The organism is Xylanibacillus composti (assembly GCF_018403685.1).
Taxonomy (GTDB): domain Bacteria; phylum Bacillota; class Bacilli; order Paenibacillales; family K13; genus Xylanibacillus; species Xylanibacillus composti.
In genome coordinates this window covers 1-57,671 of record NZ_BOVK01000061.1, presented here as the reverse complement: position 1 = coordinate 57,671, position 57,671 = coordinate 1, and the positions used below count along the sequence as shown (strand labels likewise).

The following is a 57,671-nucleotide window of genomic DNA, read 5'->3' as shown; positions in this document are numbered from 1 at the left end:
GGCTCATTTTCCCTCAACGGGAAGTTGTTGCCGTCCAGCGAGGCGGCGAGATTGTAGAGAACCGGACCGTCCCGATATTCGATATAATACGTGCTCACTACTTCCTGATATCCTTGCGTGCCTCTGAACGTAATTCTGTTGACACCCGAGTACAGCTGCAGATTGAATACAGAAATCCGGTTGCCGTCAATAAAAATATTGTTGCTGACGTTTTCCCGCGAATTTCCGATATTGCCTGGTGTAATCGGCTGAGAAGGGTCCAGAATTTGTTCAATCGTATATGTCACTTCATTGCCCTGAACATTAATGGTCCCGTTCATATCTACAAATTCGTCCGTCGTTATGCGCGCTGATGAAAGGCTTGAGCTTTCATTCGGAAAATGAAATGCCTGGCTGCCAGCCGCCTCGACCTCGCTTATGTCTGCCGGCACAGTAATAATGCTTAACGCCACGGCGATTACAGTAATAACAGCTATGAGCTTTCGTGCCACGTCCATACCTCCCATGAATTGTGTATAGTTGCCTCTGTATACGTCAATTTTCCAATATCCTCTATTTCGCCAGTGCTTGTCACGTACAGTCGCATCCACTCCCCGAAAAAATCTCGTACAGTATATATCGGTACAAGCCAAGAGCTTTTAAAGAGAAAATTGTCAAAAAAACGCTAGTTTGGCAGCGAGAATCTTGTTGCATGTTGGCGACTACGGAACCAGCCAGCGGCGGGCAATGTCGCGGCTGACTTTCTCCGCTCCGTCCGGACTGACGTGATTCGTATCCCGGAAATCCGTCTCCGGATCGAGCCCTTCGTTCGACATGACCGTGAACGCAGCGCCGTATTCGTCGGCGTAACCTTGAACAATCGCCAGATATTCTTGGCGCTTGTCTTCATACTTGGCGGATACCGCCTGTTCGAAGAACGGGGTGCGCGGAATTTGCAAAATCGTTACCTGAACGCCGCTTTCTGTCAGTTCGCGAATCAATTTGCCCAGCGCTTCCGTACGCACGCCTTCGGTTACGTAAGGGTCGAACCAGCGCGCCGCCACTTCTTCCGCGTACTCATAGGTTTTATCCGTCCTCGGCGACCACGTCAGCGGCTTGATGCCGCCCGGATAAGCGGGAATCTCATCGCGCAGCTGCTTCGGTTCGTCCGGATGCTCGCGGTCATGCCGGTATTTGTCCAGCATCATCTTCCAAACCTCGCGCATCTCATAGCCCTTCCAAGCCCAGCCAAGCAGCAGTTCACCGTAATTGTCCCGGTTTATCACCTGCAGGCGATCATTCAGATTGGCATAAAACTTAAACTTGATGTCCTTCGCTGCCTCCGCATTGTTGATCTGATGCTCGTTCACTACAATGATCGCATGCTCCATTGCGGGCAGCCGGGACTCATACGATTTGTACGTCTTATACATGTCAAAAGCGGAACCGCCGGATAGGCTGAAGTTGAACACCGTCCCGCGCGGCCACCCCGCTTCATCCTCCATGATCTCCGGCCGCAGCGCATCCAGGCTCATCGAATCGCCGAAGATCGCCACCTTGATCTGTGCAGGCTCTTCCTGCGCATAGGAAGCCTTAAGCTCGGCCAATTGCCCGATAAAACCGGGCGAATAACCGTAAAAATCCGTATTGCGGAACACCAGCGTTTCCAGCAATATCAGGATCGACAGCAATGCTGCCAGCCCCAGCCCGATGTAGCGTCGCCGAGCCCGTTGCCGGCTTCCTTCCGCACTGCGCTCGGTTCTGCTCGGAAGCGGCTGCTCGCGCACGCTTTCCCGGATATCGCCGCCGATAGACGGCTCGCTCTCCTCTTGGCTGCCCAAGACAGTCGCAGCATGTTCCAGCTCCTCAACAGGATGATCAGAATTGGAAGTATATGAAGTCATAAGTCTCCCCTCTCAACATATATAAAATCGCCAACACGAAACCCGCATACACAACACCGCGAATCGGGAAGGGCACCCAGTGCCAAACGCGAGAGAAGAGCGCTTCCTTCGTTCGCAGGCCGTATTCAAATAAATGCAACGCATACAACCCAACCATCAGCATGAACATCGGCGTCTGCCAAAGCGCGAGCCAATCGACCGCAAGCATCTTCGCGGTCATATCCATGGCCAATGTAAAATCCTGAGCCCGGAAAAACACCCACGTCCACGTGACCACATGGAAAAATACCGCCACAGCCACTACACGATAGAGCCAGAAGGAACGCAACCGCTCAACCCAGTTCCAGCGGTTAAGCTTTAAGGTGAGCTTGTGCAGAATAAGCAGCAGGCCGTGCAGGCCTCCCCACAGCACGAAAGTCCACATAGCCCCATGCCAGAGGCCTGATATGAGCATGGCTGCCAACAGATTCAGATGAGTTCTGGCCGCACCTTTGCGGTTGCCGCCCAGCCCGATGTATACATAATCGCGAATCCATCGCGACAGCGAGATATGCCAGCGGCGCCAAAACTCGCTTGGGTCGGCGCTGATGTAGGGCGAGCGAAAATTCTCAATCAGTCTGAATCCGAGCATCCAGCCGAGGCCGATTGCCATATCGCTATAGGCCGAAAAGTCGAAATATATCTGGAAGCCGAAGCCATAGGCAGCCAGCCAAGCATCCGTTGAAGACATCGCCGCGCCTTGCGCAAACCACTCGTTCACCTCAAGCGACAGTGGATCGGCAATGAGAATTTTCTTCGCCAGTCCGACAAAAAACAAATACATCCCGTATTTGATCTCCTGCCAGCGAATCGACTTTTCCTGAATCGCATCAACCTGCGGCATCAGCTCCTTGCCCCGCATAATAGGACCTGCAATCAGCTGCGGAAACAGCGAAATGAAAACCCAGAAGCGAAAAAAAGACCGGGTAGGCTCAAGCTCGCCTCGGCGCACATCTATCAGATAAGCGAGCAGCTGAAATGTATAGAAGGATATCCCTACAGGCAAAACAAGACTTGAAGCAAATTGCTCCATCGGTCCCAGAGGCAATCCCGTCAGCGAACCCCAGGTTTCCAGCAACAGCAGCGTATATTTGAAACATACAAGATTTAGGATCGGGACCACAAGGCCGACTATGTATAACCAGCGAAACCCAGGGCGCTGCATGCCGTGAACAGCGAGAAACACAAGCGCCGTCACCGCGACGAACACCGCTAACATGCCAAGCCCGGATGAGCCGTAGAACCAAATGTTGCCTGCAGCGAGAATCGCCAACCGCCATTTTTTCACAAACAGAAACAGAAGCAATAGCAATCCGAAAAAAACAAGAAAATTAGGAGAATGAAATACCATAACGTACGAGCTCCACCTTTTTTGATAGTCCTTGCACGATCCGTTGCCGCGTGCGAGTGCTTTTCTCATTATGCAGCAATTTCGTGCAAATGACTATACTTAAAGATCGGGCCTACCGTTCGCGGCACTCCCATAATCGTGAAGTTCCCCGCACAGATGCAGTAAGCCAATTCAATTGATCTGTTCGAAATTTCGAATTGCAAAAATTGTCGACACCTGCTCCGTTCGTAGGATGCCCGAGGGACAGGAAGCACATGCCATATGTACCATTAGACGAAGAATGGATGAAAAAGTTTCCCTCTCCCCGTATGCAGTGACTAAAATTTTCTTATTCTTTCACGCGCCAAAGCTCCGTTCCATTTTTCTAGATCTCCATAACGCCGCCTGGTTCACTCTCCCGTTCTCTTATAGAACAAACTTAACAGCTGCAGGATGAATGACATAAGCATGAATGCGCCTCTTATCTCCACTTGCATTTGCCGGTTCAATCCATTGTTTGTTGCGCAACTGCAGCAAAATTCGACGTGCGGTTTGTGCGCTGACGCTGAAGGCATCGGCAATATCTTTCGCACGAGCAGGATCGGGATGATTCATGAAATAGCGCAGTACCTCTTTTTCTCTCCATACTCCTTTGTCCAGCGGTGATGGTGTCCCAAGAAATCTGCCCATAACAAGTTGAAGCAAAAATCGGCACTGATCAAGTTCACCTTCCAAATCGTCGTAGGCGAACGGGCATAGATGCCAGCCCATCCCTAGCAGAAATGCCGTCCGCTTGCGTTCATCCGCGAATCGCCATCTGCTCACATCGCGACCATGCGGGCCGTATCCTTGCACGTCGAAACCCACTTTCACATGTTCCGACACATAAGCGAAATCCAGAAAACGCGGTTTGCCCTGATGATCCTTCACCTCATACTCCGGATGCAGCCGATCCAAGCTTCTGCGAACCGGAAACCATATTTCCCGCAGGAACTTCATCTCCCCATGACCAAGCTCATTCAAAAGCCTTTGCTTGCGCTCCCCCTTCCGCACCTGTATATGTCGTTCCATCCATCTGTTCCATTCGCGTTCGAATTCAGACATGTGATTTCCCGCCTTTTTAATATAATATGGTTGCTCCCACACTTCCTCGCCAGGACTGCCCTTATAAAGTACAAGTGAGCCTGGCGTCATCTCTCTTCCAGAACAAAAAAACACGCCATAGCGTCCGAATCGTTCCTCCGGATCAGCTTGGCGTGTGCTTCACAACCAAATTGATATTTGAATGGTAAAAAGCTATCATTTCGAGTTACTTTGGATCATGCCTAATGGGGATCAACCGCTACATTCGCATAATGTTTATTTGTACGTTTGTTGCTTTCCAAGAGAAAGAGAGAATTAGTGACCATTTGTGATCTTATTTTTGGCCAACCGTGCGCTATCTGGCAAATAGTGATCATTCTCGATCTTATTTCCCTTAACATCCGACCATTTCGATCTGTAGGGCCAAATTAGTAATCAGAGATGATCACTAATTTCAAAATCATGACCAATTTCAACTAATTAGTGATCAGAAATGAGCACTAAATTATTCCGTCAGCTCATGCGCTGCATATTCACTAGTTAGGTAAGGACCTATCAAGTCCCCATACCACCTCGTTCACTGTCACACGCCACAACGGCTGCACAGTTTGGACGCCGCCACTTACTTCAGCATTCGCGTCCCGAAGGTGCGCAGGAAGTGGAGCACCGGTTTTTTGCCTTTGCTGATAATGCCAATAGCCTCGGCGCCAATTTCCAGCACTACAAGCAGCACGGCTACGATCAATACGGTCAACCACAATGCTGTTGTCTGCGAAAGCAAGACAGCTACACCGCCGAAGAAAACAGCAATCGCATAAATCATCAGTACGGTCATGCGGTGGCTGAAGCCGAGCTGCAGAATGCAATGGTGCAAATGGCTTTTGTCCGCTACCGATATCGGCGTCCGATTCACCAACCGCCGCACAATGGCGAAGAACGTATCCGAAAGCGGAACGCCTAACATGGCCAATGGCACGATGTAGGAGACGAATACCGCTTGCTTAAATCCGAGCACAGATAGCACCGCCAAGCTAAAGCCGAGAAACAGCGCGCCAGAGTCCCCCATGAAGATCTTGGCCGGATGAAAATTGAAGAACAAAAATCCGATGATGCTGCCAAGCAATATCGTACTGAGCAAAATAACCGTTACATTGCCCATCATAATAGCCAGCACAAGCATAGTCGCGATGGCAATGGCGGATACGCCCGCTGCCAGTCCGTCCAAACCGTCGATCAAGTTCAGTGCGTTCGTCACGCCGACGATCCAGAAGATTGTAACGGCGATGCTGAGCCATTCCATACTTATGCTCATGGCGTCGCCGAATGGCAAGTTGACCAGATCAACACGCAGATCAAAACCGATGACGGCAATGACAGCCGCAATCAATTGTCCAAGCAGCTTAACCTTCGGGGACAGCTGAAAGCGATCATCCAGCGCACCGACCAACACGACGATCGAGCCTCCGACCACAAGCGCCCAGGCGGCATTCTGCTTATAATTGTCCAGCACAGGAGAAATCATAAAGAATGCGGCAATAAACGCAATGAATATGGCCAGACCGCCCAACCGCGGCATGATGCGTGTGTGCACTTTACGATGATTCGGAGCATCTACGGCGCCAACCCAAACGGCAAAGTGCTTCACAGCCGGTGTCAATACCAACGCAATGATCAAAGCCGCCACAAACGCCAGACTATATAAATAGATCATTCTTCCTAATCCACCTCTTTTGTGTTCCTGCATTCAACAATAAATTATACATTGTCGAATCAGGAAACACCAACCGAAATTTTTCGCACAGGGGACATGTTCACGTTCTGTTCACAAACGGCCGAACCGATGGAAAAGACCGTTACTGGATGACTATGACTACAAGGCAAGTCTCATGCACAGAGCAGATGCGTTAGGGCCGGGTACGTATGACGCGCCACATGAATTTGGGCAGCGCCAACATTCTGCGCCAACGCCACGGCTCCTTAACAAGCCGATACAGCCATTCCAGACGCAAGCGAATCCAGAGATCCGGAGCGCGCTTGACCTTGCCGGCAATGACATCAAAGCTGCCGCCGACTCCCATCATGACAGGCACCTGCAGCTCATTCTTATACTTGCCTATCCACGGTTCCTGATTCTTGGCAGATCTTGCCACGAAGAGCAAATCGGGCTGCTTTTCGCGAATATCCGCGATCACTTCAGCATCTTCCTCATCCTTGAAATAACCGTCGCGCTCGCCAACTAATTGAATGCCGGGGTACATTTCCCTAATCCGCGCGGCGGCTGTATGTACCACATCGGGCTCAGCGCCCAGGAGATACACCTTCCAGCCATGCGGCTCGCCCTTGCGCAGCAGCTCATGGAGCAGGTCGTAGCCAGCCACCCGTTCTTTCACCGGGGAGCCGAGACGGGAAGCCGCCCACACTACGCCCGTGCCGTCTGGCACAATCAGCTCCGCCTGCTGCATCATGGCTTTATAAGCCGGATCCTCCAGCGCTGCCATCATCATAATGGGATTTGCAGTAATCACCTGATGCGGAGTCCTGGCGCGAACCGCCTCAGTCAAATACTCGACCGTTTCCTGCATATTCATGGTAGATACCGTAATATCGAATAGTTTCATCTTCGGATAAGACAAGGGTAGCTGGTTCATTTTACCTCACCTTTGTATTTGACGCAGCAGCTTTGCAATATGTTGCGCCGGCTGCTGTGATTTTTTGATCAAGCTGTCGATTTCTGCGGCGTGCGCGCGCTTCCAGTCCTCTGGATTGGCCAGCAGCCCTTCTACGGATAAAATCGCGGCGTCCAGGTCGATTCTGTCCGTTGTCCCAATTGGCGTTGACGCAATCTGGGCTAGAAACCGGTCGATTTTCGGATCGTAGCTGATGCCGGCTAGCGGCACCCTTTGCGAGGCCGCATAAATCAGGGCATGCAGCCGCATGCCAATCAACACCGTGCAGCCGGCTACCTGGTTCAGCATCGTCAAGGGGTGCGGCGCAGGCGGAGCTATTTCCGCTCGAGCCGCAGCGGGAGCGCTCAGACGCTCTATCACCCAGCTCGAAGCTTCGCGATCGTGCGGTTCATGGAACGGCAGGAACAAAAGTCTGGCGTCATGCGATTCGCAGAGGCGCGACAGCAGATCCGCCGTTTGCTGCAGATCGGCACGATCCTCGCGCCAATACCGGACAGATACGCCGATCACAGGACGATCAGCAGAAGACCCCGGCACGATATTTGCCGCGGCCAAATCCGAAGCTGCCAGCGCAGCTTCGGAAGAACCTGCCGCTCGCTCCAGCGCTTGGTCTGCGGAAGCGCCGTCAGACGACGATCGCATCCCCATAACGGGATCGGGCACAACCTCCACGTTGGGGCGGACACCATAGCCCCGCAGCAGCTCAGCCGATTCCGCATCGCGTACCGAAATGAATTGCGTGCGGTTGAATACCGACGCGATCAGCTTCTGGAAGACAGGCCGCTGAACCGGGCCAATTCCCTGCGAATAGATAAAGGTCGGTTTGCCGAACCATTGCGCCAGCTTGATCACGCCGAGGTAATACGGAATGCTGCCATTGCCAGTCACGTCCTGCAGCAGGCTCCCGCCGCCGCTAATCAAGCCGGAGCAGCTGCGAATGGCCGCCAACAGCGCGCCCGGCTGCATGCGCGGTACCGCACTCACCCCGTACATCGCTTCGGTCTCGGCCGGATTGCCCGACAGCACGACGGGCTCCACCTGAATACCGGCCTCGTCCGCCGCAAGCCGGAGCGCTTGAATAATCGAGAGCAGCACCGCCTCGTCTCCGCTGTTGTCAAAGCCATAATAACCGGATATTAAAATACGCGGAACAGATGCGCCCATTTTCTCCAGCTCCTTATCAGCACTTCAAGCACACCGGCCAGCACAACGCTCACCAGCAATCCGAACGCCACCCCATAGGTCACGCGCAGCATGGAAATGTCCAGCGGCGTATGGAGATGGGTAAACGTGTTGACCATCGTCAGTTGGCCAATGACGCCGAGGACGACAAGCAGCAAGCCTTTGCGGTAACGCAGACAAAGATAAGCGCCGGCAATAAGCAAGGGGTGGCCAATCAAAAATTCCTGCGTGCGTGGTCTGACGCCCAGCGTATTTTCCAGAAATGCGCGGAAGGCACGCTCGTATGGCAAGGTGGTTCCGGCGTTGCCGGCGCGAGACAAGTAATACAAGCCAACAACCCCCACTATACCCAGGATCACAATATACACAACTTTGATATTGGCCATCAAAATCGCTTTGACGCGGCCTGCTATCCGCTCAAGCGACAGCTCGTCCCGGAAGAAGATATAATACAACACGACAATGCCGATCGGGGCTAGCTTCAGCAGACTGACACCGCGGAACAGATCAATGGCCAGCAAATACGTAATCGTATGCAGCAAGCCGACAACGTAGATAATGCCGATTAAGGAAATGGCTACCGTACGCAGCAGCAAGCCGACAGCACCCAGCCACGATGACGCCATTCCCTTGTCTGGCGCGCCAATCAGCAGCCAGCCGGCAAGGCCGACCGTATCGCCTTTCTGCTCGACCACACCCTCGCGGCTGGAGCTGAAGCCTTGTTCGCGCCCATGCTTGCGAGCAAGCGTGCGAATGGCCAGAATGACCGCAAGACTGGGCGCGCTGATGGCGGCCAGCAAGGCTGCGGCTTGAAGCAGCAGCATCGGAGAGAGCACATATAGCCCAGCCCCGCCAATTAGTCCGCCGACGAATACGAGAAGAGGAGACCACTGGAAGAACATGCCCGCCAGCAAGGCCGCCAAAGCAAACACCCCTGCAAGGACAACCAGCTTCAACAGCTTGTCAGCCGGCACGAAATCCGCGACGGTGAACGTCTCCGCTTCGCCCATCCGGAAGCCTTCCTCTTGTATGCGCTGCACTGCGCCGTCCGGGCCTTTCAGGCTTTCTCTCATATTGAATAATGAATTTTTCAAGAATGCTGTGTCAGTATCCCTCTGTATGCTCGCATTCAAATAGATCATGCGGATGTTGCGATCAGTTACCGCAAGCACCATCCGGTCGGACAGCGTAGCAGGCGATTGAAACATCTCGCCTTCCAGGATCGAGTGAAGCCGCACCGCTTCATAATCGGTCAAGTAGGCAAGCTTTGCCGCTCCCTTCTGCTGAGGCTTGGAAGGATCCGTTTCGATCAGCGCAATGCGGATGCCGTACTCATTCATGAGCTCCGCCATTGCAGTCAGCGTATGTTCTTCCGCATCGTCGGTGAATCCGGTAACGGCTTGACCCGCGAAGATGATCGTCCGCACGCCGTATGTATGGAGCATCCTGATCATTTCTTCCGTCTTCGCCATGTCCAATTGCGGACGGTCGCTTAGACGGGCAGCAAGCTGAAAGCCCATGCCATGAAGCCTGTCCAGCAGCAGCGGATTCGGTTCCATCGGCAGCTGCTGCGCGGCATTCTGGGACATTTCGATGCGCAAGCCCGCCCGGTCGTCAACATCCCAGCGATGAACAGGAACATCCAGACTGGCAAAATATCTTTCGATAATCGGCTGCAGAGCTGCCCGTTCCTGTTCGCCGCTGAACAGCAAGTACGTGTGCCGGGTGTCTGGATCTGCCCAACTGCTCCCTTCCAGCAACGCTGCTTCAAGCGGTGTATACAGCTTGATATGCCCGGTTTGCTGCATCTCAACCAAGGTGGCCTCGTAAATGGCAATGGTTGTGACCCCTGCTCCTTGCATCGCTGCCAGCTCTTGATCCATAAAGGTCTGCGGTTCTGCTTCAAATTCAGACAGCACGAGCAAGTCTGCAAAATCAAAAACTATTTCCACGCCGCCGGAAGACTGTTCGGTCTGCCATCGCTCCGCTGCCATCGGCAGGCTTGCCATTACGCCAAGCGCCACGATCAGCCACAGCACGCGCTGCATCTTTCGGTTCCATCTCAAGAATGAGGCCAACACATGATTCACTCCTTGTAAAAGTCTGCCTCTTCGGAATTTCCGAAGAGGCTGTACCAATTGCTTATTGCATGGCCAGTCTGCCTTACATGCGGTCAACGCGAGCCATTACATCGGTCACCAATGCCTGCAGCGCCTTGTGCGAGGCTTCGCCGGAATCCCGGCAAACGGCAAAGTATACTTTGATTTTCGGCTCCGTACCCGATGGACGCAAGCAAAACCACGAACCGTCCTCTAGCATGAATTTCAGCACATTTTCCTTCGGCAATCCGTCAATGCCCTGCGAGTAATCCAGAAGTTGACGGACCTTTACCCCAGCCACTTCCGCCGGCGGCTGGGCACGCCAGTCCTCCATGATCGCCGCAATGCGCTCCATTCCGGTCTTGCCTTTCATCGTCCGCGATTCCAGGGCTTCCAGGAAATAACCGAATTGCTCATAAAGCTCTTCCAAGACGTCAGCCAGACTCTTGCCGTGGCTTTTGTACCAAGCTGCCGCCTCACAGATCAGCATGCTGGCGACAACTGCGTCCTTATCCCTGGCATAGTCGCCTGCCAGATAGCCATAGCTTTCTTCATAGCCGAACAAGAAGGTATGCTCGCCTGTGCGCTCGAACTCCGTCATTTTCTCGCCAATATATTTGAAGCCGGTCAACGTGTTCAGCGTCTTCATGCCGAAGCTCTCCGCAATGCACGCGCCCATCTCGCTGGTAACAATGGTCTTGATCACAGCACCGTTCGCGGGCAGCGTGCCTTCCTCTTTCATGCGGCTGAGCAAATAGTGCGCCATAATGGCTCCGGACTGGTTGCCGCTCAGCACCGCATATTGTCCGCTGCGATCCTTCACCACAGCGCCCATCCGATCCGCATCGGGATCCGTACCGATCACCACATCCGCGCCAATCGCCTCCGCCTTCTGAATGGCCAGCCGGAATGCATCCCGCTCCTCCGGATTCGGCGATTTCACCGTGGAGAAGTTAGGGTCAGGCATTTCCTGCTCGGCCACGACATGCACATGCTTGACGCCGATCGCTTGAAGCGCTGCACGCACTGGCCTGTTGCCCGTGCCGTGCAGCGGTGTATAAACAACCTGGAAATCTTCCGGAATCGCAAACTTGCTGCTGAAACTCACCCGAGCCAAAGCCGAAATAAAAGCCTCATCGACACTTGCGTCCAGCCAGACGAGCAGCCCTTGGCGCTCTGCCTCTTGTTGCTCCATCCGCTTGATCTCGTCGAATGTCGCAATATCCCGGATTTCCGCGATAACCTGTTCCGCATCGGCCGGCACAAGCTGGCCTCCGTCGGCGCCGTACACCTTGTAGCCGTTATATTCAGGCGGATTGTGGCTCGCCGTAATAACAATGCCGGCAGTCGCCTGAAGATGCCGGACCGCGAAGGACAGCTCCGGAGTGGGCCGCAGCTCTGGAAACACATACGCACGCACCCCATTGCCAGCCAGCACACGGGCTGCTTCGAGTGCGAACTCAGGTGACTGGTGCCGGGAATCGTACGCGATGGCCACAGCGGGCTGTCCCTCCCCTGCGATGCGCCGAACGTATTGGGCCAGTCCTTGCGTTGCTTTCCCTACTATGTAGCGATTCATGCGATTCGTTCCTGCGCCGATTACCCCGCGCAAGCCTCCCGTTCCGAATGCGAGCTCGCGGAAGAAGCGGTCCTCGATCTCCTGCGCGTCGTCCGCAATGGAACGGAGCTCCTCCTTCGTCGCTTCATCGATATTCGGATCCGCCAACCATGCTTGATATCTCTCCATCGCAAGTGTTTGAGTTTCCGCCATACCTGATTTCCTCTCCTTTGTTCCTTATTTAGTATAGGAATGATTGGCTTGTTTCACTCCACTGGCAGAGAACCCTTGCTTACTGTTGATCCGACAGGGCAAACATCAACTCACCCTCGGCTACGACCTTATCTTCCACCCTCGCCACGGCTTTGCCTTTGCCCACTGCACCTTTTAGACGAGTGATTTCCACTTCGAGTTGCAGCGTATCGCCTGGTTTCACTTGATCGCGAAAACGAAATCCGTCTATGCCCGCGAAGAAGCCCAGCTTGCCTTTATTTTGCTCAACCATCAGCATCGCAACGCTGCCGACCTGGGCCAGCGCCTCTACAATCAGCACACCGGGCATGACCGGATAGCCCGGGAAGTGGCCCACGAAGAATGGCTCGTTCATCGTAACATTTTTCAATCCGACGGCCCGTTTGCCGGGTTCCACCTCGATGATGCGATCAATCAGCAGAAACGGAGGGCGATGCGGAATAATCTCTTGAATTTGGCGAATATCGAGTACAGTCATCTGATTGGAATCCCCTTTCGAGTTGACGAAATCTTTGTCCCGTATAAAACCACTATCTTGTAGTCACACTAAGAAATGTCCCCCTCGTGATCTGCAGTAGCGAGGGTTGATATAAGAGAGCATGCTTGCCTGGAAAGCCGACATCCCGGAATGGATCGGACAGACGGGCAAGCATGTTCTTTTCCTGCTTCACATTTACGATGCCCGGTGGCGCGTCATGTGGTTGAGCATCCGAAATTTCCAAATATAGACGATCGAGGTGCCGAACGACAGCAGAAGAACGAGCCACAACAGCGGTATCGCGTATGGCAGGTCAAAAAAGACGAACATCAGCACGACATAATAGAGCGCCGTTGTAAGCTTGCCCATCCAGTTTGCAGGAACGGTCTTCTTGCCCCGAAAGTGAAACACCGCCGAGCCTACAATCATAGCGGCATCTCGCAGGAATAAAATCAACGCCAGCTGCCATGGAATCATCCCCGCAGCCAGCAGCGTAATAATGACCGCCAGCATCATCGTCTTATCCGCCAGCGGATCAAGCATGCTGCCCACTTGCGTGACCAGTCCGCGAGAGCGGGCAATATAGCCGTCCAGCACATCTGTCGCACCGGCGATGACGAGCACAGCGAAGGCACCCACATGCTGCCCTGCAGCGAATACGGCTACATATACAGGCACCAACAAAAATCGGCAGATTGTAAGCATATTCGGCAGATTCAAGCGTGTCATCTCCCTATCCGGCAGTTTCCTCATTCATTATACATGGCTTGAAGCGAAAAGAAAACTTTGTCATCTCAGGCAATATGCTGCACGCCCAAAACGAAAGAAAGCCCCTGTCCCGGCCATTCCTGCTAAGGACGGCAGAATCAGAGGCAAATCATCAAGACTATTCCTTGGCAAACACCAAATCAAATACATGCTTCCACGTTTCCGGCTTCCAGATGTCCCCTGCACTCTGGTCCCCTAATGTCACATAGCCCACATACAGCCCCACGTACAAAGCAATGACACAAGCAACCGGCACAATAAGATAGCGCAAGATGCGAAGTGTGATCCTCAGCCATGGAGGCTGCTTGCTTGCCTTTGCCTTCGGTCTGCCGTCTCCGGCGGCCGCCGGCTTGGCTCCTGAGCGATTCGGTTGTTCCGCCTCCTGCCTTGGGCGTCTGCTTTCTGTTCCGTGATCATGCATGTCCGCACTAGTTCCCCTTTTGATCTTTATTTACCGCTTAACTGCGCAGGTTATTAGCCATCTCACTCAAGCGGTCGGCGCTGGTCAATGCGCGTGCGGTAAGCTGATATGCCCGCTGAACCGCAATCAATTCTGTCATCTGTTCGGTCAGATTCACATTGGACATCTCGATAAATCCTTGCCGCACTTGAATATCCCTCGTAGCAGCTGTACGCGGTCCATTCAGGTTGATCGCTTCCATGACATCGTCATTGCCCACGGCATTGTCGGCTACCCGGAACAAGTTGTTGCCGGCATTCTCCAATAGCTGCGGACGCTTGATCTGATACAGAGGCAGCGTTCCCATTACAGTTGGCAGCTCACTGTCCGATTGATCGTTATATACACTAATGTTGCCGTTCGTGTCAATGACGATGCGGTGATTCAGCGGAATCAAAATCGGCGCCAGCTCGCCCTCGAAGTTGATATTGCGAACCAGATGCCCGTCCTGTGTAGCCAAATAGCCGTTCATGCTGCCGGGTTCCGTCTGCACGATCTTGAATGATCCGCCGCGTGTAAAATATCGATCCATCAACGGCTGACCATCCGCTCCAAGAAGAGGCTGGCCGTCAGGACCACGCTGCACCTCGAACAGCTCAATCATCGCATTGCCCTCCAAGGCAATATCGAGCGGCTGCTCGGTACTCTTCAATGAGCCTTGCTCGAAGTTGATCTGCACCGGGCTAATGCGCGCGCCCCATGATTCAGTAATGCCGAGCGGCGTGCGCCGACCGGGCAGTTCGAAATCCTCAGGCTGCTGCTTCACCGCTGTCAGAACATCCTGGAATGATACTTCTCGCCGCTTATAGCCTTCCGTATTCACATTTGCAACGTTGTTGGCGAGCAAATCCAGTTTTTGCTGAAGCGCATGCAAGGAAACAGACGCATTAATAATGGAGTTGTTCATTTCTGACTCACCTCAAGTCCTTCCGGTTGATTACACGCGGCCAATCTCGTTGACAGCCTTTTCGAGGCTGCGATCATAATATTGAACCATCCGCTGGTTGGCTTCATACGCCCGCTGCGCCGCCATCAAATCGATCATAGATTGGGTGGAGTCGACGTTCGAGCGTTCGATAAAGCCCTGCTCAATTGAAATTTGAGCCAGATTCTGCACTTGTTGAGGAGGTACTTCCCCTTCATCCAGCCGATAATTGCCGTCGCCTTCTCGGATCAGCCGGTAAGGGTTGTCCACTTGCGCTAAGCGAAGCGCCATCGGATTGCCCGCCTGATCGAGAATCGCCAACCCTGTATTGGCATCATACATGCTGCCGTCCGACTCTACTTTGATCTGATCCAGCGAGAAGACAACCGGCTGCTCCTCATCAGGCAACCCTGCAATTGTCGCGCCGGCGAACGTAATCGGCTCCCCCGTGCGGCCGATCAATCGGTTGCCATTCAACGTAACCAATTCACCGCCGCCATTCAGCATAAATTTGCCGATTCGCGTATAGCGCTCCTCCCCCGCGTCATTCCGCAAGGTGAAGAAAGCCTGCGGCTGATAGACGGTTTGGCCGGCCTGGTTCAGTCCCTTGCCCGACTCGTCAAATGCAATCTCCACCAGCTCTCCGCCAACGTTCTCAGCTACACGGATATTGGAGACAATGGCAAAATCGGCGCTGTTTGCTGTCTCGATCAAATCCCCTTGCGTGAACAACGGCAGGTTCTCTTCAATAAATACACCAGTGTTGATGCGGCCTATCGGCGTTGACTGCTGTCCATGCGTCAAGGCAATCAGCATCTCCGGAAAGGAACGTGACGCCGCTGTCACCTGCTTGTAGCCAGGGGTGTTGAGATTCGCAATGTTGTTCGTGATCGTATCGTGTCTGCGCTGATTCGCAGTCAGGCCGGACGCCGCTGTATATAATCCTCTTAACATGCGCAAAGGCCTCCCGTTAAAATTTCTTCTTCGACACGCGGTCCAGGTTGTCCAGCATGATGCCCGTCCCTTTGACCACGCAATGCATAGGGTCTTCCGCTACCAATACCGGAACCTTGAGTTCCTCCGCCATCAGCTGATCCAATCCGTGCAGCATGCCGCCGCCGCCCGTCAAGATGACGCCGCGGTCGATAATGTCCGCCGACAGCTCCGGCGGAGTCCGTTCCAATACCGACTTCGCAGCGGCAATGATTGCGGATACCGAATCCCACAGCGCTTCGCGAACCTCCCAGGACTCAATCGTTACCGTGAGGGGCAGACCGGTAACCATATCCCGTCCGCGAATATCGAGCTGCTCGTCCCGTCCGCCGGCAAGCACTGTGCCGATTTGCAGTTTGATTTCCTCGGCTGTTCGCTCGCCGATCAGCAGCTTGTATTTATCCTTGATATACTTGGAGATCGCGATATCGAACTTGTCCCCTGCGACCTTAATAGAGGAGGCGGTGACCACATCCCCCATCGAAAGGACGGCTACGTCGGTCGTTCCGCCACCTATGTCGACAACCATATTGCCGCTCGGCTGGAAGATATCCATGCCTGCACCGATGGCTGCCGCCTTCGGTTCCTCTTCCAAAAATACTTCCTTGGCGCCGCTTCGTTCCGCTGCCTCGCGAATCGCTTTTTGCTCCACGGAAGTGATGTTCGTTGGGGCGCAGATCAGAATGCGCGGATGGGCGTACCACTTCTTGCCCCCCACTCTGCCGATAAAGTGCTTGAGCATGACCTCTGTAATCTCAAAATCAGCGATGACACCATCTTTCAGAGGACGAATCGCGATAATATTGCCGGGCGTCCTCCCGACCATTCGCCTCGCCTCTTCGCCCACTGCCAGGACTCGCTTGGTCTCGCTTTCGATTGCGACGACAGAAGGTTCATTCAAGACAACGCCGCGCCCCTTGACGTGAATAAGTACATTTGCTGTTCCCAGATCGATACCGATATCTTTGCCGAACATTACTTATAAATCCTCCCTGACTGCAGCCGTTTTATTCCGATCGCTTGTATATATACATAAAGCACCTACGCTAAAATTCGACATCGATCTGAGAAATCCTTTTTTCCTAGGAAAAATTCGTTCAGGAGCCTATGACTGCTACTGAAGAACCAGCGTTTCTGATTCCGATTCCGTATCCTTTTGCTTTCTGTACTTGATCTTGGTGGCCTCCCCGCCGCGAAGATGGCGGATCGATTTGTGATACTCCAGAATCGTCTTCACCTGATTGGCCAGCTCCGGGTTGATCTCGGGCAATCGTTCCGTCAAATCTTTGTGCACCGTGCTTTTGGATACCCCGAACTGCTTCGCAATCATACGGACCGTGTTGCGCGATTCGACCAAACTGCGACCGATCTTGATGGTTCTCTCCTTGATGTAATCGTGCACGCCCCTCGCCTCCCTACTCGAGATAGTTTGGTACATTATATGAGTGGTCGGCCTATATATGCTTTGTTTCCAAGCCTGACAGGCTCTTTTCGCACGAAACTTTTTGCAGAGCACACTTTTTCTCGCGTTTTCTCCGCCAGTCGCATGCCCTTGACCAGCCTGGCTTTATGGCTCATCAACCAGCTCCGGCAAGGGCAGCTGCTTGCCGCGCCAAAAAAAAATAAAAGCAGCCCGAGCATTTCATCGCTCAAGCTGCTTTTTGTTCCACTGTTTTATCCTTGCGCCTGCCTAGCCCTCATCAACCTCTGCGTCGGCAGCCTCGGCTTCATCCATTTCCATGCCATGCAGGGCAGGCAAATACGCCTGCGGGTTGACTGGCCTGTCATTTTCCTGAATTTCAAATTGCAAATGGACGCCGAGGTCCTTCTGCAGTTCATTGCGTCCGGCCGTGCCGATTACCATGCCTTGCGAAACACGGTCATTCATCTTGACTCGAATCTCGCCTAAGCTTTGGTAGACGGTCTTCAGTCCATCCTCATGCGTAATTTCGACAACATTACCCACGAGCGGCAGCTGTTCGGCGCGTGTGACTGTACCGCTCATCGCGGCCAGCACCTCAAAAGCCTCATCATTCTGATGCGCAAGCGCCAATCCGGTGCTGAACATGAACGTGTTGTTGTATTGGATCGTTGCAGCTTGCTTCGTCGCGGCATCCGCCGTTTCTTCGTAGAACGGCATAATGACATCCATAGCTTCTTGTTCTACGAACGGCCACTGCATGCTCTCTGCAGGCACGGTCACTGGCAGAGCATCTTCTTCGCCGAGAACCGATTCGGTCACGGTAGGATCTTCGCTTTCCGCGATCAATCCGCCGCCTGTCAAATCCGTATCGGTCAAAGCATCTCGCTCTGATCCCTGATAGGCCCACATTAAGCTTAGGATGATTGCTGCCGCTGCCATGTAAGCCGCTGGAAATACCCATTTTTTTCGAAGCAGCTTCTTCCATGAAGATGTTGTACCTGCAGCAGTCTCGTGCTTGATTGCCGGTTTTTCTTGTTGAGAACCGGAATCTGGTTTTTGCTGATTTTTGTTTTCTTGGCTCATCTTCCATCACCTCAGCAATCATTCTTGCCAGATGATAGAGCCTTTTATACCTTGCCTGAAAAATATTTCTAGATTCCGCCTGCTAAGAGATCCTCCTCATCCAGCTGGATAGCCCTGCCTTCGAGCTCGGTAATGCCTAGCTCCTCAATCGACTCAAGATCGATGCCGGAATAGTAGTATCGCAATATTTGCTCTGCCGTTTTCCCTTCCTCCGCCATGCCCTGCGCACCATATTGGCTCATGCCTACCCCATGTCCGTAGCCATAGCTCGTGATCACGACTCTATCTGATTCCCGGGTCAATGTGAAATGCGAGGAAGGAAGGCCGAGAAGTTCCCTGACTTCCCTCCCGGTGAACGGCTTTCCGGCGATTCGGATTTCCTTGATCCGCCCGCCGCTCGTATAGGAGAGCGTCTCAGCCGACGCATTTGCGCTTGCAGGCTGAACGCCGCTGATCCCCAGCTTTCGGAAGAGCTCCTCATAAGTCATGCTCGTTTCCTGCTTGTACCTTGGGGATACGAGCTCATCCCATGGGCTGGGGACACTGCGCAGGTAGGGCACATAAGCCTGCCAATATTCTTCGGAATTTTCGGTATACCCGTTGCTCGTGGAAAAAAAAGACGCCTCAATAGGCTCTCCTTCGAAGGTGGCGACGAGCCCTCTTGTCTCATTCACTGCACGGTTCAGTTTGTCCAGATTGGCTCCATAGCGCAGCCACCCCCATTGCTCGCGCAGGCTTTCCAAATCCGTGTAAGCTTGATGCTGTACGGTGTCGGTCACCCAGGCGCCTTTTGGCACATCGTCGAAATTGCCCGCTGCCACCCGCTTGACAAGGTAAGTGCGGGCCGCAATTGCCTGCGCCTTCAACGCCTCCAACTCGAACGTTACGGGCATTTCCGCTGCTACCACGCCGCGTACATATGCTTCAAGCGTCACCTCTTCTACTTCTCCCGTCTGACTGCGATAAACAGGAACCATCCAGGTTTGTACGCTTTCCTGCAAGGCTGTTGAAGGGGACGGCTGCCACCCGAGCCAGTTGGCCGTGCTGCTGCCCGGTTCGGGAAATACAAGCGGCTTGACCAGCAATCCCGGCAGGGCAACGGCCAACAGCGTAAGCAGCAGGATCCCGGCGGCAAGACCGAATCCGAAACGATGTTGATCGAACCAGGCCAAACGGCGGCGGGAACGCCGGATTCTGCCGCCAAAGCTATGAACCGCCCGATTCCGCCTGCTTGTACGCTTCGCGATCCGGGGGATTCGGCCCAGCAGACCTCTTCTTCTGGTGCGTATCGGGTACATGGTGCGCTTCGTAGTCTCAGACCCGCGCCTGCTGTTCATGACGCATATCCTCCTCCGAATGGTCGTCCAGGCTTGCTCCTGGTAAGACTACTATATGAGAATAGGCGAAATGATAGAACCGGAGCGCCGGGGAGCCGATCACGACCAAGTTGAACTGAGAGGGAGGCAATGACGCAGAACTTCGTCATGGATAGAGTGGACACTTAAGAGCACCTGGGGCTGTAAAATCTGATCGCAACGGAAGCGGTTCTACGAGGACATGCTGTCATCGCCGTGAACTGAATCGAACCGGGGAAGAGGGCGATTTCAGGAGTAAAGGATGCGGTAAGGGGAAATTATGGTCTTAGTGCGGAGACCTGCCTACTAGTGGGGAACATAGCGGGAGAATTCGGACTTATATCGTCATTTGAACCCGCCACAGGAGAATTGCTTCGCGAATAAGACCAAAGATATCCGCTAACTTTTCTCGATTAGGGGATTGTAGCGAGATAAGTCCTCTGATTCCCTTTATTTTTCTCTAAAAGATCAGGCTGATGGCCCATGTCCAGCCGTCGCCCAATAACCAAGCAGAGCGAGCCGCATAGGGCGGCGGGATGGTATCTCGCACGGGCATCGGAATGAACGATGCGCTCTTACACTCGCGCCAATGACGGTACGAGCCCTCTCAAGCCCGTACGATTCCCGTCCGTTGGACGAGCGCGTGCAGGCTCCCGCCCTTAGATGAATGAAACGCGCACACACTCACGCTCGCGCAAAACCAGTCTGAATGGGCAGGATCGGAAATTCGGAAGCTTCCTCCTCTTGCGCTTTCGCCACTTGCTTCGGCTTCGCCTCCGGCTGCTCATTGAGCCGATATATCGTTGCGCCGAGTCTGGCCAGCTTCTCCGCGATGCCGACATAGCCGCGGTCGATGTGATGCACACCGCTCACCTCGGTCTCTCCATCTGCGGCTAACCCCGCCAAAATCATGGCTGCACCGGCGCGAAGATCGGTCGCGCATACTTTGCCGCCTTTCAGCTTGGACCTGCCGCTAATGATGGCCGAGCGTCCTTCCACTTTGATCTGCGCATTCAAGTTGCGCAGCTCATCAACATGCATGAAGCGATTTTCAAACACCGTTTCTGTCACAATGCTCGTTCCTTCGGACACGAGCAGCAGCGCCATCATCTGCGCCTGCATATCCGTCGGGAATCCCGGGTGCGGGAGTGTTTTGACATCTACGCCGACTAGCGGCCTGTTGACAGACACATGGATTCCGTTCTCATCGGGCTCAATCGTGACACCCATCTCCTGAAGCTTGGATATGACCGGCTTCAGATGATCCTCGATCGCGCCTTCTACATAAACTTCTCCGCCAGTAATGGCAGCGGCGATCATGTATGTACCCGCTTCTACACGGTCAGGAATGACAGTGTGAACCGCGCCCTGCATGCACGCTACGCCTTGAATGCGAATTACGCCGGTACCTGCGCCCCGCACTTTGCCTCCCATGGCATTCAAGTAGTTGGCCAAATCCACAATTTCCGGCTCGCGTGCGGCATTTTCAATAATCGTCGTGCCTTCCGCAAGTGCTGCGGCCATCATAATGTTTTCCGTAGCGCCCACGCTGGGTACGTCAAGATAAATCTTGGCTCCCCGCAGACGCCCTTCCACTTTTGCCTCGATAAAGCCCTGTCCCAGACTGATTTCGGCGCCCATCGCCTCGAAACCCTTCAAATGCTGGTCAATCGGCCTCGTGCCGATTGCGCAGCCGCCAGGCAAAGGAATTCTTGCTTCCCCGCAACGGGTAAGGAGCGGTCCCATGACCAGGAACGACGCCCTCATTTTCCTTACAGCATCGTACGGTGCATCGCAGCAGGAGATGTGTTCGGCATTTATGCGGATCGTCTCGCCGCTGTAATCCAGTCGAACACCCAGCGCCCGCATGACCTCGCTGATTGTCATCACGTCATCCAAAGGAGGAGCTTCGTGAATAACGCTTTCTCCGGTTGATCCCAGAATGGATGCTGCAATTACCGGAAGCACGGCGTTTTTGGCGCCGCTTACTTTGACTTTGCCCGACAATTTGCTGCCGCCGCGGACTACGATTTTGCTCATCTTTGATTTACCTCCGCGTAATTATTGGGGCCGACACATGCCAGGCCGCCGATGATTTCGTGCTCTTCAGGCCTCACATAAGGTTCGCGATCCGTTCGTGTATTGTGTGGGTACTAGTAACCATTGTGAACAACTCGCGCCCATGTTATTCGAAAATCAGCTTTAACATAGATGACCAATTTGCATAATCGTAAAGAAAACGGGCAAGCTGATACCCCAAAACGACAGACAGGATGACTTGCAGCATAATCGCCTGCGGACTTCGGACTGATTTCAGCCAAAGATCAAACCGCACCGACTGCAGCGCCCACCACGAAGCCGTAATGCACACCAGCGTAAAAATGATCTGGATCAAGCCCGACATGCCCACGCTCTGATACAGACTGTCCGGAACATTGCCCATTCTTCACTCACTTCTTTCTATTCACCAAGTTATACAGCATCGAAACGAACTCGGCCCTGGTGGATGTGCTTCCCGGCCGGAACGTGTTGTCCTCATAGCCGCTTATCCAGCCCAGCTGCTTCAACGCCCGAACACGATCCGCTCCCCATTGGGTGCCTGGCACGTCCTTGAACGGAGCGCTGCGGCCGGCAATGCCTTTCACCTGCATCGCCTGGGAAAGCAAAACGGCCATTTCCATTCTGGTCAGCAGCTTGTTCGGAGCAAAGGTGCCGTCCGGATATCCTGCGATCCACCCCTCAGCCGATGCCTGGGCAATCGCCTCATAGGCCCAATGATTGCGGTTGACATCCTTGAATGCCGGCGTTCTGTTCGTCCTGGACGGCGAGAGCGCCTGCACCAGCATGAAGGTGGCCTCGGCCCGCGTCAGCTTGCCGTTCGGGGCAAAGCGGAAGTCCGGATAACCGGACACAATGTCCTTGCTTGCCAAATCGACAATGTACTTTTCCGCCCAATGCCCCTGGATGTCGCGGAAGCCTGATACTAGTCTGGTCAATGTCGTCCGTACTCGGTACATCTGTGTATCGAAAGCCCGATTGGCTTGCAGACGAAGATAATAAGTCCCTTTGGCCAGGTACATACCGTGGGAGATCGAGGTATCTCCTTCATCATTGACATATACAGCCATCTGCTTCAAGCTGCTGTTCAGCACTGCCAAGGACATTGTCCGGTCCTTCGGAATGTTGTCGAGCAGGAAGGAAGCATAGCTGTCCTGTGTCACATTGAAAACAAACCAATCCACATCTTCATTGGGGTACATGACCCCTTCATAGGTTCTGCCGGACACCATCGTTGTAGCCTGATACGTCTTGTCGTTAGGCTCATTCGGGTCCTCGTAGGTTTTCAAGTAGTTGACCGACAACGTGTACTCGCCCCTGACCGGGTAAGAATCGCTCTGGTAGTTGAGATTTCGCACCCGGATGTAGTAGTAGCCCGGCTCTACCTGCAGCTTCGGCGTATACTCGGTCTCGCCCTCATCTGTATAATCATAGGCCCTGCCGTTCTCGCCCATACGCTGCACCATCAATTCCAGGTCCATGCGGTACGTATCGGGCTCCGCCCTGATCTGCAACGTGCCCTTTTCCTTGACATGAATCATATACCAGTCCACATCGTTGACCTGATGGAAAGTCGCTTTCAAAGTATGGTCGCGGGCAGGCAGGGAGTAGGCCAAATATTGTTTGTCGTTGTTCTCGAATGCATCTCTGTAAATATGAAAATATGTCTCCAGCCTGTATTCAAAACCAGCTGCTCTCGCTGTCTCATTCAGTCTGGCTCTTAGCAATACTGTGCCAGGTTCAACCGAGAATTTCGCGCCTTTGGTCAAATCCGAAACTTCTTCCTTCTTCGCTCCGCCCACATAAGTTTCCAGAGCAATCGACCTCAGCTGCTCATTCGTCGCCCCGGGAAATTTAATTTCCAGTGTTCCCTTGTAGGGGATTTGCACACTGTACCAATCGACGTCTGTGCTGCTCGAGAAGGATGCCGATATTTGGGTATCAACTGGCAGCGTCTTAGCCTGAGTGGAACGGTCGTTAGGTTCATAGAAATCTATTTCGGGTTTGATCGTCAGCGCCCGATCCACACGCAGCAGCCCATACCCGGTCCGCTCATCCCATCCTGGCGAACCCAAATTCTGTGCGCTCTGCTGAAGCAAGCTGCGAACCTGATATGGCTTGTAATCCGGGTAACGCTTCCAGATGAGCGCCGCAGCCGCAGCCACCTGCGGCGCTGCCATCGATGTCCCTTCGCTCACGCCGTATCCGCCGCCCAATGACGTCGTAAATACCCGGTATGGCGCCACGAGATCGATTTCAGGGCCGGAATTGGATTTGGGCTCTGGCTGATTGTCGGAACGAACACCGCCAACAGCAACCACGCTATGGTAGGCAGCCGGATACTTCACAGACTGTCCTTCATTGCCGGTTGCCGCAACGAGCAGAACGCCTTTATCCTCGGCATAATCTACGACTTCCTTCAAATATTGGGAGTACTTGAACAGTCCGAGCGACAGCACTATAATCTTGGCGCCTTCGTCTACCGCATATTTGATGCCTTCCCCAAGCTTCATTTCGTCCCCGGAGCCTTTGGAATCCATCACTTTGACAGGCATGATGCGGGCATCCCAGAGCATGCCGGACACACCGATCTGATTGTTGCTGACGGCAGCAATGATCCCGGCCACATTTGTGCCGTGACCGTTGTCATCCTGAGGACGCAAATTTTTGTTTAACAAATTGATCCCGCCAGTAATTCTGTCTTTCAAGTCCGGATGGTTGAGATCCACACCTGTATCGACTACGGCAATCACCATATCTGCGTTGCTGTTCTCGTGCTCCCACGCAGCTTCCATGCCGATTTGCTTCAAATAGTTTTGGTTGGTGTACAGCGGATCATTCGGCGCAGCCGCCAGCTGCACAGGACGATTATCGTGCAGGTAAACAACATCGGCATGCTGCGACCACCGCTCTGCCCATTGTCCAGCATCTACACCTGGCTTCGGCATAGCTTCAACCACTTGAAGATCGGCCAATTGTTTCACAATCGTGCTCTCCTGCACAAACTGCTCATTCATTTCGGCAAGAGGCACCGCCCATTTTATAATCCACGAAGAGGCGGCCTTGGCATCGGCGGATGTATGAGATTGTTCCATGGCAGCATCATCAGTCTCTGCATGCAATGCAGGGCCGAAATCCGCCATTGCTTGCAACAAGAGCAACAATACCAGAATTACGGATATGTGTGCAACTCTATTCCCCTTCATCCTAGCAAACGCCTCTTCCCTCTAGTAAAAATTCATATTTCATCCAAACTTCGGATATGCCGTTTTCACGCAACAGTTCCCAATCATAACAGGCCTTAAAGCCTAAGTCATGTTTACAAATTCGCCATGTCCTAATTGTATTCGCCAGAATTCAACATAACCCTTTCCCGTTTTTGAAAAGTAGGCCAATAGTCCTTAATGGAACAGTCATCTTATATATTATATAGAAATCTGGCGAAGGAATAAATGGTCTCGCAGACGTGAAATTTTCCCAACCGGGCGCAAAAAAAACCGCCTTCTGCCTGTGTCTGACAGAAGACGGTTTGTACACGCAAGCCCTTTGATACGGGCCAGCTCCCAGCCGCGGCTTCTTACATGAAGAAGTCTCGGCCGAGGTGGAAGATGCTTTCGATATACCCGATAATCGGTCTCGGGAAGAAGCCCATCAGCAATGTGGCCGCCACGCAGATCCAGATCGTGAGCTGCTGCGCCCAGCCGACCTGAAGCCGTTCAGACGGCGCATGGCTGCGCATGAACATCTGGCGGATCACACCGAAGTAGTAATAGAATGAGATCACGCTGGTGATGATCATAATCGCTGCCAGCCAATACTTCGCAACGGCTACGGCTCCGAGCAAGATATAGAATTTGCCGAAGAATCCGCCCGTTACCGGCAAGCCGGCTAGCGACAGAACGAGAATGACCATCGCCGAAGCGAGCGCCGGGTTCCTGTAATACAACCCGTCGAACGCCGACATCTCTTCATGTCCGGCTTTCCCGCTTACCGCCATTAACACGGCGAAAGCGCCGATGTTCATGAACAGATAAGCCGCCAGATAGTAATACAGCTCGGTAAAGTTCGAATAGTGCATGGGACCGTATACGATCGCAAGCGGAACGAGCAGATAGCCGGCATTGGCTATGCCTGAATAAGCCAGCAACCGCTTCATGTTGTGCTGCTTCAGCGCCATCGCATTGCCGAGAATCATAGAAGCCGCAGCGATAATCGCAAGAATCAAGTTCATGTCATCGTGTATCGGCGTATCGCTGTCTCCGACGCCGAAGTAGACGTTATACAAAATGCGGAACATCATAGCCAGCGCCGCACCTTTCGACACGACTGCCAGGAAAGCGGTAACTGGCGTATGCGCGCCTTGATACACATCCGGCGCCCATGCGTGGAACGGCGCAGACGCAATCTTGAAGGCAAAACCGGCGAGCATCAAGAAGAAGCTCATATAAAGAAGCCCGCTTATCGACGGATCGAAGAATCGAAGCTGGCTGTTCATTTCGGCAATATTTGTCGTACCGGTTACCCCGTACAGGAATGACATGCCGTAAAGAATGAAAGCCGTCGAAATTGCGCCCAGCACCATATATTTGAATGCCGATTCGTTCGCTTTCTGATCGTGCTTTTTCAAACCGACCATAATATAGGAGGTAATGCTAAGCAGCTCAAGGCCGACGAACAGCGTAATCAAATCGCCCGAGGAGACCATGACCATGGCGCCAAGCGCAGCAGGCAGGAATAAATAATAGTACTCCCCTTGATGCGGAATCTCTTTTTCCTTGATTGAGCCGATGCTCATCAGGACGACGAGAAACGTCCCCCCCAGAATGAACAGCTTCAGCAAGTTGCCAAAGTCATCCACTCGGTAGCTATTGGCAAGCAGCTGAATGACCGGCTCGCTGAGCGAATCCGGGCCGTTGTACAGCCGCATGGCAATAACCACGAATACCGCGGATACCGCCAGACTGAGCAGCGTCAACCCTCCAACCCAGGACCGGCTAAACCTGCGGGGTATAGCCAGATCGAGCAAAGACAGAAGTATAGCCGCGATCACAAGCGTCAACTCAGGTCCGAGATATCGCAGGTCTGCGAATTGCAGTTGCATCATTTGCATCGCCCTAACCCCCTATCCTTGCAAGCATACTGCTTAATGCGTGGTTCAGCGGTTCGCTCAGTACGGTCGGGTAAATCCCCAGCAGCACGATAAAGGCTGCCAGTACGATCATCGGTACTGCTTCCGTCAAGCGCGCATCACGCAGCACAGCGCTGTCTGTTTGATATTTTTCCGGCAGTTCCCCATATGTGATGGCCAGAACCCCACGCAGCACATAGACGGCAGTCAAGATGATGCCGAGCGCACCGATAATGGCCAAGACCGGCATAGTGTCAAAGAGGCCAAGGAACGCCAGAAACTCGCTGACAAATCCGCTCATGCCCGGCAAGCCCAATGACGCGAGACCGCCGACCAGCAGCATCCCGCTCATAAATGGCATTGCCTTGGCCATGCCTCCCATTCGATCAAGCTCCGTAGTGCCCGTGCGCTCGATCAAGCTGCCGACTATGAGGAACAGCAACGCGGAGATCAAGCCGTGCGACACAAGCTGGAAGGCCGCGCCCTGCAGCCCTGTCGTATTGAGCGCCGCAATGCCGAGCAGGACAATGCCCATATGACTGATACTGGAGTACGCCAGAATAAGCCGGAACTCTTTCTGAACGAACGCCAATACGGCGCCATACAGGATGTTCACAACGCCGACAATGCCAATCAGCAGCGCGAAGGTCTGCGCTTGCTCCGGAAACAGACCGACGCCGAAGCGCAGCAGACCATATGCGCCCATCTTCAGCAGGATGCCGGAATGTATCATGACGACCGCTGGGGGCGCCTCGATGTGCACCTTCAGCATCCAGGTGTGGAACGGAAAGATCGGAAGCTTGATGCCAAAGGCAATGAGCAGCATCAAGAAGATCCATTCTTTCATCGCAAGTCCCATGTAGAAAGGATTGACGGTATTGCCCACACGATCATGATGCAGATTTGCGAAGGAGTTCGGGTCCGTCAAGTTGTTATAAATCGTGCCAACATCCCCGCTATAGACCAGTTCAAGCGGCTGTGTCGGATCTTCCTGCAATGCGGAAAATCCAGCGGTATTGATCAGCATCAAGAAGGCAATCAGCATGATAGCCGAGCCGATACCGTTGTAGACCAGAAATTTGTTTGCGGCCTTTTCTCTGTCAGCGAAGCCCCATATGCCTATCAGGAAGAACATCGGCACAAGCGTAGCTTCGAAGAATAGAAAGAACAAGAACAGATCGCGGGAGAGGAACACCCCAAACATACCGATCTGCAGCAGAAGGAACCAGAGATAGAAGGTCTTCCAGCGCTTCTTGATGTGTACGGATGCAAAAGCTGCCATACTGCTGATCAATGCTGTAAGAAAAGCCAATGCAGCGCTAAGTCCATCCGCACCCAAGGAATAGTTGAACTGGTAGATCAGCCTGTCTGCGGAGCTGAGCGACGGCGCTTCCTGGTTTAGTGCGATTTCGATCCAGGTTGCTTTTTCCTCGAACTGCATGCCTTCCGCATCATGATCCAGGCCAGTAAACATCCAGCCGGCGAGAACCAGCGAAATCAAGGTGCTGACAATCGCTGCGGTCTTGAGCCAGTGTCCCCGTTCCTTCGGAATAAGCAGAACAGCGATAATTCCCAAAAGCGGCGAAAAGGTAAGGAGCGTTAATATCGGGATGCTATCCAACATGGAAATACCTCCTTCCTACAACTGCCACAATCAAGATCAACAGTCCGATAACCCCAATCAAGCCATAGGATTGAAGCTGGCCGTTCTGCATGCGCAGTCCGATTCTGCCCGTTGCGGTCATGACGCCAGCGAGTGCCCTGACAGCCCCGTCCACAATATAGCGGTCAAAAAGATCAAGCAGATAACCTATGCCGCGAAGCGGCTTTACGACGCCATTGTCGTAAGCTTCATCCACGTAGTATTTTTGGTTTAGCACCCGGTAGACTGGCAACGCTTTTGCTTCCAGCCAATCTTCGGAGTTGGACCTCCGGCCATACAGCAGCCACCCGATGAGCAAACCGCCTACGCCGGCAACCGTCGATAAGATCATGACGGTCATATCCGCATGCTCCCCGAGATTCTCGCCCGTCAGCCATTCGCCAAACCATCCATTTCCCGGGAAATAGACAAATCCCGCGATAACAGCCAAAATTGCCAGCACAATTAGAGGAACGGTCATGACTGCTGGCGACTCATGCGGATGCATGTCGGAACGCGGCTTCCCAGTGAATACCAGGAAGAACAAGCGTGCCATGTACAAGGCTGTAAAGAACGCAGCGACTAGCGCTATCCAGAACAGGATCGGCTGATAGTGGTACGCCTCGGTCAGAATCGCATCCTTCGACCAGAAGCCGGCAAACGGCACGATACCGGACAATGCCAATGTACCGATCGCAAAGGTGAGCATCGTTATCTTCATCTTGCTGCCGAGCCCGCCCATCTTGCGAATATCCTGCTCATGAACGGCATGAATGACACTGCCGGCTCCCAAGAACAGCAGCGCCTTGAAGAATGCATGCGTGTATAGATGGAACATCCCTGCTGTATAAGAAGACAATGTGCCAATGCCCATTGCCAGCATCATATACCCCAGCTGACTGACCGTAGAGTAAGCCAGTATCCGTTTGATGTCGTTCTGCGCAAGCGCAATCGTTGCGGCGAAGATCGCTGTAAAGCCGCCGACAATCGCGACCGTTAGCAGTGCTGCATCCGATGCTTGAAACAGCGGAAACGTCCGAGCCACCAAGTATACGCCTGCTGCGACCATCGTAGCGGCATGAATGAGCGCACTGATTGGCGTAGGACCTTCCATCGCGTCAGGCAGCCAAGTATGAAGCGGAAATTGGCCGGACTTGCCGACTGCGCCGATGAACACCAGGATTGCCGCAGCAGTGATAACCCCGGCAGACAACGCTCCCGTATGAGCTGCATTATGTATAGCGCTGAATTCGAGCGAATGTCCAGGCATGTTCCAGAACAGCAACAGCATGCCAAGGAACAAACCGACGTCCCCGATCCGTGTGACGATAAAAGCTTTCTTCGCCGCCGCCTTGGCCGCTGGCTTCGTGTACCAGAAGCCGACCAGCAGGAACGAGCAGACCCCAACCAGTTCCCAGAAAATAAAAAATTGCACGAGGTTGATAGACAGCACCAGCCCCAGCATGGAAAAGGTGAACAGGGACACATAGGCAAAAAAAGTATTAATCCGCTCATCTTCCTTCATATACCCTAACGAGTATAGGTTGACGAGGAAACTGACCAAGGTAACGACAACCAGCATCAACGTATTCAGATTGTTGACTTCAAAGCCCATTTGCAGCGCGAAGTCGCCGATCCCGATCCATTTGAATCCATCCCATGTATAATCCACTACGTTCTCGCCAAGGCGCTCTGTGAATACCAGTACAGCCATTACAAAAGCCGCAGCCGCGGCAAGAACGCTGAACCCTGTGGCAAGTCCCTTCATTTGTCTGCCAAGAGCGGTCAAGACGAGAAAGGCAAGCAGTGGAAAGACCGGAATGAGCCATGCGTAATGGGTAAACTCCATGAGATCCTTTCCTTTCTTCGAGCTTCTCGCTCACTATTTTTTCAACATGTTCATCTCTAGTACGTTGGTTGTGCCTTTATTGCGGTACAAGGAGATCAGAATAGCGATTCCGATCGCGACCTCCGCCGCGGCCACCGTAATACTGAACAGGGAGAAGATATGTCCGGTGATCGACGGATTGGGACCGTATTTGGCGAACGCAATCAGATTCAAGTTCACCGCATTAAGCATCAACTCGACAGAGAGAAGCACGATGACCGCATTTCTCTTGGACAGCGCACCGTACAGACCTACACAAAACAAAATAGCGGCCAGCAGAAAGTAAGAATTGGCGATATTGTCCATGCTAATCCTCCTCCCTCTTGGCCAGGATGATGGCGCCGATAAACGCGACGGTCAGCAGCACACTCATCAGCTCGAACGGAATGACATGGCGCGTGAACAGCTGTTCGCCAATTGCTTTCGTGTTGTCCACGCCCGCATCCAGCGTTCCGCTCTGGAAGTTGGCGCTTTGAATCACGAAGAACAGAATGCCGAACAAGGCGACCGAACCGACCAGCAGCAAACCGTTGTACCATGGACGGCGCGGTTCTTCCTCCGGTTGATCGTGCCGGGTCATCATAATGCCGAAGATCATCAGGATGGACACTGCCCCTGCGTAGATCAGCACCTGTACAAATGCGACAAATTCCGCATCAAGCATGACGTACAGGCCGGCCAGTCCAAGGAACGTAAAGGCGAGCGCAACCACCATATGCACGACCTTCGTAAAGCTGAGCATAAGAATTGCACCGGAAATGACGACCATGGCAAATACGAGAAACAGCAGGCTTTCCGCGCTGGTGAAGAATGCCACAATATTGTCCAGCATCGGTTATTTCGCCCCTTTCTTCGCTTGCGGGTTCGTCGAGTTTTCCAGGCGGACATTCTTGTCGTTATCATTCAGCCATTCCATGTTTTTGAACAAATCATCGCGGCTGTATGTCGCCAGCTCGAAATTGTTGGTCATCACGATCGCTTCGGTCGGACATACCTCCGTACACAGATCGCACAATATGCAGATTTCAAAGTTGATATCATACGTATCGATGACCTTGCCCTTCTTCTCCGGGTCCGGATTCGGCTTGCCGGTCAGCGTAATGCATTCTGTCGGGCAAATCCGCGCGCATTGATTGCAGACAATGCATTTGTCTGGTTCAAAATGTTGCACGCCGCGGAATCTGTTCGGCATTTCCAATGGAACGTCCGGGTATTTGTACGTTACCTTCTTCTGGGTCATCGTCTTCAGGGTGACCCCGAGACCCTTGGCGATCCCTTTCATTTACGCGTTCACCCTTTCTCTATTTCAATAATTCCATGACTACTGCCGTAATAAATACATTGATGAGCGAGAGCGGCAGCAGCACCTTCCAGCCGAGACTCATCAGCTGATCCACCCGAATCCGCGGCATGGTAGCCCGCAGCCAATACAAGGTGAAGATGACAAGACTGAATTTCAAGATAAACCAGATAATCCCCGGAATGAAATCAAGGAACGGGAACGGCGCATGCCAACCGCCGAGGAACAATACAGTGGTTAGCGCGGCAATCGCATACATGTATACATACTCCGACAGCATAAAAAAGGCGAACCGAAAGCCGCTGTACTCCACATGATATCCTGCCACAAGCTCGGATTCCGCCTCAGGCAAGTCGAACGGGGTACGGTTCAGCTCGGAAACCGCCGCTATTACGAATACGCCAAAGCCCAGGATCTGCGGCAGGAAGTTCCAGTTCCAGAAGTAACCGGCCTGCCCTTCAACGATGGTACTCAGATTCAAGCTTCCGCTCATTAGCACCACGCCAGCCACCGAGATGACGAGCGGCACTTCATAGCTGATCATCTGAGCCGTGGAGCGCATGCCGCCCATCAGCGCGTATTTGTTGTTCGAAGCCCATCCGCCCAGCAGAATGCCCATGGTGGAGATGCTGGAGAGAGCCACGTAATAAAGCAAGCCGACATTCAAATCCGCCGGAATCCATTTGCTAGTATAAGGAATCACCGCCAATACGGTGAACGCCGGCACAAATGTCAACGCCGGTGCCAATATGAACAGCGGACGATCTGCTTTTTTCGGAATGGTATCTTCCTTGATGAGCAGCTTCAGTACGTCCGCTACGGTCTGCAGCAAGCCGAACGGACCGACCCGGTTCGGACCGGGACGGCCTTGCATCCAGCCGATGACTTTTCTTTCGAAGTAGATCGCATAGGTAACAAAGCCCAATACAATGAGAAGCGTCAAGACGCCCAGCACAGCTTCGAACAGGAAGCTCCCAAAGGTTACACTTTGCGTTGTCGGATCCATTAGGCGTCCACCTCCCCAACTACAATGTCAATGCCGCCGAGAATGGTGATCAGGTTCGTCATCGACTCGCCTACCAGCAGCTTCGGCAGGATCTGCAAATTGACGAATGAAGGACGGCGGAACTTCAAGCGGTAAGGCTCGGCTTTCCCTTCCGAAACCAGGTGGCAGCCGATCTCTCCTCTGGGCGATTCAATAGCCACGTAGGCCTCGCCCTTCGGCGGGCGGATGACGCGCGGCACTTTGCCCATAATTTCGCCTTCCTCGGGGAATTGCTCCAAAGCCTGCTCCAGAATGCGCAAGCTCTGACGAATCTCTTCCAGGCGAATCTCATAACGTGCAAAGCAATCGCCTTCCGTGCGGGTGACAACGTCAAAGTCGAAGCGATCATACAAGCTGTAAGGCTGCGACTTGCGAAGATCCCACTCCACGCCAGTGCAGCGCAGGTTCGCTCCGCTTAACCCGTAGTCAATAGCCGTCTTGGCGTCATATTTGCCGACGCCCTTGATGCGGGCAAGGAAAATTTCGTTGCCGCTGACCAGGTTGTGATATTCGTCCAGTTTCCCTTTCATGTGCTCGACGAACGCCTTCACCTTGTCGATCCAGCCTTCCGGCGCATCCCATTTCACTCCGCCTACCCGCATATAGAAGTAAGTCAGACGCGCGCCGCACAATTCATTGAAGAGATCGATAATCATCTCACGCTCGCGGAACGCATAAAGGAAAGGACTCATCGCGCCGATGTCCAGCAAGTACGTGCCCCACCATACCAAATGACTGGCTACGCGCTGCAGCTCCATCACGATCAGCCGCAAAAATTCGGCTCGCTCCGGCACCTCAAGCTCGAGCAAGGTCTCTACTGCGTGACAAAGCACATAGTTGTTCGTCATCGCTGAGACATAATCCATTCGGTCGGTATAAGGGATGATTTGCGTATAGTTCAAGTTTTCCGCCAGCTTCTCGGTTCCTCTGTGCAAGTAACCCATCACTGGTTCGGCATGGACGATCTGCTCGCCGTCCAGCTTCACCACAACGCGAAACACACCGTGCGTACTCGGATGCTGGGGACCGACATTCAGCAGCATTTCTTCTGTTCTTATCATCGGTTACACCTCCGGATCCGCAGGACTGTAGTCTTTCCGCAGCGGATGCCCTTCCCAATCGTCCGGCATCATGATGCGCCGCATGTCTGGATGCCCAGGGAAGTCCACACCCAGCAGATCGTAAATCTCCCGCTCAGGCCAGTTCGCCGTGCTCCAGATTGGCGTAGCGGACGGCACGCTCGGCTGATCGCGATCCGTTTTGATCTTCATTGCATAATCCTGTTTAGACTCCAGATTGATCAACTGATAAATCACTTCCATGTGCGTCTCGCGGTCCACGCCTGTCACATTCCGCAAGTAATGAAGCTTCAATTCAGAATGTTCACGCAGCACGTTCGCTACTTGCGGCCAATGGTCGGCTTTCACAATCACTGTCGGCAAGTGGCGGCTCGCCTCATTTATGTAAGCCTCTTCAATTGCCTCCGCACCGGCATGCTCATTCAGGATTTCCACTAACCGGTCCAAGACGGGCTGCTTCGGCGACGGCTCCTTCGGCTTCTCTTCTTCGTCCGAATTGTCCTCTTTCTTGGCGCGAGCAGCCGCTCTTGCAGCACGAGCTTCGGCCGCTGCTTTTTTCTTCGCGGCAAGCTCGTCATCACCGCCGTCAGACGCTTCGCCATCCTTGGCTTCCGGCTTTTCCGCTTTCGCGCGCGCCGGTTTCGCTTCTTCAGCGCTAGGGCTTTCTGGGGAATTCTCCAGTTGCTGACTGGCTTCGCGATCTGCTTCGCGGTCGGACACCTGGTCGTTCTCGCGCTTGTTGTTCTCTTCGCTCACCGTTCAGTCACCCGCTTCCCTGTTTTCGCTTCATAGCGTATTTTCTCTTGCAGCTTATTGATGCCGTAAATCAGCGCAGCGGGATTAGGCGGACATCCCGGTATGTAGACATCTACCGGAACTACCTGGTCAACCCCTTTCACCACGGCATAGGACTTCACATAAGGTCCGCCTGCTGTAGCGCAGGAACCCATCGCAATAACCCACTTCGGCTCCGGCATTTGATCGTATAGACGACGCAGCAAAGGAGCCATTTTCTTCGTGACCGTTCCGGCCACAATCATGCAGTCTGACTGGCGCGGCGACGTACGGAAGATGACTCCAAATCTGTCCAAGTCATAGTGGGAAGCCCCGGTTCCCATCATTTCAATTGCACAGCATGCCAAGCCAAATGTCAATGGCCAGATCGAGTTGCTGCGCGCCCACCCCTTCAGTTGCTCCAGTGTTCCAAAAAAAAACGTTGCGCTCAAGTTCCTGGCGTTCCGCCAGCGAAATCTTCTCTAGATCGAGTTCCATTTGAACACCTTCTTCTTCCAAGCGTAGATTAAGCCTACTACAAGCAAGCTTACGAAGATCAGCATTTCCACCAATGCGAACAAACCTAGCTTGTCATAAGCGACTGCCCAAGGGTAAAGAAACACCGTTTCCACATCGAAGATAACAAACATCAGCGCGTACAAGTAATACCGAATGTTAAAGCGCACTTGGCCTTCGCCGACCGGCTCATTCCCGCTCTCATACGTGGTCTGTTTCTCCTCAGTTGGCTTAGTAGGGCGCAAAAATCTGCCGAGTGTCAATGCCGCTATGGGCAAAATGATACCTAGAGTGAGAAAAATAAGAACAACTACATATTCTCCAGCATACATCGTACAGTGTCCCCTCCTTAGACTTTCGTTCTTCTTTTTTATACGTAATCCATAACATCACAATAAATACCGTCCCAATTATAACAAACGTGCCCCGAATTCGTCTATCGTGGATTGTAAGCGATTTAATAGGAAATTTTATGGACTTCTCCGGCTGACGCAAACAAACGTATTTCCTTAGTCCAACAGTATTTGCTGCTGCCTTCCTCGCTCAGAAATCCCCTGCATGCAAAAAGCCCCTGCGCCAGGGTTTCTCCTTGGCTTGCAGGGGCTTTCTATCCGTGATGCATTATCTGTGCTGGGAGACGTCGAGACGGGTCAAAGCTTTTTGCAAAGCAATCTCTGCACGACGGAAATCTATTTCCTCCATGCGGCTTTGCAGCCTTTTCTCCGCACGTTCCTTGGCTGCTCGTGCGCGATCTACATCAATCTCGCCCGGCTTCTCTGCCGTTTCCGCAAGAATGGTGATCTTGTCCTTGCGCACCTCGAGGAAACCGCCGCCTACGGCGATATACTCCTCTTTGCCTTCGCTTTTGACGCGGACCGGGGCAACGCGGAGCGGCGTAACCAGCGGAATGTGGTTCGGCAGGATACCAAGCTCACCTTCCGCGCCTCGCACGCTGACCATATCGACCGGTTCGCTGTATACGATCCGTTCCGGGGTTACTATTTCCAGCAAAACAGTACTCATCGTTCCACCCTCCTCCTAGCTTCAGCGCAGCAATTACTGCTGCGCTTTAGCCTTTTCTACGGCTTCCTCAATGGTACCGACTAACAGGAATGCAGATTCCGGCAGATCATCGTACTTGCCTTCGAGAATTTCCTTGAAGCTGCGAACTGTTTCCTTGACCGGAACATATTTGCCCGGCAAGTTCGTAAACTGCTCAGCTACGTGGAACGGCTGGGACAAGAAGCGTTCTACGCGACGAGCGCGGCTCACGACTACCTTGTCTTCATCGGACAACTCATCCATACCGAGGATGGCGATAATATCCTGCAGCTCGTTGTAGCGGGCGAGCAGGCGTTTTACAGCCTGAGCCACTTCGTAGTGCTCCTGGCCAACAACTTCCGGCGTCAGGATCCGGGAGGACGAAGCCAGCGGGTCAACCGCAGGGTAGATGCCCTTCTCGGAAATTTTCCGCTCCAGGTTCGTGGTCGCATCCAAGTGTGCGAACGTCGTTGCCGGCGCCGGATCCGTGTAGTCATCCGCAGGCACGTAGATCGCCTGGATCGACGTAACGGAACCTTTCTTCGTAGAAGTAATCCGTTCTTGCAGGGCGCCCATCTCCGTTGCCAGCGTCGGCTGGTAACCAACCGCGGACGGCATGCGGCCCAGCAAGGCGGAAACCTCGGAACCTGCTTGAGTAAAGCGGAAGATATTGTCTACGAACAGCAGAACGTCCTTGCCCTGCTCGTCACGGTAATATTCCGCCATGGTCAAACCGGTCAGCGCCACGCGAAGACGCGCGCCAGGAGGCTCGTTCATCTGGCCGAATACCATCGTAGTTTTGTTGATAACGCCCGAGTCTCTCATCTCGTGGTACAGGTCGTTCCCTTCACGAGTACGCTCCCCTACCCCAGCGAATACGGAAATACCACCGTGCTCTTGGGCGATGTTGTTAATCAGTTCCTGGATCAAGACGGTCTTGCCGACACCTGCGCCGCCGAACAGGCCGATCTTGCCGCCTTTCGCGTAAGGGGCCAGCAAATCGATAACCTTGATGCCCGTTTCCAAAATTTCCGATTCTACGGACAGATCCTCAAATTTAGGCGCATCCTTGTGAATCGGGCTCTTGCGCTCAGTCTCAATCGGACCGGCATTGTCGATCGGCTCACCCAGTACGTTCATGACACGGCCAAGTGCCGCGTCGCCTACCGGTACGGAAATCGGCGCACCCAAATCCTCTGCGCCCATGCCGCGAACAACACCGTCCGTGGAAGACATCGCGATACAACGCGCAACATTGTCGCCCAGATGAGTGGCCACTTCCAAAGTCAGATTGATTTCCGGCTCTGTAGGTGTCTCAGGTTTATGTTGAATTTTGATCGCATTAAGAATCTCCGGGAGTTGGCCACGTTCGAACTCGATATCAATGACCGGACCCGTGACGGATAAAACGCGTCCTTTGCTCATCGTCCTTTTCCCTCCTTAAACAATTATGCCGAACCCGTCTTGCCGCAGCTGGAACAGCGCGCGGCCAAACGGTTAAACCGCTATCTTACAAAGCGTTCGCTCCCGCAACAATCTCGGAGATTTCCTGCGTGATTGCCGCCTGACGAGCCCTGTTGTGCTGAAGTTTCAATGTGCTGATCATATCGTTGGCATTGCGTGTCGCGCTGCCCATTGCGGTCATCCGCGCGCCGAACTCGCTCGCCTTCGCTTCAAGGAGCGCGCTGTAGATGATCGTCTCGGCGTAACGCGGCAGCAGAACATCCAATACGCCTTCCGGTGAAGGCTCATATTCATATTGCGCAGAAGGTCCCCCCTCTTGCGCCTCCACGTCAGCCAGCGGCAGAAGCTGCTTGATGACCGGCTTTTGCGAAATCGCGCTGTGGAACTCGTTGTATACCAGGTTCAGCTCGTCATAAGCGCCTTTTTCGAAGTTGCTGACGCTTGATCTGGCGATGTTCCTGATTTCTTGGAAGCTTGGCGAATCCGCCAGTCCTGTCACTTCCTCCACAACGGGCATGTTGCGCTTCCGGAAGAAATCCCGTCCCTTGCGCCCGATCACGAACAACGCGTACTCATCAGGAGACTGATGGTTGGCCTGAATCGTCTGCATGAGCATACGAAGCAGGTTGTTATTGTACCCGCCGGCCTGACCGCGGTCGGAAGTGATGACCAGATAACCGGTTTTGCGAATTTCGCGCTTTTGCAGCATCGGATGCGTAACATCCGTAGTGCCGGCAGCGATATTGGCGATCACTTCCTTAATCTTGTCAGCGTAAGGCCGTGCCGCGACAGCGCTTTGCTGCGCGCGTCTCAGCTTGGAAGCAGCGACCATCTCCATCGCTTTTGTGATCTGCCTCATGTTTTGCATGCTCTTGATCTGGCGCTTAATCTCGCGTATTCCTTTTGCCATTTAGCTCACCACGTTTCCGTTAGGCCCGGGATCCGGCAAAGCCTTTTTTGAATTTCTCAATCGCGTTTTTCAACGCTTCTTCATTTTCCTTGGTCAAATCTTTCGTATCGGTAATCGATTGATAGATGCCCTGCTCGTTCGAGTCGATGTAATCAAGCAATTCCTTCTCGAAACGGCGCACATCGCTCACTTCGATATCATCCAGATAGCCTTTTGTAGCCGTGTAAATAGATACGACTTGTTTCTCTACAGAAAGCGGCTCATTGACGCCCTGCTTGAGAATTTCCATCAGACGGGCACCGCGGTTCAAGCGCGCTTGAGTCGCCTTGTCCAGATCGGAGCCGAACTGAGCGAATGCTTGCAGCTCGCGGTATTGCGCCAGATCGAGCTTCATCGTACCGGCAACCTTCTTCATCGCCTTGATCTGTGCGGCGCCGCCGACACGGGATACCGAGATACCGACGTTAACAGCTGGGCGCTGGCCTGCATAGAAGAGGTCAGACTCCAGGAAGATCTGTCCGTCGGTGATCGAGATCACGTTCGTCGGAATGTACGCAGATACGTCGGAGGCCTGTGTTTCGATGAACGGCAGTGCGGTGATCGAACCGCCACCGAGATCATCGTTCAGCTTCGCTGCGCGCTCCAGCAAACGGGAGTGCAGATAGAAGACGTCGCCCGGATAAGCCTCGCGGCCCGGAGGTCTTCTGAGCAGCAAGGACAGCTCGCGGTATGCAGCAGCCTGCTTGGTCAAATCATCATAGACGATCAGGACATGCTTGCCTTTGTACATGAAGTACTCGCCCATCGCGCAGCCTGCATATGGAGCCAGGAACAGCAACGGTGCCGGCTCGGATGCGCTTGCTGTCACGACGATTGTATAGTCGAGCGCGCCTTGGCGTCTCAGTGTTTCTACAACGTTTGCTACTGTGGATTGCTTCTGACCGATCGCAACATAAATACAAATGACATCGTTGTTCTTCTGATTCAAAATCGTATCAATCGCGATAGATGTCTTACCGGTCTGGCGGTCACCGATAATCAATTCCCGCTGTCCGCGGCCGATCGGGATCATGGCGTCGATCGCCTTGATGCCAGTCTGCATCGGTTCGTGAACGGATTTCCGGTCGATTACGCCCGGAGCAGGAGCTTCAACAGGACGCGACTCGGTTGTATTGACCGGTCCCTTGCCGTCTACCGGCTGACCGATCGCATTTACGACACGACCGAGCAGAGCTTCGCCTACAGGCACTTCCATGATGCGGCCTGTGCGCTTGACTTGGTCGCCTTCACGGATGTCCGTATATGGTCCGAGGATAACGATACCGACATTGTCCTCTTCCAGGTTCAAAGCCATCCCCATGACGCCGTTGGCAAATTCAAGCAGCTCGCCGGCCATAACTTGCTCCAGCCCATGCGCGCGCGCAATACCGTCACCGACTTGGATGACTGTGCCGACATCGGAAACTTGGATATCGGATTTATAATTTTCAATCTGCTGTTTAATCAGCGTGCTGATTTCTTCAGGTCGGATACTCAAAGAACCTCACCCCTATCCTTATTGTGCTTGTGAACGCATGATCGTTTTTTCCATATCGGCTAACTTGGTTTTCAAGCTGCCGTCATAAACGCGGTCGCCGATTCTCACCTGGACCCCGCCAAGCAAAGAAGGCTCGACTACCTGCTGGATTTGCAGTTTTTTGCCTGTCAGCTTTCCAAACGCATCCGCAATTTTGCTCAGCTCGTCATCAGAAAGTCGGGCCGGGCTGGTGACAGTGGCTCTCGCCTGTCCCAACGCTTCTCCCGCAATCTTGACGAACTGTTCCCACACCGCACGGATAGCTTTTTGGCGATGTCTCTGCACGAGCAGCTGCAGTGTGTGCAGCACCAATTCGGATACATGCTTCTCCAAGCTTTGGTTGAGTACGGACAGCTTATCTTCCATCGAGATGCCCGGATGCTCAAGAAACTTCCAGTACTCCTCGTTTTCCGTGATCAGCTTGACAGCCGTCTCGAGCTCCTGGTTGACTTGATCGACAATGCCTCTCTCGCTAGCCGCCTCGAACAATGCACGCGCATAACGTTTCGCGGCAATCCCTACCGTGCTCATACGTTGCCTCCTACTTCCTTGAGGTACTTGTTAATGAGCTCTTCCTGCGATTTCTCGTCGATTTGCTTCTCGATAATCTTGGAAGCAATCAGAACGGACATGGCGCTCACTTCGTTGCGAAGCGCAACCACAGCTTTATTCTTCTCGTTCTCGATTTCCTTCAAGGCGTCTTCCTTCAAGCGCGCCGCCTCGGCATTCGCCTGAGCAAGAATGTCTTCTGCCTGCTTGCTGCTAGTCTTTTTCGCCTGCTCAAGCATTTCGTATGCTTCTTTGCGAGCATCCTCAACCGCCTGCTTTTGCTCGGCCAAATATTGCTCAGCCTGCTTGCGGCTTGCCTCTGCTTCACTCAGTTCGCCTACTACCTTCTCCCTGCGCTTCTCCATAATCGAGAAGAGCGGACCGAATGCGTATTTATTCAAGAGCCAGTAAAGGATACCAAATGCGATGATCGCAAATACTATCGATTCCCAATAGAGGTGCATACAAATTTCACTCCCTTCCGAAGGCTATGGTACAGATGGAGTAGAACAAAAGGAAGGCGCGGACGGCTTAGGCCTTCCCCGCCTAAACTTGATATTGTGTCGGTTTAGCCAAAGAACATCAGGAACGCCAATACGACGCCGATCAAAGGCACAACCTCGACGATACCAACACCGATAAACATCGTCGTCTGCAGCGTACCGCGAAGCTCAGGCTGACGGGAAATCCCTTCAACCGTCTTGCTCACGATCATACCGTTACCAAAACCTGCGCCCAGTGCGCCAAGACCTACCGCAATTGCTGCTGCCAAAAATTCCATTGTGTAATATCCTCCCTTAATGAATTCACATTATTTTTGAAAAAGTATGTTGTATATCATCTCAGCCGATTGCCGCTATTGCCGCAAGCGATCAGCCAAGCTAAAGCAATCTTAATGCTCCTCGTGTATAGAAGCCTGTGCGATGTAAACCATCGTCAAAATCGTAAACAGGAATGCCTGGATGGCACCGATAAATATACTGAAGCCCTGCCAAGCGATCATGATCGGAATCCCGAACACCCCCGCCATAATAATGGTGGCGATCAGAATTTCACCCGCGAAAATGTTGGCGAACAAACGCAGCCCCAACGTGATCGGCTTAAAGATTTCCTTGATCAGATTCAGCGGGAAGAAGAACCAATAAGGCTCGAAATAATGTTTGAGATAATGGTGCCGGTTACGCGTAAAGCCTAAATAGTGAACAATCACAAAAACTATCAAGGCAATCCCTAGTGTAACGGACAAATCCGCCGTCGGCGACTTCCACCACAACACGTGAGCATAATCGCTACCCTTCTCTTTTGCCCGATCAATGGCTTCTTGCGAAACCAAGTCGTAGCCCATCAATGTTACTGGCTCCTTGTGGTCTGTAATAACCGCGAACGGCAGACCGAGCAGGTTGGATATAAAGATAAACATAATCAAGGTTAAGCCAAGCGCAATCAAGCCCTTCCCCTTCTTCAGAGGCATGGCGCTTGCCACAATCCCCTGTACAAATTCCACGACCCATTCCATGAAATTTTGCAGCTTGCCAGGATTTTCAACTGATAGATTTCTCACTGCCAGGCGCGCCAGAATAAAGACAATAACGGCAGAAACGATGGTCGTGCCAATTGTCGATAAATCAAGGTTCAGACCACCAATCTCCCATATGGGCAATTCGTGCATTGCATCTCCCCCCTTTCAAGTCAGCGATTGCTTTTGTGGTTTATATTGGAAATGAAGCCAATAAAAAAGGATGCAACCGGAGTGAAGAAAATGCCGATCGCGGTCGCCAACACCTCAAACTGCTCAAGCTTGAGTGCTGCCATCACGGCGATTAACACAAGGCTCGCTCTGGATAAATAGCCGAGGCTGAAACGCCGTGCTTGATTTTCCAATACCAAGCGGGTTAATTGGATAATCTTTACATTCAGGAGTTGGGCGTTGATCAAACTGATCGAGGATCCTAGAATCAAACCGGCCATGAATGGCTTCGTGTCTGGCAGAAACGCCCATATCAGCAGACAACCCGCAAGCCATATCAGATAGACGCGGAGCAAGATTCTAAGCAGGGCCGAAAGGTCATTCATTCGCTTCCTCCAGGTAACGCTTGATTAGCAGCACGATGCTGAGGATACCAACAGCCAAACCGACCAGCACCCCCACAATTTTCCACGCAGGTTCTCCCGTGCGGCTGCCTAGAAAAGCGCCTCCAAAATATCCGGCTGTTATGCAAACAGCCACTTCCAGACCGATCAGGCTCGTCCAGCCCAGTGTCTTCCATGGGTTGTCTTGGCTCTTCTGGCCTTTCATATAGGAAACCTCCGCAATTTGCCCTCACCCATTGTATCGAAGGCATATGACATTTGTCAATTTGATAAATTTGAAATATGTGAACAGGATGTGAACGGAGCTGGCCGCTTATTGTCTCTTCCAAAATGATGCAGGATTGCCTGTACGATCCGTTCGGATGCGCGACCGTCCCCATAAGGATTCGCGGCTTCGCTCATACGTTTATACCGGGTTGAATCGGTCAGCAACGCGGCACATGTCTCGTACACGCGCTCCTCATCTGTACCGACCAGCTCCAGGGTGCCGGCATCTACCCCTTCCGGCCTTTCCGTCGTATCCCGCAGCACAAGCACCGGAACGCCGAAAGACGGCGCCTCTTCCTGCAATCCGCCGGAATCAGTCAGGATAAGATGGGTGTGCGGATAAAAGTTGTGCAGATCGGTCACATCAAGCGGATCCGTAAGATGAATGCGCGGATGCCCGCCCAGCATTTCATATGCCGGCCCCTTCACAGCCGGACTTGGATGAACCGCATACACAATAGCCACATCGTCAAATTCATCGGCGATGCGCCGTACGGCTCGGAAAATTCTGCGATGCGGCTCGCCTTGCGATTCCCTGCGGTGGGCAGTCATAAGGATCAGACGCTTGCCCCTGACTTCCTCAAGAATAGGATGGCTGTAATCCTTGCTGACCGTATATTGGAACACATCGGTGACAGTGTTCCCAGTAATGTATATCGTCTCCTCCGGCTTATTCTCCTTTCGCAGATTGCCCGCCGACCATTCAGTCGGAGCAAAGTGCAAGTCTGCCAGCACGCCGGTAAGCTGACGGTTCATCTCCTCCGGATACGGAGAGAGCTTATTCCATGTTCGAAGCCCAGCCTCTACATGGCCGACCTGAATTTGCTGCATGAATGCCGCAAAGCTGGCTAGAAATGTCGTGATCGTATCGCCATGCACCAGCACAACATCCGGACGCGACTCCTTGAGAATCGGTTCCAGTCCAGTCAACACACGCGAGCTGATTTCAGTAAGCGTCTGCTGCGCTTGCATGACATTCAGGTCATAGTCCGGCCTTATGTTGAACACCCTCAACACCGCATCCAGCATATCGCGATGTTGGGCAGTGACACATACGATCGATTCAATCTCCGCAGGGTGCTTGGCAAGCTCCAATACGAGCGGCGCCATCTTGATCGCCTCCGGGCGCGTGCCGAACACCGTCATCACTCTCAACTTTGCTGACATAAGCTCATCCCTTCCCGTCAGTTTCTTTCTACTTTTTACCTTAATTTATAGTGCTATGTATTTCGTATTAGGAACCGTGCATATGTTACTTTGTGCCGAACAGCCTGTCCCCCGCATCGCCCAATCCCGGAATGATGTAGCCGTGATCATTGAGATGGTCATCGATCGCCGCCACATACACATCGACATCCGGATGCGCCTCTTGAACCGCTTGAATGCCCTCTGGCGCTGCAATCAAGCACATCAGCTTGATCGACGCGCAGCCTCGTTCCTTCAATAATTTGATTGCGGCATTGGCCGATCCGCCTGTAGCCAGCATCGGGTCGATAACGATCAATTCCCGCTGCTGCACATCAGTAGGCAGCTTGACGTAGTATTCGACTGGTTGGAGAGTCTCGGGATCGCGATATAAGCCAACATGCCCCACCTTTGCCGTCGGATGCAGCTTCAATATACCGTCCACCATACCAAGGCCGGCGCGCAAAATCGGAATCAGTCCAAGCATGCGGCCGGAGATGACCTTGCCATCGGCGATCGCTACTGGCGTCTTGACCTCAACATGCTCAAGCGGCAGGTCACGCGTAATCTCGTATGCCATCAGCATCGCCACTTCATCGACGAGCTGTCGGAAATCCTTGGTTTTTGTATTCTCATCTCGTATGTAGGTGAGCTTATGCTGAATTAACGGATGATCGCAAACAACTATTTTTCCCATAATACCCTCCCATAAGGACCGAACTTTAAACCGAAACCATTATAACACTGACCCCTGCAGGATGAAAGGATGCATGTATATTTATGCCCGAATTTGTCAGATAGAAACCATCGCTCCCAGTGCGCCCTGCCTTTAATCGTCAATCTGCGCTTTCCTGTGCGCGGTGCCCATATCCCTGTCAGTCCGTACTTTCCTGAACGTCGTGCCCATATCCCTGTCAGTCCGTGCTTTCCTGAGTGTCGTGCCCACATCCCTATCAGTCCGTGCTCCCTGAGTGTCGTGCCCATATCCCTGTCAGTCCGTGCTTTCCTGAACGTCATGCCCATATCCCTGTCAGTCCGTGCTTTCCTGAACGTCATGCCCACAAGTACAGAAACTTACCCGGAGCTCAGAACGCTGTGCCTCTCTTCTCCCTTACAAACCATCTTCAACATGCAAAAATATTATTAAAACATCGGGTGCAGCCTGCCGTGTATAGGCATGACGCTCAGGAACGCTAAACAAATAACCTGGTAGGCGGCGATCCGACTTCTCAAACATATAGGCACGACACTCAGGTGACACTCAGGCAGGATACTCGGCTCGAACAAAGGCTTTCAAGTTCCACTCCATTTCCATCTCGCTCAACAGGCTGGTCAGCCCCGCTAACCTAAAGGACAGACAAGAGTTATCCCAGACGATCAACTCGTCAAACGCGCATATAGCAAAGAGCTGCTCCATGGTCCTTGCCGACCGCCGGAACAGCTCTTGTCGTGTATGCATGTAACTTGATATCCGTCACTTGCGGCATATATGGCCTCAAGCCACTAAGATACCTGACGATGAGTCGCCGCAGTGCTTAATATGCCAATCCTTCGTACAGCGGGAATTGGGCCGTCAGTTCCTTGACCATGCCGCGGGCTTTTTCATGAACAGCTTCGTCTTCCGGATTTTTCAGCACCATGGAAATGACCTGAGCAATGGTCTTCATGGCTGCCTGATCCATGCCGCGCGTTGTCACAGCCGGCGTGCCAATCCGGATGCCGCTTGTTACAAATGGGCTGGTCGGATCGAATGGAATCGCATTTTTGTTGACCGTAATATGCACGGAGTCAAGCAGCTTCTCGGCCACTTTGCCGGTGATATCCAGATTGCGCAAGTCCACCAGCATCAGATGGTTGTCGGTGCCGCCCGAAACGATCTGCAGGCCTTCCGCCATCAGCGATTCCGCCAACGTTTGCGCATTGGCGATCACATTGCGGCCATATTCCTTGAAGGATGGCTGCAGCGCTTCTCCAAACGCTACGGCCTTGGACGCGATCACATGCATCAGCGGACCGCCTTGGGAGCCAGGGAAGACCGCTTTGTCGATCGCCTGCGCCCATGCCTGGCGGCACAGGATCATGCCGCCGCGCGGACCGCGCAGCGTCTTGTGTGTAGTAGTAGTTACGAAATGCGCGTGAGGCACCGGATTCGGGTGCAAGCCTGCTGCAACGAGGCCGGCGATATGCGCCATATCCACCATAAACAGCGCGCCTACATCGTTTGCGATTTGACCGAGTGCGGCGAAATCAATCTCGCGCGGATAAGCGCTGGCGCCAGCCACGATCATGCGCGGCTTGTGCTTGAAGGCAAGCTTGCGCACTTCTTCGTAATCGATCCGGAACGTTTCCGGATCGACGCCGTAGCCGACGAAGTTATACAGAATGCCTGACGCGTTCACCGGGCTGCCATGCGTCAGATGACCGCCATGTGCCAAATCCATGCCGAGTACAGTATCTCCTGGCTTCAGGGCAGCCAGATAGACAGCCATGTTAGCCTGCGCCCCGGAGTGCGGCTGCACATTCGCGTGCTCGGCGCCAAACAGTTCCTTGGCTCGGTCGCGCGCGATATTTTCCACAACGTCCACATATTCGCAACCGCCATAGTACCGTTTGCCCGGGTACCCTTCTGCATATTTGTTCGTCAGTACAGTTCCGAGGGCTTCCATAACGGCTTCACTGACAATGTTCTCCGAAGCAATCAGCTCAATGTTGTCGCGTTGGCGTCCCAGCTCCAATCCCATTGCTTCTACTACTTCGCGGTCGGCTTTGCGTAAATGTTCCATTTCTCTTCCTCCTGTCGAATCATTCTTCATTCTATCCCGTTCATCTTGTATAGCAAGCCCGCTCCCCGCCGATCAGCTTAGGCCTCGTCCAGGCCGCATTCACATGCGCCTGTCCGAGCTGGCGGAGGCTTGGGCGAAACGGCACAGCCACCGGACGCAAGTGCATGCCGATCAGCGTATCGCCGATGTCGATGCCGGCATGCGCTTGAATGCGTTCAGCCAAGCACGCATCCTCCAGCTGCCGGAAAGCATGCGAGGCCATCGCACCGCCAGCCTTCAAGATGGGCACGGCGGCAACTTCCTCGAGGCCGAAGCGTACCAATTCCCGGCGCTCCACTACGAGCGCACGGTTCAAATGCTCGCAGCACTGAAAAGCTACAGCAAAGCCGTGCTCCCGCCGGACTTGCTGCACGCCATTCCACACGGCTGCGGCAATATCCTCGGCGCCTGAAGTGCCAATGCGCGCGCCTGCTATTTCACTGGTGCTGACGCCCATGACGATCAGGTGGGCCGGACCCAGGTTGGCATGTTCGGCCAATTCCCGGACAATGACAGCCGTATTTGCGGTAATTTGCTGCAAATTCATAAGCCAGAGCGCCCCCTTCTTATGGATGCAGCGTATAACTCTCTTCTAGCGAGCGGATTTTTCCAATGCGGTTTGCGTGGCGTTCTGCTTCGGAAAACTGTGTTTCCAGCCAAATCTGAACGATATCCTGTGCCAGACCCGGACCAATTACCCGTTCGCCCATGGCCAAAACATTCGAATCGTTATGCTCGCGTGTCGCCTTCGCCGAGAAGGTATCGTGCACAAGCGCACAGCGAATGCCTGGCATCTTGTTCGCCGCAATGGACATGCCGATGCCCGTCCCGCAAATCAGAATCGCCCGGTCCGCATCACCGGCGATCACCTTCTCACATGCCGGAATCGCATAATCTGGATAATCGACGGAATCCTCACAGGAACAGCCGACATCCTCAACAGCATGGCCCAGCTTCTCAATGAAGCTTTTCAGCTCTTCCTTCAACCTGTAGCCGCCATGATCTGCACCGATTGCCACTTTCATTTGCATACGCCTCCTTTTGCCACTAGCTTTCCCCAGCCGACTGCTTTCACCCAAAGTAAAAAAGAGCATGGCACGCACGTCAAACGTGCGTTATCCTTGCTCTTGCCCAGGCGACCGGCCGATACCTTCCGATGCTCCACCGTGGTTCATTCCACTTGTCGCCAGTTACATCGGAAGACTGTTCAATTACCCTCATCATACTCCAATCGTGCTTGCCTGTAAAGCCTGGAAAATGTCTGGTGCGCCACTTTTTACGTACTGGCTCCGCCCCCCGCATCTTGCGCGAGCTTGCGAACCAGCTTGTCCACTGCATATCTAATCTCCTCAGCGACAATCCGATAGTGCTCCTCGGTTCCGCCAAACGGATCGGCGATATCGTCGTCTCGCAAATGGTCAGCCAGCTGCTGCATACGCTCATGTTCCGCAGGCGCAATTGTTTCTCCCAACGCCTGCTTCGTCTGCAGTTCTGCCATGAATGCTTCCCACTCCATTCGCATCTGCTTCTGTTCCGAATCATTCCAGGCATACTCTTGCAGCGTATAAACCTTTTCTACGGTATACGGAAACATCTGTAAAATGGTGCGCTTATGCCCCTGCGTCATCGTCAAAATCAAATCCGCCCAGTCCACATCTTCCTGCTCCAGAGATCGGGATCGATGCTCTGTCGGGCAGCCAGCTTCACGTATGACCGTGGCAGCATGCTTGGACATCGGCGTACCATCGGCAGCAGCGACACCCGCAGAGCGAGCTTCTGCCGCCAGCATGTGTTCTTGGGCCATTTGCCGGAACAGCTTCTCGGCCATCGGACTGCGGCAAGTATTTCCGGTACAAACAAACAATACACGGACCAAATTCCGCACCTCCGTTTCTTCGCCTTGCCTTGAAACAGACACGGCCTTTCTTCCTTGACTATAGTATAAACTTTAAACCGAATGCCAACAAAATCACTCCGCCCAATGCCTCTCCGTACTCGCCGAACAGGCCCGATACCCGTCGCCCCAATAACAGTCCGGCTATTGACATAAGGCTGCCGAACAGGCCGAACACCATGACTGTCACAATCAAATCCGCCGCAAACAGGCCGAACGAGATGCCTACGGAGAACGAATCAATGCTTACACTAAGCGAAAAGACAAGCAGCCCCCAAAGCGTGCCGTAATCAAAGGAACGCGCGCCTTCCCCCCGCAGGGAACTATATATCATATGCAGCCCCAGCAGCGCAAGCAATCCTCCGCCTGCCGCAACCGCCACACCGCCAAGCAGCGAACCGACGTAATGCCCGGTGAACATCCCCATCAAAGGCATTATAATATGAAAGAGACCCACCACTACGCTGATCTTCAGCACGTCCAGAAGACGAATCCCCTTCAGTCCGATACCGATCCCCAGTGAAAAAGCATCCAGTCCGAGCGCGAAAGCCATAAGCAAGATCGTCATCCACTGCCCGAACGCAATTTCGATTGGTGACAAGCTTTCTTCCTCCTTATCGTCCGCCGTCCATTCATGCTTATGCGGACAAGGAGGGAAACATGTCTAGCCGATTGTTAGGACGCGGCCTGCGGCGGCTTTGCGCAGGCGGTTCATGATTGCGGCGCCGAGCCCGTGCTCGGGGTAGGCTTCCGCATAAATTTGCTCCGCCGCTTGCTCGTCGAAGGCGCGGAGCGACTCGTATAGCCCCCGCGCGGTTGAAGCGGGGTCAGCCAGGCTGCCGCATACTTGCACCAGCCCAGGGAAGGAGGCATAGACATCGGCATGCTCAGCGTAGGTGAGCAGTCCGACCCGCTTGCCCTGGGCCGCTGCCTCAGCGGCAGCCTTCCATATGTAGGCCGCCGTCTGCTTAGGCGGACCTGCGACAAGCGTCAGCTCGCCTTGCGGCGCGTAGTGCGCATATTTCATGCCGGGCGAGCGTGGCGCTGCCGCATGCTCGGCTGTTTCCGGCGCAACGGTCTCAACGCGCGGATGCACCTCGCGCAGCTGCTCGGCGCTGATGCCGCCCGGGCGCAGCACATAGACGCAGCCGTCGTTTACCTCGACGACGGTCGATTCCAGCCCGACACCTGTCGGCCCTCCGTTAACTACGCCGGCTATACGGCCGGCCAGGTCGTGGGCGACGTGCTCCGCGCGTGTCGGGCTTGGCCGCCCCGAGCGATTGGCGCTGGGCGCGGCCAAGGGACACCCAGCGGCGGCAATCAGCCGCCGGGCAAGCGGGTGGTCGGGCATGCGCACCGCCACCGTGGCAAGTCCCGCTGTCACTAGCGGCGACAGCGCGCCGGACTTCGCCGGGAGCACGACCGTCAGCGGCCCCGGCCAAAAATGCGCCATCAGCCGCGCGGACACATCGTCCGGCGGCTCGGCAATAGCGGCCAGCTGATCCAATTCTGCTATATGAACAATCAGCGGATTATCCGAAGGCCGGCCTTTGGCTGCATAGACCTTCTCTACTGCTGAGCTGGAACGGGCATCCGCACCGAGCCCATACACCGTTTCCGTCGGGAAAGCCACCACTTCCCCTTCGCGAAGCAAGCGTCCCGCTTCGCGAAGTCCTTCCTCAGTCGGCGGAATCAGGCCGGCTCCATTGTCCAGCTGCATGTTCGTATTTCGGGTTTCGTTCGCCATAAGCTGCTCCTTTACTTGAAAAAACCTTTGATCCATTGGATCAGCTTGTCCAGCCAATCCACCAGGAAGAATCTCAACTCCATTTCGCCCGCCACATCTGCCGATGAGATTTCCTGCGATTCTCTAACCTTGCCCTCCATATCCGATTCGCCGTCTTTCACGTCTTCCCCGGCCTCTTCAGCGGCGGCTTGACCGGACACCGTGTCCACGAAGCATAAAGGAGGAAACAGGACACACCACCAATTCTTCCCTTCGCCTTTCCCAATCGTGACAACCAGCGCTTCGTATAAGCCGGCGGGATAAACCCGATCCCCGTAAAGCTTCGCAGGAAACTCCACTTCACCCAACTGCACCTCGTAAGTGTATGAAGCTCCGCTTTCCCGAATCGTATTGCCGACCACCTGCTCCAGCACGTCCAGATTGCTTGAAACGAGCGCTCTCGCCTCTTCCAACGACATCGGCTCGGCCACCCATTTGTTCATTTGGTCCACTACCCGATCCCGAACTTGCCGCTTCAGCCATTGGTCATTGGCTCCATCGGAGTTGGCCAAAATTCTTAAGCGTATCGATTCCTCCGGAATCGCCGCTGCCGCCAACGGCGCCTGATTGCGCTGAGCGTCCCAAGACATGAGAAGCATAACTAGTATAAAGAGCAAATATCCATAACGGGCTTGCATTCGCATCGTATAAGCATCCTTTCTGCTGTCCAGGTTCAATCTAGTAGCCAGTATGGACAACAGAGGCAAATGCTATACTAGCAAACTAGCATTTTGATTATGCTAGTTTTCCGTTCACTAGGTCGCGGTTTGGAGGATGACATGGCGATCAATCCCCGCCAGGTCCTGAATTACCCTTACGCTGCGCTTGATTTCTCCTGCAGATTCAGCCAGACCTTGCAGCATGTCCGCTACCTCCCCGGCCTGGCCCTCGCCCACTTCAAGCCCGATCCAATCGGGCAATCGGGGCAGAAGCTTCAGTTGCTCGGCTAGGCGGCGGTACAACTCCAGCCCATCGTGCCCGCCATACAAAGCGGTTGGCGGTTCGTGTTCCGCCACCTCTGGAGACATCTGCTGCTCATCGGCCAAGGGCACATAAGGCGGATTCGAAATCAGCAAATCCGGCACAAGATGCCGCTCCAACCAAGGCTCCAGCAAATCGCCTTCGTAAAAAGAAATCCGCCCCGATACGCCATGGCGTGCGGCGTTTTCTCTCGCCACCGTGAGCGCATCTGCCGACAAATCGGAAGCCGATAGTTCCCACGCCGGTTCTTCAAGCGCCAGCGTAATCGGGATGATGCCGCTGCCTGTTCCAATATCCGCTACTAGGCCCGGACGCCATGCCCGGCCCCATGCCAGAGCCGCTTCCACCAACAGCTCCGTTTCCGGCCGCGGAATCAGCACGTGCGGATTAACCTGGAAGGGGCGCCCGTAAAATTCCTGCTCTCCGATAATATATTGCACGGGCTCACCTGCAGCCTTGCGCCGCAGCCAGCCTTCCCATTGTGCTTGTTTTTCCTTGGGAAGCGGCTCCTGCCAATCGAGAAACAGCTTGCTGCGGTCCCAGCCGAGCAAGCTGCACAGCATCCATTCCGTCACCCGCTCCGGGTTTTGCGTACTGCGGCTCTCCGCCGATGCTAAAAAAGAAGAAGCCTCCAAGTAGGCTTCTCGAATCGTCTTCTCCATGCTGTAACGCGCTCCCTCTTATAGCGCTTCCTGCTCCATTAACTCGGCTTGTTCGGCGACAGAAAGCGCGTTAATGATCTCATCCATTTCGCCTTGCAGCACCGTATCCAATTTGTGCAAGGTCAAGCCAATGCGATGATCCGTCACGCGGCTTTGCGGGAAATTGTACGTGCGAATGCGCTCGCTTCGGTCGCCTGTCCCCACCTTGCTCTTCCGCTCGCTCGCATACTTCGCCTCTTCCTCTTGGCGGAACTTATCGTAGATCCGTGCGCGCAGCACACGCATCGCCATTTCCTTATTGGAATTTTGCGATTTGCCATCCTGGCAGCTTACGACAATGCCCGTAGGAATGTGCGTAAGCCGTACGGCTGATTTCGTCGTATTGACCGATTGGCCGCCCGGTCCGCTGGAGCAAAACGTATCCACTCGAATATCGTTCTCGCTGATCTCAATCTCCACTTCTTCTGCCTCCGGCAGTACGGCCACTGTTGCGGTAGAAGTATGGATTCTGCCGCCGGATTCAGTCTCCGGGACTCGCTGCACACGATGCGCACCGCTCTCAAATTTCAGCTTGCTGTAGGCACCCTTGCCTCGAATCATAAAGACAATTTCCTTAAATCCGCCCAGGTCGCTCACACTCGACTCCATCACTTCCACTTTCCAGCCCTGCATATCCGCATAGCGCGTATACATGCGATACAGGTCTCCGGCGAATAAGGCAGCTTCATCGCCGCCGGCTGCACCACGAATTTCCACGATGACGTTCTTGTCATCGTTCGGATCCTTCGGCAGCAGCAGCACATGCAGCCGCTCCTCCAACTCTTCCTTGCGAGTCTGCAGCTCATCCAGCTCCATCTTCACCATTTCGCGCATCTCGTCATCCAGCTTCTCACCCAGCATTTGCTTGGCGTCTTGGTGCTGCTGCAGCACCTGCTCATATTCCTTGTAAGCTTCGTACGTCTCTTGCAAATCCGATTGTTCCTTCGAGAGCTCGCGCAGCTTGCCGGGATCGTTCGCCACGTCCGGATCGCACAACAGCTCGCTCAGTTTTTCATATCGGTCTGCCAGCGCTCTTAATTTGTCCAGCACGATGCTTTGCACTCCTTGCTTATAAAATAGGCTTTATACGTTAAACCGGAAGTGCATGACGTCTCCGTCCTGCACCACATATTCCTTGCCTTCCAGACGGAGCAAGCCTTTTTCCCTCGCCCCTGCCATCGAACCGGTCGCAATCAAATCCTCGTAACTGACAACCTCCGCGCGAATGAAGCCGCGTTCGAAATCGGAGTGAATCACCCCGGCTGCCTGGGGCGCCTTCGTCCCCCGACGTATCGTCCATGCCCGCACCTCTTGAACCCCTGCTGTAAAATAGGTATCCAACCCAAGCAGCACATAAGCTGCTCGAATCAACCGATTCAAGCCGGATTCCTCGAGTCCGAGCTCTTGCAGGAACATCTCCTTGTCTTCCCCTTCAAGCTCGGCGATTTCGGCTTCTACGCGGGCACTGATCACAACCACTTCGTTATTTTCTGATGCGGCAAATTCCTTCACCTTGGCGACATATGGATTCTCATCCGCATTCGCGGCCTCTGCCTCACTCACATTCGCCGCATACAATACCGGCTTCATCGTAAGCAAATGAAGATCGCGAAGCACGAGCTTCTCTTCATCCGTCAGCTCGATGCTGCGAGCCGGCTTATCCTCATACAGGACAGCTTTGACCTTCTCCAGGCAGTCAACCTCAGCGGCATACTGCTTGTTGCCGCCCTTCATATTTTTACGTGAGCGCTCGATTTTTCTTTCAACGGATTCGATGTCCGCCAAGATCAATTCCAAATTGATCGTCTCGATATCTCGAATCGGGTCTACTGATCCGGAAACATGCGTAATGTCGCTATCCTCGAAGCAACGCACAACATGCACAATCGCATCCACTTCCCGTATGTGCGCAAGGAACTTGTTCCCAAGCCCCTCTCCCTTGCTTGCCCCTTTAACCAAACCCGCAATATCTACAAACTCAAATGCCGTCGGCACAATTTTATTCGGATTCACAATGCCAGCCAGCTTATCCAGCCTTTCGTCCGGTACCTCCACAACCCCTACGTTCGGATCGATTGTACAGAACGGATAATTGGCGGATTCTGCGCCTGCTTGTGTAATTGCATTGAACAAAGTGGATTTGCCGACATTCGGCAAACCGACAATCCCTGCCTTCAGAGCCATATTCGGTTACACACTCCTTCTAAGTCCCAATCTATATTATTATATAGCAGGAAGGCGTTTGGCACAATGCAGCGCTTGTCACTTGCCAAAGATACCTGCGCTTTTTTACACTACACTTGAAAAAAGTTATCACCATGCAGGTGCGCAGTTATCACCAGCTTGTTCACAGAAAACCTGACATATCCACATGCTTATCCACAGCCTGTGTACAAAAACGAATACCTGTTCGCCAATAGCATGCAGCAGTCATGCAGCGAAACAAATGAAGCTAACGATTTGTTAGTATAGGGTGAAAGATCATGAACGAGGGGGACTTCAAGTGGACGACGAAAGATGGATGCAGGCCGCTATCGAGGAAGCCAAGCTTGCTGAGCAAAAAGGAGAGGTGCCCATTGGGGCAGTCATTGTCAAAAACGGCAGCATCATCGGGCGCGGACATAACCTGCGGGAAAGCTCTCTAGATCCGACTACACATGCCGAAATGATTGCGATTCGTGAAGCCAGCAAGAATCTTTCCGCATGGCGGCTTCTGGACAGCACTTTATACGTCACCTTGGAGCCATGCCCCATGTGTGCCGGCGCTATTCTTATGTCCCGGGTCAACCGCGTCGTATTTGGCGCAACCGATCCAAAAGCAGGCTGCGCAGGAACTCTTATGAATTTGCTGCAAGACCAGCGCTTCAACCACACTTGCGAGCTTACCGCAGGAGTCATGGCTGATGTTTGCGGGTCTCTGCTCACCCAGTTTTTCCGGAGGCTTCGCAAGGAACAATAGCTTCCCGCCATAGACATGGTGTGCATATTGGGGTAAATGAACCGTCATGCTTGCATAGATTTCGCGCCAATCTGACAAGCTATCCACAGAGCAATACTTATTCTTCTGAACTAGGAGGCGCGAGAAGATGACACAAGCACCGGCTAACGGAGACAAAAACCTCTTAAATGTAGCAGACAAGCTGGAACAAGAAGGCGTTAATGCCCAGCAAGCCCAGCAGCTGAATCAGGATATCAACGACCGAAGAAAAGATGCCAAAGAAACAGACACACCAAAAACTCCTGGCAACCCTTAAGGTTAAGGATTGCATGGCATGACTCAATGCTTTATCCGAGTGTAATCTGTACGGCACTTGAATATTGACAGTCCATGATTGGCTCCCTATAATTTTCTTAAATTGTGGAAAATAGAAATGAGGACCGCCCATGGCAAAATATGAATTGGATGACCAAGCATTATCGCTCAAGCTCTTTGTAGTGCTGTCCAAAGCACATAAAGTCCTGATGGAGATAAGTGCCAAGGATATCCGCAGGCATGGACTGTCCTTGACAGAATTTGCTGTGTTGGAGCTTCTATATCACAAAGGTGAAGTTCCGCTGCAGCAAATTGCAGGGAAGATCTTGCTCACAAGCGGCAGCATTACTTATGTTGCCGATAAACTGGAGGAAAAGGGGTTTATCCAGCGCAAACCGTGCGAGAATGACCGCCGTGTAACCTACGCAGTCATCACGAGCAAGGGCCAGGAGTTGTTTCACAGCATCTTTCCGGATCATGCCAACTTTATTCAATCGGCCATGAGCTCTCTCTCTGCACAAGAGAAGCAAACCGCCATTGCGCTTATCAAGCAGCTTGGTCAGGATGTGCAGCAGCGCTTTTCCTAGACCAAGTTTGGCTTGGGGAAAAAACAGGTCGGATCCAGGCCTGGATATTCTCTTGGTACACCAATGTGCCACAAGCGCGGAGCAAGCTTTTTCCCAATTGAAACGGGTTGTGCTCATGACGCTGCAACCACTGATAAAAAAATTCATCCACATATCGCTGCCGATGGCGTTCACTGACCCGTCGGTAGGCGGTCCGGATATAATTCTCTGCTTTGGATAGCAAAAAATTACGACATCTGTCTATCAAAGGATTATCTCGCAGACAAATTTTGTCCATACCGAATGGCAACGTTATTCCCTCCGAAGGATACCCTTCCTCCACGTTCATCCGATCGCATTCCTGCTTGTGCCCTTCCCTCTGACTCATCTCGTTCTCTAGCGTTCCAGCAACTTCAACGGAGACTTCCTTCTGGTTCATGCTCTGTCCAGAGCGAGAGCAAAAATCAACATCCACACCACCAGTCCACAATGATGGTTGCCCCTTGATCTCAATAGAGGACAACATATGCCTGCCATTGGATACCCGCATTGCGGCACGAATGACATGGAGCATTCTGAGCGCAGTGCGATAATGCAATTGAAGGACAGAAGCCAATCGATAAGCCGTACAGCGCTGATCAACTGCAACCCAATATATCGTAAAAAACCAATAGGCCAACGGCAATTTCGTCCCGTGCAAAAACGTATTCGCAGTCACGGAAGTCTGATTGCCGCATGCCGTACATTCATACAATCTTCTATTGTTGATGTAATAATAATGATGTCCCGCGCACCGTGGACATAAAAATCCATTCGGCCATCTTAAATAAAACAAAGCCTTGCGGCACGCCTCTTCCTCACGAAAGCAGTCCATAAACCGCCGCAGACTGGACAATGTATCGCCCGTTATCAGCTTCTTCCCCTCAGCAGCATCAGCCGGCAACTTCCATCCTGCATCTTGAAAGAAAAACCCGCCTAACCACTTCCTTACCCAATCGACATCTCCGCCGGATGAATCTGAATAATCTGATATATTTGCAGACCCTTCTGTTCCTATAAATTCGTTCTGCCTGCATCCTTTCGACCCACTTTCAACATTCATCGCGTGCACCCGCTCCTTTCAAGTATTGATACAAGAAAGAGGCTTCACCCTGTGGATTGTGACCTATGTGACGCCAGCCTGCTTCCAAGAACCTATGATCACAGTATACCGAACATTTGTTCTTATTTCAAGTGTTTATGCAAATAAAATTCCACAGATTCCCGGAATGTGAGAACAACTAGTTCTCCTAGCGCTTTCCTGATCGTGATGCTTATATAGGCTTTTTTAGGTGGCGTATTTTGCTCCTGATTGTAATGCCTATACGCGCTGGGTGGCGATGGACGGTGAATTCCTTGATGGTAGTGCCTATATACGCTGAATGGTCATGAGCGGTAGGGTTTCCTGATTGTAATGCCTATATACGACGGATGGTGACGAGCGGTAAGGTTTCCTGATTGTAATGCCTATATACGACGGGTGGTGACGAGCGGTAAGGTTTCCTGATTGTAATGCCT

The 57,671-nt window shown here is 53.2% G+C and carries 58 protein-coding genes, 2 pseudogenes and 1 riboswitch (1 of these 61 running past the window's edge); of the genes and pseudogenes, 3 read left to right on the top strand and 57 right to left on the bottom strand.

Going from position 1 to position 57,671, the window contains the following annotated elements; genetic code table 11:
* The 55 genes and pseudogenes from XYCOK13_RS18345 to ychF all read right to left on the bottom strand — a co-directional run.
* A protein-coding gene (locus XYCOK13_RS18345; protein ID WP_213413697.1) for an S-layer homology domain-containing protein crosses the window boundary here: on the bottom strand, positions 1-491 show its beginning. The gene continues 3,661 nt to the left of window position 1, outside the view; only the first 491 of its 4,152 coding nucleotides appear in the window; the start codon lies at positions 489-491; its stop codon lies beyond the left edge, outside the window.
* 210 nt (positions 492-701) lie between these two features.
* Positions 702-1,883: a hypothetical protein gene (locus tag XYCOK13_RS18340; RefSeq protein WP_213413696.1), complete on the bottom strand. Its 1,182-nt coding sequence runs from the start codon at positions 1,881-1,883 to the stop codon at positions 702-704.
* Positions 1,858-3,273, bottom strand: a complete 1,416-nt coding sequence (locus XYCOK13_RS18335; protein ID WP_213413695.1) for an MBOAT family O-acyltransferase — start codon at positions 3,271-3,273, stop codon at positions 1,858-1,860. The genes XYCOK13_RS18340 and XYCOK13_RS18335 overlap by 26 nt, the downstream gene beginning before the upstream one ends.
* Positions 3,274-3,678: 405 nt before the next feature.
* A complete protein-coding gene (locus tag XYCOK13_RS18330; RefSeq protein ID WP_213413694.1) occupies positions 3,679-4,356 on the bottom strand; it encodes a FaeA/PapI family transcriptional regulator in 678 nt (225 codons plus the stop codon).
* A gap of 601 nt (positions 4,357-4,957) precedes the next feature.
* Positions 4,958-6,046, bottom strand: coding sequence for a glycosyltransferase family 4 protein (locus XYCOK13_RS18325; RefSeq protein ID WP_213413693.1), 1,089 nt, complete (start codon positions 6,044-6,046; stop codon positions 4,958-4,960).
* 193 nt (positions 6,047-6,239) lie between these two features.
* Positions 6,240-6,983 (bottom strand): WecB/TagA/CpsF family glycosyltransferase, encoded by a 744-nt coding sequence (locus XYCOK13_RS18320; RefSeq protein WP_213413692.1) that lies wholly within the window; start codon positions 6,981-6,983, stop codon positions 6,240-6,242.
* A gap of 6 nt (positions 6,984-6,989) precedes the next feature.
* Positions 6,990-8,186: a polysaccharide pyruvyl transferase CsaB gene (gene csaB, locus XYCOK13_RS18315; protein WP_213413691.1), complete on the bottom strand. Its 1,197-nt coding sequence runs from the start codon at positions 8,184-8,186 to the stop codon at positions 6,990-6,992.
* On the bottom strand, positions 8,159-10,282 hold the full coding sequence (locus XYCOK13_RS18310) for a DUF5693 family protein (protein WP_213413690.1): 2,124 nt from the start codon (positions 10,280-10,282) through the stop codon (positions 8,159-8,161). The genes csaB and XYCOK13_RS18310 overlap by 28 nt, the downstream gene beginning before the upstream one ends.
* An 85-nt stretch (positions 10,283-10,367) precedes the next feature.
* Positions 10,368-12,074 (bottom strand): phospho-sugar mutase, encoded by a 1,707-nt coding sequence (locus XYCOK13_RS18305; protein WP_213413689.1) that lies wholly within the window; start codon positions 12,072-12,074, stop codon positions 10,368-10,370.
* A 79-nt stretch (positions 12,075-12,153) separates the two neighbouring features.
* Positions 12,154-12,591, bottom strand: a complete 438-nt coding sequence (gene fabZ, locus XYCOK13_RS18300) for a 3-hydroxyacyl-ACP dehydratase FabZ (protein ID WP_213413688.1) — start codon at positions 12,589-12,591, stop codon at positions 12,154-12,156.
* Positions 12,592-12,786: 195 nt separating this feature from the next.
* Positions 12,787-13,311 carry a CDP-alcohol phosphatidyltransferase family protein gene (locus XYCOK13_RS18295; protein WP_244865254.1) on the bottom strand — a complete coding sequence of 175 codons (525 nt, stop codon included), beginning with the start codon at positions 13,309-13,311 and terminating at the stop codon, positions 12,787-12,789.
* 166 nt (positions 13,312-13,477) lie between these two features.
* A complete protein-coding gene (locus tag XYCOK13_RS18290; protein WP_213413686.1) occupies positions 13,478-13,780 on the bottom strand; it encodes a DNA-directed RNA polymerase subunit beta in 303 nt (100 codons plus the stop codon).
* 37 nt (positions 13,781-13,817) lie between these two features.
* Positions 13,818-14,726 carry a flagellar hook-basal body protein gene (locus tag XYCOK13_RS18285; RefSeq protein ID WP_213413685.1) on the bottom strand — a complete coding sequence of 303 codons (909 nt, stop codon included), beginning with the start codon at positions 14,724-14,726 and terminating at the stop codon, positions 13,818-13,820.
* 30 nt (positions 14,727-14,756) lie between these two features.
* On the bottom strand, positions 14,757-15,698 hold the full coding sequence (locus XYCOK13_RS18280; RefSeq protein ID WP_213413684.1) for a flagellar hook-basal body protein: 942 nt from the start codon (positions 15,696-15,698) through the stop codon (positions 14,757-14,759).
* 16 nt (positions 15,699-15,714) lie between these two features.
* Positions 15,715-16,713: a rod shape-determining protein gene (locus tag XYCOK13_RS18275; protein ID WP_213413683.1), complete on the bottom strand. Its 999-nt coding sequence runs from the start codon at positions 16,711-16,713 to the stop codon at positions 15,715-15,717.
* 138 nt (positions 16,714-16,851) lie between these two features.
* On the bottom strand, positions 16,852-17,139 hold the full coding sequence (gene spoIIID / locus XYCOK13_RS18270; RefSeq protein ID WP_213413682.1) for a sporulation transcriptional regulator SpoIIID: 288 nt from the start codon (positions 17,137-17,139) through the stop codon (positions 16,852-16,854).
* A gap of 288 nt (positions 17,140-17,427) precedes the next feature.
* Positions 17,428-18,243, bottom strand: coding sequence for a M23 family metallopeptidase (locus tag XYCOK13_RS18265; protein ID WP_213413681.1), 816 nt, complete (start codon positions 18,241-18,243; stop codon positions 17,428-17,430).
* Positions 18,244-18,311: 68 nt separating this feature from the next.
* A complete protein-coding gene (spoIID, locus tag XYCOK13_RS18260) occupies positions 18,312-19,580 on the bottom strand; it encodes a stage II sporulation protein D (protein WP_244865253.1) in 1,269 nt (422 codons plus the stop codon).
* A gap of 702 nt (positions 19,581-20,282) precedes the next feature.
* A complete protein-coding gene (gene murA / locus XYCOK13_RS18255) occupies positions 20,283-21,638 on the bottom strand; it encodes a UDP-N-acetylglucosamine 1-carboxyvinyltransferase (RefSeq protein ID WP_213413680.1) in 1,356 nt (451 codons plus the stop codon).
* Between the two features lie 145 nt (positions 21,639-21,783).
* A complete protein-coding gene (locus XYCOK13_RS18250) occupies positions 21,784-22,041 on the bottom strand; it encodes a DUF1146 domain-containing protein (RefSeq protein ID WP_213413679.1) in 258 nt (85 codons plus the stop codon).
* 7 nt (positions 22,042-22,048) lie between these two features.
* Complete coding sequence (locus tag XYCOK13_RS18245) at positions 22,049-24,862, bottom strand: S8 family serine peptidase (protein WP_213413678.1); 2,814 nt, start codon at positions 24,860-24,862, stop codon at positions 22,049-22,051.
* A 371-nt stretch (positions 24,863-25,233) separates the two neighbouring features.
* Positions 25,234-26,766, bottom strand: a complete 1,533-nt coding sequence (locus XYCOK13_RS18240; RefSeq protein ID WP_213413677.1) for an NADH-quinone oxidoreductase subunit N — start codon at positions 26,764-26,766, stop codon at positions 25,234-25,236.
* A gap of 4 nt (positions 26,767-26,770) precedes the next feature.
* A complete protein-coding gene (locus XYCOK13_RS18235) occupies positions 26,771-28,408 on the bottom strand; it encodes a complex I subunit 4 family protein (RefSeq protein WP_213413676.1) in 1,638 nt (545 codons plus the stop codon).
* On the bottom strand, positions 28,398-30,275 hold the full coding sequence (gene nuoL / locus XYCOK13_RS18230; RefSeq protein ID WP_213413675.1) for an NADH-quinone oxidoreductase subunit L: 1,878 nt from the start codon (positions 30,273-30,275) through the stop codon (positions 28,398-28,400). The genes XYCOK13_RS18235 and nuoL overlap by 11 nt, the downstream gene beginning before the upstream one ends.
* Before the next feature lie 33 nt (positions 30,276-30,308).
* A complete protein-coding gene (nuoK, locus tag XYCOK13_RS18225) occupies positions 30,309-30,620 on the bottom strand; it encodes an NADH-quinone oxidoreductase subunit NuoK (protein WP_213413674.1) in 312 nt (103 codons plus the stop codon).
* Between the two features lies 1 nt (position 30,621).
* Positions 30,622-31,146, bottom strand: coding sequence for an NADH-quinone oxidoreductase subunit J (locus XYCOK13_RS18220; RefSeq protein WP_213413673.1), 525 nt, complete (start codon positions 31,144-31,146; stop codon positions 30,622-30,624).
* 3 nt (positions 31,147-31,149) lie between these two features.
* The gene (nuoI, locus tag XYCOK13_RS18215; protein WP_213413672.1) at positions 31,150-31,596 is read right to left on the bottom strand and encodes an NADH-quinone oxidoreductase subunit NuoI; all 447 of its coding nucleotides are present in this window, start codon (positions 31,594-31,596) and stop codon (positions 31,150-31,152) included.
* Between the two features lie 19 nt (positions 31,597-31,615).
* Positions 31,616-32,620, bottom strand: coding sequence for an NADH-quinone oxidoreductase subunit NuoH (gene nuoH, locus XYCOK13_RS18210; protein WP_213413671.1), 1,005 nt, complete (start codon positions 32,618-32,620; stop codon positions 31,616-31,618).
* Positions 32,620-33,720 (bottom strand): NADH-quinone oxidoreductase subunit D, encoded by a 1,101-nt coding sequence (locus tag XYCOK13_RS18205; RefSeq protein WP_213413670.1) that lies wholly within the window; start codon positions 33,718-33,720, stop codon positions 32,620-32,622. Before XYCOK13_RS18205 ends, nuoH begins: the two co-directional genes overlap by 1 nt.
* Before the next feature lie 3 nt (positions 33,721-33,723).
* The gene (locus XYCOK13_RS18200; RefSeq protein ID WP_244865252.1) at positions 33,724-34,494 is read right to left on the bottom strand and encodes an NADH-quinone oxidoreductase subunit C; all 771 of its coding nucleotides are present in this window, start codon (positions 34,492-34,494) and stop codon (positions 33,724-33,726) included.
* A pseudogene (locus XYCOK13_RS18195) lies at positions 34,491-35,010 on the bottom strand (NuoB/complex I 20 kDa subunit family protein). Before XYCOK13_RS18195 ends, XYCOK13_RS18200 begins: the two are co-directional and overlap by 4 nt.
* The gene (locus XYCOK13_RS18190; RefSeq protein WP_213413669.1) at positions 34,995-35,360 is read right to left on the bottom strand and encodes an NADH-quinone oxidoreductase subunit A; all 366 of its coding nucleotides are present in this window, start codon (positions 35,358-35,360) and stop codon (positions 34,995-34,997) included. Before XYCOK13_RS18190 ends, XYCOK13_RS18195 begins: the two are co-directional and overlap by 16 nt.
* 289 nt (positions 35,361-35,649) lie before the next feature.
* Positions 35,650-36,051 carry a F0F1 ATP synthase subunit epsilon gene (locus XYCOK13_RS18185; RefSeq protein ID WP_213413668.1) on the bottom strand — a complete coding sequence of 134 codons (402 nt, stop codon included), beginning with the start codon at positions 36,049-36,051 and terminating at the stop codon, positions 35,650-35,652.
* 33 nt (positions 36,052-36,084) lie between these two features.
* Complete coding sequence (atpD, locus tag XYCOK13_RS18180; RefSeq protein ID WP_213413667.1) at positions 36,085-37,494, bottom strand: F0F1 ATP synthase subunit beta; 1,410 nt, start codon at positions 37,492-37,494, stop codon at positions 36,085-36,087.
* 85 nt (positions 37,495-37,579) lie between these two features.
* Positions 37,580-38,443, bottom strand: a complete 864-nt coding sequence (atpG, locus tag XYCOK13_RS18175; protein WP_213413666.1) for an ATP synthase F1 subunit gamma — start codon at positions 38,441-38,443, stop codon at positions 37,580-37,582.
* A gap of 19 nt (positions 38,444-38,462) precedes the next feature.
* The gene (atpA, locus tag XYCOK13_RS18170) at positions 38,463-39,980 is read right to left on the bottom strand and encodes a F0F1 ATP synthase subunit alpha (RefSeq protein ID WP_213413665.1); all 1,518 of its coding nucleotides are present in this window, start codon (positions 39,978-39,980) and stop codon (positions 38,463-38,465) included.
* An 18-nt stretch (positions 39,981-39,998) separates the two neighbouring features.
* On the bottom strand, positions 39,999-40,550 hold the full coding sequence (locus XYCOK13_RS18165; protein WP_213413664.1) for a F0F1 ATP synthase subunit delta: 552 nt from the start codon (positions 40,548-40,550) through the stop codon (positions 39,999-40,001).
* Positions 40,547-41,032 (bottom strand): F0F1 ATP synthase subunit B, encoded by a 486-nt coding sequence (gene atpF / locus XYCOK13_RS18160; RefSeq protein ID WP_213413663.1) that lies wholly within the window; start codon positions 41,030-41,032, stop codon positions 40,547-40,549. The genes XYCOK13_RS18165 and atpF overlap by 4 nt, the downstream gene beginning before the upstream one ends.
* Before the next feature lie 104 nt (positions 41,033-41,136).
* Positions 41,137-41,349 (bottom strand): F0F1 ATP synthase subunit C, encoded by a 213-nt coding sequence (gene atpE / locus XYCOK13_RS18155; protein ID WP_213413662.1) that lies wholly within the window; start codon positions 41,347-41,349, stop codon positions 41,137-41,139.
* Between the two features lie 111 nt (positions 41,350-41,460).
* The gene (gene atpB, locus XYCOK13_RS18150; protein ID WP_213413661.1) at positions 41,461-42,237 is read right to left on the bottom strand and encodes a F0F1 ATP synthase subunit A; all 777 of its coding nucleotides are present in this window, start codon (positions 42,235-42,237) and stop codon (positions 41,461-41,463) included.
* A gap of 20 nt (positions 42,238-42,257) precedes the next feature.
* Positions 42,258-42,641 (bottom strand): ATP synthase subunit I, encoded by a 384-nt coding sequence (locus tag XYCOK13_RS18145; RefSeq protein ID WP_213413660.1) that lies wholly within the window; start codon positions 42,639-42,641, stop codon positions 42,258-42,260.
* Complete coding sequence (locus tag XYCOK13_RS18140) at positions 42,634-42,864, bottom strand: AtpZ/AtpI family protein (RefSeq protein ID WP_213413659.1); 231 nt, start codon at positions 42,862-42,864, stop codon at positions 42,634-42,636. Before XYCOK13_RS18140 ends, XYCOK13_RS18145 begins: the two co-directional genes overlap by 8 nt.
* 56 nt (positions 42,865-42,920) lie before the next feature.
* Positions 42,921-44,093 (bottom strand): non-hydrolyzing UDP-N-acetylglucosamine 2-epimerase, encoded by a 1,173-nt coding sequence (wecB, locus tag XYCOK13_RS18135; RefSeq protein WP_213413658.1) that lies wholly within the window; start codon positions 44,091-44,093, stop codon positions 42,921-42,923.
* Between the two features lie 85 nt (positions 44,094-44,178).
* On the bottom strand, positions 44,179-44,808 hold the full coding sequence (upp, locus tag XYCOK13_RS18130) for a uracil phosphoribosyltransferase (protein WP_213413657.1): 630 nt from the start codon (positions 44,806-44,808) through the stop codon (positions 44,179-44,181).
* 564 nt (positions 44,809-45,372) lie between these two features.
* A complete protein-coding gene (locus XYCOK13_RS18125; RefSeq protein ID WP_213413656.1) occupies positions 45,373-45,570 on the bottom strand; it encodes a hypothetical protein in 198 nt (65 codons plus the stop codon).
* 76 nt (positions 45,571-45,646) lie between these two features.
* Positions 45,647-46,894, bottom strand: coding sequence for a serine hydroxymethyltransferase (gene glyA / locus XYCOK13_RS18120; protein ID WP_213413655.1), 1,248 nt, complete (start codon positions 46,892-46,894; stop codon positions 45,647-45,649).
* A 40-nt stretch (positions 46,895-46,934) separates the two neighbouring features.
* Complete coding sequence (locus XYCOK13_RS18115) at positions 46,935-47,480, bottom strand: TIGR01440 family protein (RefSeq protein WP_213413654.1); 546 nt, start codon at positions 47,478-47,480, stop codon at positions 46,935-46,937.
* A gap of 19 nt (positions 47,481-47,499) precedes the next feature.
* A complete protein-coding gene (gene rpiB / locus XYCOK13_RS18110) occupies positions 47,500-47,958 on the bottom strand; it encodes a ribose 5-phosphate isomerase B (protein ID WP_213413653.1) in 459 nt (152 codons plus the stop codon).
* Between the two features lie 97 nt (positions 47,959-48,055).
* A riboswitch (ZMP/ZTP riboswitch) is annotated at positions 48,056-48,137 on the bottom strand.
* A 72-nt stretch (positions 48,138-48,209) separates the two neighbouring features.
* On the bottom strand, positions 48,210-48,851 hold the full coding sequence (locus tag XYCOK13_RS18105; RefSeq protein WP_244865251.1) for a low molecular weight protein arginine phosphatase: 642 nt from the start codon (positions 48,849-48,851) through the stop codon (positions 48,210-48,212).
* 16 nt (positions 48,852-48,867) lie between these two features.
* Positions 48,868-49,395: a manganese efflux pump MntP gene (locus XYCOK13_RS18100; RefSeq protein WP_213413702.1), complete on the bottom strand. Its 528-nt coding sequence runs from the start codon at positions 49,393-49,395 to the stop codon at positions 48,868-48,870.
* Between the two features lie 96 nt (positions 49,396-49,491).
* Complete coding sequence (locus tag XYCOK13_RS18095) at positions 49,492-50,547, bottom strand: L-threonylcarbamoyladenylate synthase (protein WP_213413701.1); 1,056 nt, start codon at positions 50,545-50,547, stop codon at positions 49,492-49,494.
* Between the two features lie 38 nt (positions 50,548-50,585).
* Positions 50,586-51,257: a stage II sporulation protein R gene (gene spoIIR, locus XYCOK13_RS18090; protein ID WP_213413652.1), complete on the bottom strand. Its 672-nt coding sequence runs from the start codon at positions 51,255-51,257 to the stop codon at positions 50,586-50,588.
* Between the two features lie 111 nt (positions 51,258-51,368).
* Positions 51,369-52,256 carry a peptide chain release factor N(5)-glutamine methyltransferase gene (gene prmC / locus XYCOK13_RS18085; protein WP_213413651.1) on the bottom strand — a complete coding sequence of 296 codons (888 nt, stop codon included), beginning with the start codon at positions 52,254-52,256 and terminating at the stop codon, positions 51,369-51,371.
* Positions 52,257-52,274: 18 nt separating this feature from the next.
* Positions 52,275-53,345, bottom strand: a complete 1,071-nt coding sequence (prfA, locus tag XYCOK13_RS18080; RefSeq protein ID WP_213413650.1) for a peptide chain release factor 1 — start codon at positions 53,343-53,345, stop codon at positions 52,275-52,277.
* Between the two features lie 33 nt (positions 53,346-53,378).
* Positions 53,379-54,479, bottom strand: a complete 1,101-nt coding sequence (gene ychF / locus XYCOK13_RS18075; protein ID WP_213413649.1) for a redox-regulated ATPase YchF — start codon at positions 54,477-54,479, stop codon at positions 53,379-53,381.
* A 319-nt stretch (positions 54,480-54,798) separates the two neighbouring features.
* Here ychF and tadA point away from each other — a divergent pair, with 319 nt between their 5' ends.
* From tadA to XYCOK13_RS18060, 3 genes are all read left to right on the top strand, one after another.
* Positions 54,799-55,254, top strand: coding sequence for a tRNA adenosine(34) deaminase TadA (gene tadA, locus XYCOK13_RS18070; RefSeq protein WP_213413648.1), 456 nt, complete (start codon positions 54,799-54,801; stop codon positions 55,252-55,254).
* Positions 55,255-55,381: 127 nt separating this feature from the next.
* Positions 55,382-55,549 carry a hypothetical protein gene (locus XYCOK13_RS18065; protein WP_213413647.1) on the top strand — a complete coding sequence of 56 codons (168 nt, stop codon included), beginning with the start codon at positions 55,382-55,384 and terminating at the stop codon, positions 55,547-55,549.
* Between the two features lie 130 nt (positions 55,550-55,679).
* Entirely contained in the window at positions 55,680-56,135 is a 456-nt protein-coding gene (locus XYCOK13_RS18060; RefSeq protein WP_213413646.1) for a MarR family winged helix-turn-helix transcriptional regulator, read from the top strand.
* On the opposite strand, the gene XYCOK13_RS22045 is transcribed toward XYCOK13_RS18060, so the two are convergent.
* Positions 56,095-56,793, bottom strand: coding sequence for a hypothetical protein (locus XYCOK13_RS22045; protein ID WP_244865250.1), 699 nt, complete (start codon positions 56,791-56,793; stop codon positions 56,095-56,097). The genes XYCOK13_RS18060 and XYCOK13_RS22045 overlap by 41 nt on opposite strands.
* Positions 56,794-56,850: 57 nt before the next feature.
* Positions 56,851-56,988, bottom strand: a pseudogene (locus XYCOK13_RS22385) (transposase family protein); the annotation flags it as partial.
* Positions 56,989-57,671: the final 683 nt, after the last annotated feature.

What these genes read in the sequence shown, in the direction of transcription:
- XYCOK13_RS18340 (WP_213413696.1), bottom strand. Translation starts at nt 1,883, where the DNA reads ATGACTTCATATACTTCCAATTCTGATCATCCTGTTGAGGAGCTGGAA.
- XYCOK13_RS18335 (WP_213413695.1), bottom strand. Translation starts at nt 3,273, where the DNA reads ATGGTATTTCATTCTCCTAATTTTCTTGTTTTTTTCGGATTGCTATTG.
- XYCOK13_RS18330 (WP_213413694.1), bottom strand. Translation starts at nt 4,356, where the DNA reads ATGTCTGAATTCGAACGCGAATGGAACAGATGGATGGAACGACATATA.
- XYCOK13_RS18325 (WP_213413693.1), bottom strand. Translation starts at nt 6,046, where the DNA reads ATGATCTATTTATATAGTCTGGCGTTTGTGGCGGCTTTGATCATTGCG.
- XYCOK13_RS18320 (WP_213413692.1), bottom strand. Translation starts at nt 6,983, where the DNA reads ATGAACCAGCTACCCTTGTCTTATCCGAAGATGAAACTATTCGATATT.
- csaB (WP_213413691.1), bottom strand. Translation starts at nt 8,186, where the DNA reads ATGGGCGCATCTGTTCCGCGTATTTTAATATCCGGTTATTATGGCTTT.
- XYCOK13_RS18305 (WP_213413689.1), bottom strand. Translation starts at nt 12,074, where the DNA reads ATGGCGGAAACTCAAACACTTGCGATGGAGAGATATCAAGCATGGTTG.
- fabZ (WP_213413688.1), bottom strand. Translation starts at nt 12,591, where the DNA reads ATGACTGTACTCGATATTCGCCAAATTCAAGAGATTATTCCGCATCGC.
- XYCOK13_RS18290 (WP_213413686.1), bottom strand. Translation starts at nt 13,780, where the DNA reads ATGCATGATCACGGAACAGAAAGCAGACGCCCAAGGCAGGAGGCGGAA.
- XYCOK13_RS18285 (WP_213413685.1), bottom strand. Translation starts at nt 14,726, where the DNA reads ATGAACAACTCCATTATTAATGCGTCTGTTTCCTTGCATGCGCTTCAG.
- XYCOK13_RS18280 (WP_213413684.1), bottom strand. Translation starts at nt 15,698, where the DNA reads ATGTTAAGAGGATTATATACAGCGGCGTCCGGCCTGACTGCGAATCAG.
- XYCOK13_RS18275 (WP_213413683.1), bottom strand. Translation starts at nt 16,713, where the DNA reads ATGTTCGGCAAAGATATCGGTATCGATCTGGGAACAGCAAATGTACTT.
- XYCOK13_RS18265 (WP_213413681.1), bottom strand. Translation starts at nt 18,243, where the DNA reads ATGAGCCAAGAAAACAAAAATCAGCAAAAACCAGATTCCGGTTCTCAA.
- spoIID (WP_244865253.1), bottom strand. Translation starts at nt 19,580, where the DNA reads ATGAACAGCAGGCGCGGGTCTGAGACTACGAAGCGCACCATGTACCCG.
- murA (WP_213413680.1), bottom strand. Translation starts at nt 21,638, where the DNA reads ATGAGCAAAATCGTAGTCCGCGGCGGCAGCAAATTGTCGGGCAAAGTC.
- XYCOK13_RS18250 (WP_213413679.1), bottom strand. Translation starts at nt 22,041, where the DNA reads ATGGGCAATGTTCCGGACAGTCTGTATCAGAGCGTGGGCATGTCGGGC.
- XYCOK13_RS18245 (WP_213413678.1), bottom strand. Translation starts at nt 24,862, where the DNA reads ATGAAGGGGAATAGAGTTGCACACATATCCGTAATTCTGGTATTGTTG.
- XYCOK13_RS18240 (WP_213413677.1), bottom strand. Translation starts at nt 26,766, where the DNA reads ATGCAAATGATGCAACTGCAATTCGCAGACCTGCGATATCTCGGACCT.
- XYCOK13_RS18235 (WP_213413676.1), bottom strand. Translation starts at nt 28,408, where the DNA reads ATGTTGGATAGCATCCCGATATTAACGCTCCTTACCTTTTCGCCGCTT.
- nuoL (WP_213413675.1), bottom strand. Translation starts at nt 30,275, where the DNA reads ATGGAGTTTACCCATTACGCATGGCTCATTCCGGTCTTTCCACTGCTT.
- nuoK (WP_213413674.1), bottom strand. Translation starts at nt 30,620, where the DNA reads ATGGACAATATCGCCAATTCTTACTTTCTGCTGGCCGCTATTTTGTTT.
- XYCOK13_RS18220 (WP_213413673.1), bottom strand. Translation starts at nt 31,146, where the DNA reads ATGCTGGACAATATTGTGGCATTCTTCACCAGCGCGGAAAGCCTGCTG.
- nuoI (WP_213413672.1), bottom strand. Translation starts at nt 31,596, where the DNA reads ATGAAAGGGATCGCCAAGGGTCTCGGGGTCACCCTGAAGACGATGACC.
- nuoH (WP_213413671.1), bottom strand. Translation starts at nt 32,620, where the DNA reads ATGGATCCGACAACGCAAAGTGTAACCTTTGGGAGCTTCCTGTTCGAA.
- XYCOK13_RS18205 (WP_213413670.1), bottom strand. Translation starts at nt 33,720, where the DNA reads ATGATAAGAACAGAAGAAATGCTGCTGAATGTCGGTCCCCAGCATCCG.
- XYCOK13_RS18190 (WP_213413669.1), bottom strand. Translation starts at nt 35,360, where the DNA reads ATGTATGCTGGAGAATATGTAGTTGTTCTTATTTTTCTCACTCTAGGT.
- XYCOK13_RS18185 (WP_213413668.1), bottom strand. Translation starts at nt 36,051, where the DNA reads ATGAGTACTGTTTTGCTGGAAATAGTAACCCCGGAACGGATCGTATAC.
- atpD (WP_213413667.1), bottom strand. Translation starts at nt 37,494, where the DNA reads ATGAGCAAAGGACGCGTTTTATCCGTCACGGGTCCGGTCATTGATATC.
- atpG (WP_213413666.1), bottom strand. Translation starts at nt 38,443, where the DNA reads ATGGCAAAAGGAATACGCGAGATTAAGCGCCAGATCAAGAGCATGCAA.
- XYCOK13_RS18165 (WP_213413664.1), bottom strand. Translation starts at nt 40,550, where the DNA reads ATGAGCACGGTAGGGATTGCCGCGAAACGTTATGCGCGTGCATTGTTC.
- atpF (WP_213413663.1), bottom strand. Translation starts at nt 41,032, where the DNA reads ATGCACCTCTATTGGGAATCGATAGTATTTGCGATCATCGCATTTGGT.
- atpE (WP_213413662.1), bottom strand. Translation starts at nt 41,349, where the DNA reads ATGGAATTTTTGGCAGCAGCAATTGCGGTAGGTCTTGGCGCACTGGGC.
- atpB (WP_213413661.1), bottom strand. Translation starts at nt 42,237, where the DNA reads ATGCACGAATTGCCCATATGGGAGATTGGTGGTCTGAACCTTGATTTA.
- XYCOK13_RS18145 (WP_213413660.1), bottom strand. Translation starts at nt 42,641, where the DNA reads ATGAATGACCTTTCGGCCCTGCTTAGAATCTTGCTCCGCGTCTATCTG.
- XYCOK13_RS18140 (WP_213413659.1), bottom strand. Translation starts at nt 42,864, where the DNA reads ATGAAAGGCCAGAAGAGCCAAGACAACCCATGGAAGACACTGGGCTGG.
- wecB (WP_213413658.1), bottom strand. Translation starts at nt 44,093, where the DNA reads ATGTCAGCAAAGTTGAGAGTGATGACGGTGTTCGGCACGCGCCCGGAG.
- upp (WP_213413657.1), bottom strand. Translation starts at nt 44,808, where the DNA reads ATGGGAAAAATAGTTGTTTGCGATCATCCGTTAATTCAGCATAAGCTC.
- XYCOK13_RS18125 (WP_213413656.1), bottom strand. Translation starts at nt 45,570, where the DNA reads ATGCATACACGACAAGAGCTGTTCCGGCGGTCGGCAAGGACCATGGAG.
- glyA (WP_213413655.1), bottom strand. Translation starts at nt 46,894, where the DNA reads ATGGAACATTTACGCAAAGCCGACCGCGAAGTAGTAGAAGCAATGGGA.
- XYCOK13_RS18115 (WP_213413654.1), bottom strand. Translation starts at nt 47,480, where the DNA reads ATGAATTTGCAGCAAATTACCGCAAATACGGCTGTCATTGTCCGGGAA.
- rpiB (WP_213413653.1), bottom strand. Translation starts at nt 47,958, where the DNA reads ATGAAAGTGGCAATCGGTGCAGATCATGGCGGCTACAGGTTGAAGGAA.
- XYCOK13_RS18100 (WP_213413702.1), bottom strand. Translation starts at nt 49,395, where the DNA reads ATGACGATCTTGCTTATGGCTTTCGCGCTCGGACTGGATGCTTTTTCA.
- XYCOK13_RS18095 (WP_213413701.1), bottom strand. Translation starts at nt 50,547, where the DNA reads ATGCAGCTGGACAATGGAGCCGGCCTGATTCCGCCGACTGAGGAAGGA.
- spoIIR (WP_213413652.1), bottom strand. Translation starts at nt 51,257, where the DNA reads ATGCGAATGCAAGCCCGTTATGGATATTTGCTCTTTATACTAGTTATG.
- prmC (WP_213413651.1), bottom strand. Translation starts at nt 52,256, where the DNA reads ATGGAGAAGACGATTCGAGAAGCCTACTTGGAGGCTTCTTCTTTTTTA.
- ychF (WP_213413649.1), bottom strand. Translation starts at nt 54,479, where the DNA reads ATGGCTCTGAAGGCAGGGATTGTCGGTTTGCCGAATGTCGGCAAATCC.
- XYCOK13_RS18065 (WP_213413647.1), top strand. Translation starts at nt 55,382, where the DNA reads ATGACACAAGCACCGGCTAACGGAGACAAAAACCTCTTAAATGTAGCA.
- XYCOK13_RS18060 (WP_213413646.1), top strand. Translation starts at nt 55,680, where the DNA reads ATGGCAAAATATGAATTGGATGACCAAGCATTATCGCTCAAGCTCTTT.